Source organism: Mesorhizobium sp. M0001 (genome assembly GCF_040324255.1).
GTDB lineage: Bacteria > Pseudomonadota > Alphaproteobacteria > Rhizobiales > Rhizobiaceae > Mesorhizobium.
Window position 1 is genome coordinate 167,277 of record NZ_JAMYVS010000007.1, and the last position, 55,307, is coordinate 222,583.

The window sequence follows — 55,307 nt, forward strand, 5'->3', positions numbered from 1 at the left end:
AAGGTAAAGACAAAACCGGTTGGGTTGTCGTTGTCGACGGCACGGCCGACCAGCCGCAGAGTGTTGCGCTCCTCGACCGTGCCGTCGATCTCGCATGACCCACTTCCCGAGACTGGATTGGAAACGACATCTTCCGAGATTTCGACCTTGCCTCCGCCAACAGCCTTGATGTCGACGCTGCCGCGCACGCTGCTCCATGTGCCGATCAAACCTGCATCGGGGGGCTTGCGTATGCCGGACAGGAAGGTTGCGCGGTCGCGCAGGAATTCGCCGAGATCGAAAGTCTGTTGGTTCTTGGGCGAACTTTCGTTGAAACCGGCGATCTGATCGCGATAGGCGATGAAATCGCTTTGGTCGTCCCGCAGCGCCTTCCCGGTATGAGCATCGAGCCTCTTCAGCAGCGCGGTATAATTCTTCGCGACGTCGGCATCGGCTTGCGCCAGGACCGGATCGGCGCAAATGGCCTTTTCCGCCAAGCTGGCGGCCTTGGCGCAGTCGAAGGATACTTGCGCAACTGCGTGGTCGCTCGCTGCCACAAGTACGGTCAAAACGGCACCCACGGCTGCCGATCGTATGGCAACAAGATACGTTTTGCCTGAATTTGGCGCCATGGCAGTCGGCCTTTTCGCCGCGCGTTCAGCCGGCGTTGGCCCGAATTCTGGCGGCAAAGCCGGCGGCAGGCAAGCACGTCACCGTTCCTGCCGGCTGCGGACGATGCGGCCTTGCCCAATGTTGCGTTGCGGCAGCGGAGCCTTTCCGGTATTGAGGCCGGACCTGAAACAGGGACCGCCCCCATCCCATGAGCCCCATCCGATGAGCCTCGTCGATTCGATCAAGAATGCCTTCGTTCCGATCCATCGCGAGGGCTATCCGTTCATTGCCGCCTTTGGTGCGGGCACGCTGTTCCTCGGCTATTTCTCCTCGGTGCTGTTCTGGATCGGCCTGATCCTGACCGCCTGGTGCGTCTATTTCTTCCGTGACCCCGAGCGTGTCACCCCGGTCGATGACAGGCTGGTGGTCAGTCCCGCCGACGGCGTCATCTCGGCGGTCGGCCCGGCCGTGCCGCCGCGCGAGCTTGGCCTCGGCAACACCGAGATGACCCGCATCTCGGTGTTCATGAACGTCTTTTCCTGCCATGTGAACCGCGCTCCGGTGCGCGGCCGCATCACCAAAATCGAGCACCGGCCGGGCAAGTTCCTGAATGCCGAACTCGACAAGGCAAGCTCGGAGAACGAGCGCAACGGGCTGGTCATAGACAGTCCCAACGGCATCGTTGTCGCCGTGCAGATTGCCGGCCTGGTGGCGCGCCGCATCGTCTGCTGGGCCGAGACCGGCGGCTCCATTGCCGTCGGCGAACGCTTTGGCCTGATCCGCTTCGGCTCGCGCGTCGATGTCTTCCTGCCGTCGACCGCGGTGCCGCGCGTCGCCGTCGGCCAGACGGCGGTCGGCGGCGAAACCGTGCTCGCCGAATTCGGCGGCGTCGCCGCAACCCCGCTCGTCAGGATTTCGTAAGCGGTGGGCGCGCCGTTCAAAAAGTTCGAGGCCCATGGCAGCGGCGGCCCGCGCATCCGCGAAATTCCGATGCGCATGGTGCTGCCTAATCTGGTCACCGTGCTTGCCATCTGCGCCGGCCTGTCCGGCATCCGCTTCGGCTTCGAGGGCCGTTTCGAGCCGGCCGTGGTGATGGTGCTGCTCGCCGCCTTCCTGGACGGCATAGACGGGCGCCTGGCGCGCATGTTGAAGGCGACATCCAAATTCGGCGCGCAGATGGATTCGCTGGCCGACATCGTCAATTTCGGCGTCGCGCCGGCACTGGTGCTCTACGCCTTCCTGCTCGACCGCGCCGGCTCCTTCGGCTGGATCGCAGCTCTTCTGTTCACCATCGCCTGTGGCCTGCGGCTGGCGCGCTTCAACGTGCTCGACGAAGACCATGACCGGCCGATCTGGCAGAGCGAATACTTCGTCGGCGTGCCGGCGCCGGCCGGCGCCGTGCTGGTTATGCTGCCGCTCTATCTGTCCTTCCTGCGGCTCGGTCTCGAGCCGGACCGCCTGACGGCATTCGTCGCCACCGGCTTCACTGTGCTGGTCGCTTTCCTGCTGGTCAGCCGGCTGCCGGTCTATTCCGGCAAAAGCCTGAAAGTGCCGGGCGACAAGGTGCTGCCGATCATCCTGGCGGTCGTTCTATACGTCCTGCTGTTGATGACCTATCCCTGGTACACGCTGACCGCCTCTGTCGCAGGCTATCTCATCTTCCTGCCTTTCAGCGTGCGGGCGTATTCGAAGCGCGCCAAGCGCGAGGGCGAAAAAGTGCCGCCGTCGGATATTGGGTAGTTGTTATCTCCCCCCTTGAGGGGGAGATGTCGCCGAAAGCGACAGAGGGGGTCGGTACGCCCCGGACGCGACCTCGTTTGAGCGAAGAGGACGTCGGCGCTTCACGCGAGGCGACCCCCTCTGGCCTGCCGGCCATCTCCCCCTCAAGGAGGGAGATACGCTAAGCCGCCAGGCCCAGCCCCAGCTTCTCGATCGCCAGGTTCCGCGTCGAGACATAATCCGTCTTACCGGAACCCAGCACCGGGATCTCGTCGACCTTGACGATGTCGTTGGGCACCATCAGTTCGGCCGCACCTGCCTTCTTGCCGAAGGCGCGCAGTTCTTCCGGATCGGCGTCGTCGGCGGTGGTGACCAGCACGATGCGCTCGCCGCGCCTCTTGTCCGGCACCGCCACCGCGGCGTGGCGCTCTTCCGGCCACAGCGACTGCACCAGCATCTCGACGGCGCCCAACGACACCATCTCGCCAGCGATCTTGGCGAAGCGTTTTGCCCGCCCGCGAATGGTGATGAAGCCTTCGCGGTCGACCGAGACGATGTCGCCGGTGTCGTGCCAGCCGTCCAGCGGCTGCAATTCGCCGGGCCGGTCAGCGGTCATGTAGCCCATCATCAAATTCGGCCCGTCGAGCCACAGGCGGCCGGCACCCTCGATACCCTCGACCGGTTCGAGCTTCATGCGCATCGCCGGCAACAGCCGTCCGACCGTGCCGTCGCGACCATGGATGGCGGTGTTGACGGCGACGACGGGAGCGGCCTCCGTCAGCCCGAACCCCTCGATGATCGAGGCATCGAAGCGCTCGCGATAAACGCGCCGCGTCTCCGGCTTCACCGCTTCCGCGCCGGCGACGACGAAGCGCAGGCTTGAGAAATCGCCATCCTTGGCGGTGCGGGCATAGTTGGCAAGGAAAGTGTCGGTGCCGAACATGATGGTCGGCTTCACCTTGCGGGCGATCTCCGGGATGATCTTGTAGTGCAGCGGTGACGGGTAGAGGAACAGTTTCACCCCGGTCACCAGCGGCAGGATGGTACCGCCGGTCAGGCCGAAAGAGTGAAAAACCGGCAGCACGTTGAGCAGGATGTCGGACGGCGAAATGGTAATGCGCGCCTCGGCCTGCATGGCGTTGGCGTGGAGATTGCGGTGCGACAGCACCACGGCCTTGGGCGTGCCTTCCGAGCCTGAGGTGAACAGGATTGCGGCGGGCTTGGCCGCATCCTGCCGCTGCAGCGGGAACCGCCACAGCACCGCTGCTGCGAGCTTTTCCAGCGTCGTGACGCTTGCGCGCACATCCTCCAGCCACAGCATTTTGGCGCCGCCGGCCTCGATCGCGGCGATGATGTCGGCAAGCGCCGCCTTCTCGACGAACGCGCGCGAGGAAACCACCGTTCGGATGACTGCCGCGCGCACCGCGGCGGTTACGCTGGCCGGCCCTGCCGTGTAGTTGATCATCGCCGCTACCCGGCCGGCCGAGAGCAGGCCGACGAAGGACAGCACCACGCCATTGGCGTTGGGCAGCAAAACCCCGACCGCTTCGCCGGGCGCCGCCACCGCCTGGAAACGGCGGCCGAGCACGCGCGCGCCGATGAACATTTTTCGATAGCTGAGCGAGCCGCTGATCACATCCTCGATGATCGGATGCGAGGCGCCGGTGCGATCCGCGGCATCGCGCATGGCCAGGAACAGGCCGCGATCGAGGTTGCTGCCATAAAGCCGCGCCTCGGCGATGCGGTCGAACAACGCATTGGTGTTGGAAGCCTGGTCGGGGTTGCGCGCCACCAGTTCGGCAATCGTCATTGGCTCCAGCACGCTGATCGAGAGTTTTGGGAACCAGTGGCGCGGCGCCCGGTTCTTTGGCGTCAAGGAAACCGGCAGGTCGCGCGAGCCGGTGACGAAGATCGGCACGATGCGGGCGTCGGCCTGCATGGCGATGCGGGTGACGGCGCGGAACAGGCGAAACGTCTTCACATCGGGCTCGACGTCATCGGGCAGATAGACGGCAAGCCGGCCTTTACCCTTCAGCACCCTGACCAGCCGCCGGCTGACGAAGAGATGCTCGGCGTTGAAGGCGATGGTGCGGCCAAGCTCGCGCCAAGGCTCCATCCAGGGCGAGCGCGCCGAGGCCTCGTCGAGAATGTGCAGCGTGTCGTCGGGCAGCAGCGACAGCATCAGCGCCGGCTCGAAGCGTGACTGGTGCGAGACCACATAGATCACCGGCGTCGGCGCGTTGCGGGCAATGCGGATGCGCCGGTCATCGATCCGGTAGGCGAGCTTGAACGGCACATAGAGTAGCGCCTGGGTAAAGCGCAGGTCGAGACGAAACGTCTCGATCGCGCCAATCAGCAGCCAGGCCAGCACGAGGCCTGCAAGCAGCGCCAGTGTCAGGATCATGCCGCGTCTCTCCCAACGGTCCGGTATGCGGCTCTTCGTCCGCTTCGAGAGCAGAGGGTAGCGCAATGGGGAGCAAGGTCAATGCGCGGGTGCGAGGGAGCGGTGTTCCACCTGACCTCACCAGGCAATGACCCAAACGCAGGCCTTGAAATGTTGCGACACGTGTCGTAAATAAAGCGACACGTGACGGAGAGGTAATATGGCCAGTTCCCCGCTGGGTTTTGCCGAGGCACCACATATGGAGCCGGAGTTCGAACGAATGGTCGACCTGTTTGGTGGACGGAAGGTTCTTGGATTCTCGGTAGCCAGTCCTCTTGAGGCACATGAAATGATCCTGCATGGAATTCCGGGCCAGGCGCTCGAAAGCCTCGTCAGGCATCTGATGGTCATTGATCCCGCCGATGCGTTTGAGACCGCATTCGGCATGAGCGAGCGGACATTTCAGCGGCACAAATCGGATCACTCCAAGACCCTCAGTCGGGAGCAAGGTTCCAGAACCTGGAACTTCGCCAAGCTCCTGACAAAGGCCACGTCCGTGCTCGGGACTCAGGAAGACGCGGAAAAATGGATGATCGAGTCTGCCATGGGTTTGGACAATCGCCGGCCGATCGATCTGCTGGCCACGGCGGCGGGCACTGCGCTTGTGCAGGAGTTTCTTGAGCGGCTCGACTATGGTATCTACGCGTGACGCCTTTGCCGGGCTCCCTCGGAACAGGGCAGTTGTTGGGCTGGAGGCTTGATCACAGACGCTTCAAGGCGAGCTGGGACAGTGGCGAAGGAGCCTTCAAGCTTGGGGGAAGGTGGAACAGCAAAGGGATCAGAGCCGTATATGCGTCCATCGACCCATCGACCGCCATCTTGGAGGTGGCGGTCCACAAGGGGTTTCGCACGCTGGATACTGTCCCTCACGTGCTGACGGCATTCGACATCGTCGATCCATCAGAGATTTATGTGGTCCAAACCGACGATATTCCGAACGCGAACTGGCTGCGTCCCGGCATCCCGGGCGCGGGACAGCAGCAGTTCGGCGATGGTCTGCTGGCAAAGCATCCGTTCTTTCTGATCCCCAGCGCGGTATCCCAGCACAGCTGGAACCTGGTGTTCGATCCCAACCGGGCGGCAGGCCTTTATAGCTTGCATCTCCGGGAGGATTTCGCGCTTGATACAAGGCTTCATCCTCCCGCTGGGTAGCAATCAGGCCGTGGCCTTCAGCCGCCCACTGATGAACCGGAACTCCTGGCTCTTGCCGCCATAGCCATAAGCTGCGGCCGGAACCTCGTGCACGAAGGCATAGCTCTCCTCATGCACGCCACCGAGCAACTTACCGAAGGCCTCAAAGATCGCCTTCAGATAGGCTTCCAGCTCCAGCTTGGTGTTGGTGCCGTCGACCACCTTGATGTCGAGCCAGAAAGTATTGGCGCCATGCTCTGCCAGCGACTTGCCGCCGGCGAACCAGTGCTGCGGGTCGATATAGGTGACAGCGACGGCGGTGATCGTCGGGTCCTTGCGCAGATGGGTTGCGGTCAGGCCGGTGATTTCCTTGGCGATTGTGGCGGACAGCTTGGCGTCGGGCTTACCGGTGACGCTGATGTTGATGATGGGCATTTTTCTCTCCTTCGTTTGAGCGGCGTCTGTTTGCCGTTGGAGAGACAATGCCATCATCTTGGAATCAAAAAAATCGAATTGTTTCGAACAAAAGGTTCTGTATTATCGAATTATGCAAGCGCTCGATCCCGATCTGCTCAAAACCTTCCTTGCCTTTGTCGATGGCGGCTCGCTGGCTCAGGCTGCGTCTGCTGTCGGCCGCTCGCCCTCGGCGGTGACCGCGCAGATGCAGCGTCTGGAGGAGATCGTCGGCGAACCGCTGCTGGTGGCGCAGGGGCGCGGGCGCGGGCTGACGCCGGCCGGCGAGGATCTTGTCGGTCATGCCCGCCGCATTCTTGCCGTGCACAGCGAGGCCTGGCTGGCGCTCAAGGGCGCGCGTGCCGCTGGTCGCGTCGCCATCGGCACGACACAGGATTTCGCCGATAGCGGCCTGCCGGAGCTGCTGCGCGCCTTCGCGACCAGCCATCCGCGCGTCAGGGTCGAACTCCGCGTTGGCCGTTCGGCCGAGCTTGGCGAGGCGCTGCAGGCCGGGCAGCTCGATCTGGCCATTGTCATGCGCAAGACGCCGGCCAATGACGAAGTCGGGCTGTTCAGTGAGCCGATGCTGTGGCTGTGCTCGCAAAAAGGGCTTGCCGTGCGGGAAGAGGAATTGCCGCTGGCGCTGCTCGACCCCTATTGCGGCTTTCGCGAAGCAGCACTCGCGGCCCTCGATGCTGCCGGCCGCCGCTACCGCATTGCCGCCGGCAGCGCCAGCCTTGCCGGCTTGCGCACGGCGGTCAATGCCGGCATCGCGCTGACCTTGCGCACCGCCCGCTTTGCCCATTCAGGCATTGCCGAAGCACCGCGCGAATTCGCCCTGCCGCCGGTGCCGACAGCGCAATTCGCGATAAAACTCGGCCAGGGCGCCGAGCGGCCGGCGCGCGATCTTGCCATCCTGCTCAGCGACAACCTCGCCTTGCCCGGCTTTGCCGGCTGATGTCCAAAGAAAAAGCCGACCTTTACGGTCGGCTTTGAGGAGGACGGGTCGAGGGGTTTGGGGGGACTTGGGGGGTGACCCGTCGCACCATAAAACTGCCTGATCCGCATGATGGTTCCATGACTTGGAAAATAATTATTGGGTTGCCGCACTTTTTCTCGCGGCCAGCCAGTCGCGCCCCGCATGGGCGAAAACCGCGCACAGTACTATGGCGCCGCCGATCAGGCTGGCGGCCGGCGCGATCTCGCCGAGGAACAGGAAGGCGAACAGGATCGCAAACGGCACTTCGGCGGCACCGAGAAGGCCGGACTCGGGCGCAGGGATCAGCCGCGAGCCTTCCGTCCACAGGATCGACGCCGCCGCAAACGATCCTCCGAAGGCGACGAGCAGCACGGCGTCGCGAGCAGAAATCGCCAGGGGGTCGGTGACGAACCAGCCGAGCACGAACAGCAGAAGCGCCGAGACTGCGCCCGCCCACACCACCGGCGTGTCGCGGAAGGCGCGCACCATGATCATGTAGAGCGCGCTGCCGGCGGTCATCAGCAGCGCGAGCCCATCGCCAAACAGATGACCGCTGCCGAAGCCGGAGCCGACCATCATCGCCACGCCGCACAGCGAAACGGCGGCGGCGGCAAGCGTCTGCGCCCGGAACGGCTCGCGCACCAGCACGAAGGCGAGCAGCGCGGTGATGAAGGGCGCGGTGGCGTAGATGACCGCGACATTGGCGACATAGGTGAATTTGAACGCCGAGATGAAGGCGATGCTGGCCGCGGCGCCCTCGAGGGCCAGCAACCAGCCGCGCCAGCCAAGCCGCAAGCTTTCCCGCCCGCCGGAGCGGCGCCGGCGCCACAGCACATAGAAGGTGATCAGGATCGCGCCGACAAAGCCGCGCCAGCAAGTGATGGTCAGCGGGTCGGCGTGGATCGATTTGGTCAGCACGCCGGTCAGGGCGAAGAAAGCCGCCGAGGCCGCCACCAGCATGATGCCGAGCGTACGCTCGGCAGCGGTATCTGTGGTGCCTGGGCCGTCGAGCGCTTCCGTCATCTCAGCAGCCTATCCGTCTTCTCCTGCCACCATGCTGTCAGCACGGGGTACTCATAGCCGCTTGCGGAAATGCTCGTTGCCGATGATCAGCAGGCCGGCGCCGACGATCAACGCCGCCCCCAGAAACACCTCGCGACGCGGCACGTCGCCCCAGATCGCAAAGCCGAGCCCGAAGGCCCAGACCAATGAGGTGTATTCGAACGGCGCCACGATCGACACCGGCGCCCGCTTCATGCCTTCGAACAGCATAAATTGCGCCACGCCGCCGAGCGCGCCGACGCTGATCAAAAGCAGCAACTGGCGCCAGTCCGGCATCTGCCAGACCAACAGCGCCGGCACCGTGGAAAACACCAGGAAGTAGAAATTGTTGAGCACAAGCTGGATCAGCGTGCGCTCGGCCAGCGCCGTCTTGCGCAACAGCACCACGGCAATGCCCCACAGCACTGCCGCAGCCAGTACCAAGAGCATCGGCACGGACAAGCCGAGACGAGTGGGATCACAGGCGATGAAGACGCCGACGAAGCCGATGAACACCGCCAGCCAGCGCAACAGCGGCACCTTTTCGCCAAGCATCACCACCGACAGCACGGTGACGATGATCGGGGCGGCGTAATAGATGGTGGTGAGTTCGGCCAGCTGCAGGGAGCGGGCCGCGTTGTAGTAGCAGAGCCAGGCGCCGAGCGTGAAGGCGCTGCGCACCAGCATCGGCCGCACGATGGGCGAGCGCATTGTGTCGGCAAAGATGGGCGGTCCGCCGATTGCAGCACAGCCGATAAGCACAGCGATCGAGCGGAAGAACATGATCTGCCAGACGCTGATGCCGACGACCAGAAGCTTGATCGCGGCGTCCTGCGTCGAAAACAGGAAATAGGCGCAGCCGGTGAACAGGATGCCGGCAAGCACCCTTTCGCGGGTTTCCAGAATGGCAATATCGGCCATGCGGCGTGTCCGGCGCTGTCAAGAGGACGAAGAAGAAGCCTGCCCCAATCAGGCTCCCATTGCAGGCTACACGGGCGAAAGCCTGCGGGGCGCTACGCCAGTGGCAAGCTTGCGTTGGCGCAGCCTGGCCGACAGCGTGGGCACGCCGTTCACTGTGTTGCCTGGTAGAGCTCCGAAGCGGCCTCCTTCAGGGCGCGCCGGCCGCCCGGCCTGAGATACATCATGTGGCCGCCCTCGATGACGTCGAGACGGATGGGTTTTGCCCCGCCGAGCGTCGGGATTTGGCTCACCAGATAGCGTGAGGCCAGATAGGGAGTGACCAGATCGGTGTCGCCGTTGACGATCACCACGCCGAGCCCCGGGTTGAGCGAGCGCGCCCGCTGCAGATCGTCCATCACCCCGGCATAGCCTTGCCGCGAGCCGCCATAGTCCCAGGCGTGGGTCACATCGCCATTGAGCAACCTGTAGCTGACATCGGTGCGAAAATTCAGCTCGTCGCGCGCATAACCGACAAAGGCCGAGGTCAGCGCCGGCACGCTGCGGTCGAGCACCGGATCTGGGCCGGCGCTGCGGGCGCTCTCCGGGGCGATGTCGCTGGTGGCGATGGTGCCGTCATACGGGCTGAGCACTTTGCCACTGGGGCGCTGGAATTCGCGCGCGAACAGGGCGGTCGGGATGCGGGCGAAATTGCGTTGCACGAGGTCGAGCGGCAGGCCGGTGATCTCGGCCACGCGCTGGCTGGCCAGCCGCCCACCCTGTTCCAGCCCGCCGGCCAGAGCGGTGAGGTAGTCACCCATAGCATAGTGTTCGACCTCGGCGAGCTTTTCGCGCAGCGCCTCGCCGCTGAGGCCTTCGCTGCGCAGGCGCACCGCCGCCAGCGAGGGCAGTTCCAGCGCCCAATGCAGTGGCTGGAATTCGTCGGGCAGCACCAGCGTGAACTCCAGTGCAGGCGAGATCAGCACGATGCCGTTGGGGCTCAGGCCGACATCTTCCTGCAGGGTCCTGGCGAGAAGTGCCGCGCGGAACCCGCCATAGCTTTCGCCGGCAAGGAAGAGCGGCGATCCGGTGCGGCCGTTCTGGGCGAGATAGAGCCGGATGAAAGCGCCGATCGAACTGGCGTCCTGGCTGACGCCCCAAAAATCTTTTGTGTCCTGGCCGGGGGCCTCGCGGCTGTAGCCGGTGCCGACCGGATCGACGAAGACGAGGTCGGTCATGTCGAGCCAGCTGTCGGGATTGTCGATCAGCTTTTGCGGCGGCGGCAGGAATTGGCCATCGGCGCCGGTCGCGACGACACGCGGGCCGAGTGCGCCGAGATGCAGATAGGCGGATGCCGCGCCCGGGCCGCCATTGAAGACGAAGGTGATGGGGCGAGCCTTCTCCGCGCCCGCCAGTGGCGGCAGCGTATAGGCGACATAGAAGATTTCCGCGGTGACCTCGCCCTTGCCTGATAGCAGTGACAGCGTGCCGGCCTTAGCCTGATAGTCCAGCTTGCGCCCGGCAATGGTGATTGAATGGCTGGTCGTCTGCGGTGCCGGCAGCAGCGACAGCACGCCGCCTGCCGGTGCGGGGCGCTCGGGCGTTTCGGCGACGACTGGCTGCGCGAAGGCTGCAAGCACCAACAGGGTAAGCGAGATCAGTTTCAGCTTGAACGGCATGATGCCTCCGCGGGAATGACTCTGCTTAGGTATGGCTCGGGCGGTCGAAGTCAAAGTAACTCTTCGCGAGCTAGCGTTCCTTCACGCCCCCTCTGTCCTGCCGGACATCCCCCACAGGGATGGAGATTGGATGTCGCGACCGCCTTCGCTAATCGCCGGCGTAGAAAGCGCCATCGGCGAAGCTGCAGATCTCCCCCCTGTGGGGAGGTGGCCGGCAGGCAGAGGGGGGCGCTGTCTCGCCGGCATATCAGTGCTATCAAAGCGCGACGGACTCGAAAAGGAATGCAACATGGACGCCACCGCACTCAAGGCCATGCAGGCACCGATCAAGGAGGCTTATCGCGACGATTCCTCGCGAGCGCTGATCACGCTTCGCGCCAAAGGCTCCATCGACGACCAGTCGATTGCCTGCAAGGTCGAGACGGGCAGGGCGCTGGCGGTCGCCGGCCTGCATCCGGCGACCGGCGGTTCCGGGCTCGAATTGTGTTCGGGCGATATGCTTTTGGAGGCGCTGGTGGCGTGCGCCGGCGTGACGCTGAAGGCAGTGGCGACGGCGCTGGAATTCAGGCTTGGCGCAGCCACCGTCGAGGCCGAAGGCGATCTCGACTTTCGCGGCACGCTGGGCGTGGCCAAGGACGCCCCCGTGGGCTTTCGCGCCATCCGGCTGAATTTCAACCTCGACACGGATGAGCCGCAGGCGCGCATCGATTCGCTCATCAAGCTGACCGAACGCTATTGCGTGGTGTTCCAGACCATCAACAGCAAGCCGGAGCTGACGGTGAGTGCGCGCGCCTGATCTCCCCCCTTGAGGGGGAGATGTCGCCGAAGGCGACAGAGGGGGTCGGGCCGACTGGACGCGACGCCCTTTGTGCGGAAGGAGGTTGGCACTCTACGCGAGGCGACCCCCTCTGGCCTGCCGGCCATCTCCCCCTCGAGGGGGGAGATTGCGCTACTGCGCAGCAGGCTCTTCCGCGTCGCCCTCATCGGTAAACGGCGAGGCGCTCGGCACGCAGTTGACCGCCCAGCCGGCCGGCGTCGGCTGCTTCTGATATTCGGTAATCGCGTTTGTGCACTGTTCGCGGGTGTCGAAGGTGCTGGGCAGCACCACCATGCCGCCTTGCGGGCCGGCGATCACCAGGTACCAGACCAATGCTACGCTGGGAGCAGCCATGGGAATTCCTCGCTTTGCTGAGTGTCGGAGTCGGGTCGACCCTAGCAACTCCCGGCTGATGGCGAAAGCAGGGCGAGGGGGGAGGGACCTGCCGGATCATCACAGACCCGTGAACGAACCGCTCCCAGACGTCTCTCAGTTCGTCGCAAAGCAGTAGAACAGGCCGTCGCCGCCGGTGCCTTTCAGCGCCTCCTGGCTGCAGCCGCCGCGCGAGGCATGCGAGGAGTTCCAGGATTTCGCCGCCGCCGACTCATCAAGGCCGGTGCGGTCGTGATGGCCCATCATCGCCGCGCCCTCCGCGCCGCTCAAGGTCCAGTCGCCGCAGGTCTGGTCGGCGAGCTTGGTGCCGTCAGGCTTCGAGCCGGTCAATATGTCGTGCCGGTTCGGCTTGTCGCCGCGGCCATTGACCACTTGGCCCTTCTCGGTCAGCGCCGTCTGCTTGTTGATGGCGTTGGCGTCGCTGTGCAGCGAGGCGACGTCATCGGCAATCTTCTCGCCCTTGGCGTTGACCCAGGGACCCTTGCCGATACGGTCGCGCGCATCGACATTGGCGCTCGAGAGATAGGCGTGCCATTCCTTGCCGGTAACCCCAGCCGCTTCCGCCAGCGAGGCGCAATGCGCGTCGGCACCCTTGAGACCGCCGAGATCGGCGCCTTTGCCGGAACCGACGCTGGTGACGAAGAAACTCATCTTTGCGTCTTGCGCCAGCGCCACGCCGGCTGTGGCGGCAATCGCGGCGGCGGCAACGAGAAGAAGTCTACGCATGTCGGTCCTCCTGTTTCGAATGTCCTACATTCGAAGAAACGTAACTGGAGGCCTGTTTAATCCCGCTACAACCCGGTTTATTCCGGCTGCCGGTAGGCGACGAAGCGGTTGTTCTTGACCTGGAAGATCAGCCCCGTCTCTTTCATCTCGGGGCTCGCCAGCGGCACGATGCGTTTTGCCACCTCTGACGGGTGCGGCAGCGTTTCCGGATCCTCGCCGGGCGCGGCCTGCGCACGCATGGCGGTGCGGGTGGCGCCGGGGTCGACCGCATTGATGCGGAGCGGCAGGCTCTGCGTCTCATGCGCCCAGGAACGCGTCATGGCTTCCACAGCCGCCTTCGACGCCGCATAGGGCGCCCAGAAGGCGCGCGCCGAATGCGCGGCCCCGGACGACATGAGAATGGCGCGGCCGGCGTCGGACAGCCTGAGCAGCGGGTCGACCGAGCGGATCAGCCGCCAGGTCGAGGTGACATTGATGGTCATAACCTTCTCGAAGGTTTTGGCCTCGACATGGCCGATCGGCGAGATGACGCCGAGCACACCGGCATTGGCCACCAGAATGTCGAGCTTGCCCCAGCGCTCGTGAATGGCGCCGCCCAGCCGGTCGATGCCGGCCATGTCTGAGAGGTCGAGAGGCACCAACGTCGCTTCGCCCTTGCCGGTTTTCGCGCGCTCGGCCTTGATCTGGTCGTCGAGTTCTTCCAGCCCGCCGACGGTCCGGGCTACCGCAATGACATGGGCGCCAGCGGCGGCAAGTTCCTTGGCGATGAAGTAGCCGATGCCGCGCGAGGCGCCGGTAACGACCGCGACGCGGCCGGAGAGGTCGAGGGTCATGCGAGCGCTTTCAAGGATAGCAGTTGGGCTTTACGCCCCGTTGTTCGCCAGCAGCGACAGCGTGCGCACATTGTCGTGACCTTCGAAGTCGAGCAGGCGGGTCGGGTACTGGCCGGTGAAACAGGCGTCGCAGAATTGCGGCTGCTCATTGTCGCGGCTGGCTTCGCCGACGGCGCGGTAGAGCCCGTCAATGGTGAGGAAGCCGAGCGAATCGACACGGATGAACTCGGCCATTTCCTCGATCGACATGCGCGATGCCAAAAGCTTCGACTTCTCCGGCGTGTCGACGCCGTAGAAGCACGACGCGCTGGTCGGCGGCGAGGCGATGCGCATATGCACTTCCTTGGCGCCGGCGTCGCGCACCATCTGCACGATTTTCTGGCTGGTGGTGCCGCGCACGATCGAATCGTCGACCAACACCACGCGCTTGCCCTCGATCATCCGGCGGTTGGCGTTGTGCTTGAGCTTGACGCCCATATGGCGGATCGAATCGCCGGGCTGGATGAAGGTTCGGCCGACATAGTGGTTGCGGATGATACCGAGTTCGAAGGGGATGCCTGCCGCCTGGGAGAAGCCGATTGCCGCCGGCGTGCCGGAATCCGGCACCGGCACGACGATATCGGCCTCGACCGGGCTTTCCTGCGCCAATTCGGCGCCGATACGCTTGCGCACTTCGTAGACATTGCGGCCTTCGACCGAGGAGTCCGGGCGGGCGAAATAGACATATTCGAAGATGCAGAAGCGGGTCTTCTGCGGCTCGAAGGGGAACAGGCTCTCGATGCCCTTCGAGGTCACCACGACCATTTCGCCGGGCTTCAGGTCGCGCACGAAGCGGGCGCCGATAATGTCGAGCGCGCAGGTTTCGGAGGCCAGGATCCAGGCGCCGTCCAGGTCGCCGAGCACCAGCGGGCGGATGCCGAGCGGATCGCGGCAGCCGATCATCTTCTTGGAGGTCATCGCGACCAGCGAGAAGGCGCCTTCGACCTGACGCACGGCGTCGATGAAGCGCGAATTCAAATCGCGTTCCTTACTGGTGGCAACGAGATGCAGCAGCGTCTCGGTGTCGGAGGTCGACGAGAAGATCGCGCCCTGCTTCTGCAGCGCGCGCTGCACGGTCATGGCGTTGGTGAGATTGCCGTTATGGGCGACGGCAAAGCCGCCATCGGCGAGTTCGGCGAAGAAGGGCTGGATGTTGCGCATGCCGGCGCCGCCGGTCGTGGCATAGCGCGTGTGGCCGATGGCACGGTTGCCTTGCAGGCTGTCGATGACGTGCTGCTTGGTGAAGGTGTCGCCGATCAGGCCGACATGGCGTTCGACATGGAACTGCGTGCCGTCATAGGAGACGATGCCGGCCGCTTCCTGGCCGCGATGCTGCAGCGCATGCAGGCCTAGCGTTACGATGGCCGCAGCGTCCTGCCGGCCGAAAATGCCGAACACCCCGCATTCGTCGTGGAAATGATCGTCTGCTTCGGCGGAAAGCACGTCGTCCGCGTCTGCCTTCGAAACTGCCATGGGGCTCAAGCTCCGCTAAAATGGCCATATAGTGCGATAGCGCCGCGAAAGCAACGTAGTCAGGCCGGAACTGCCGGGATGGCGCCTGTCCGGCACCATCCGTCCGTATCAGTTTGCCGGCGCAGCCGGAGCAGCGGGCGCGGGTGCGTTATCGGCCGGAGCGTCGGTCTCGTCGTCGGGCGCCGGCGTATCGTCACCGGTTGCCGGAGCATCCGCCGCCGGTGCATCGGCCGCCGGAGGCGTCTCGGCTGCCGGCTGATTCGGATTGAGCTTCTTCAGGATGGCGTTTTCCGGATCTTCGGGCAGCAGGCTTTCCAGCTTGGCGCCGATGGTCTCGAGCAGCGGCTTCGACTTGGCGTTGGCGATCCAGGCAGGGGCCTTGGCGCCGGCCAGCCAGTTGAAGAACAGCAGCGCCACGGCGACTACGAGGACGCCGCGCGCGGCGCCATAGAGGAAGCCCAGCGTACGGTCGAGCGCGCCGATCCTGGAATCGATGATCCAGTCGGCAAGCTTCATGGTGATGACGGAAACGACGATCAGCGCGATGAGGAAGACGATGCCGGCGGATGCCGCCATGGCGATCTTGTCGCTTTCGACATAGGGCTGAACGTAAGGCAGCACCGGCTTGTAGAAGAAGAATGCCGCCGCGGCGGCAGCCGCCCAGGACACGACGGACAGGATTTCGCGTGACAGGCCGCGAACCATGGCGAGCATCGCCGAGACCAGGGTGAAGCCGACGAGAATTCCGTCCAGCAGCGTAATCGGCATGTCTTTCGCCCCACTCAGATTGTCTTTTCACGGCTCGGGCGAGCCGCGTCAATCTTCCACGTCGACACGGCTGCGCCGTGAGCCGGCTATGCGTGCGACGAGATCGGCAAGTTCGGTCGGCTGGAAAGCGCCGGCCCCGATCCCCCCGACAACCTCCTCGCTGCCCAAGGGCAGAACCGCACTTCCAAAACCCAGCTTTTCGGCCTCTTTAAGGCGCTGCTGCGCATGCGCAACCGGCCTCACTGCGCCCGACAGGCTGATTTCGCCGAAATAGACGCAATCGGCGGGAAGGGCAAGACCGGTGAGCGACGAAACCAGTGCAGCGGCAACCGCCAGATCGGCCGCCGGCTCGGAAATCCGGTAGCCGCCGGCGACGTTGAGGTAGACATCGTGGGTGCCGAAGCGCACGCCGCAATGGGCTTCGAGTACGGCAAGGATCATCGACAGCCGTGCGCCGTCCCAGCCGACGACGGCACGGCGCGGCGTGCCCAATGTGGACGGCGCCACCAGTGCCTGGATCTCGACCAGCACCGGACGTGTCCCTTCCATGCCGGCAAATACCGCGGCACCCGGCGATTTTGCGTGGCGTTCGCCGAGGAACAGCTCCGACGGATTGGCGACCTCGCGCAAGCCCTTGTCCGACATCTCGAAGACGCCGATCTCGTCGGTCGGCCCAAAACGGTTCTTCACCGTGCGCAGGATGCGGTAGTGATGGCCGCCTTCGCCTTCGAAATAGAGAACGGCGTCGACCATGTGCTCGACGACGCGCGGACCGGCGATCTGGCCTTCCTTGGTGACATGGCCGACCAGCACGATGGCAGCACCGGTGGATTTGGCGTAGCGGATCATCGCTTGCGCCGAGGCGCGCACCTGGGTGACGGTGCCGGGCGCCGAGTCGGCCATGTCGGTCCACAGCGTCTGGATGGAATCGAGGATGACGAGGTCCGGCCTTCTGCCGTCGGCTATTGTTGCCAGGATATCCTCGACATTGGTCTCGGCGGCAAGTTCGACCGGCGTGTCGGCGACGCCAAGCCGCTGCGCCCGCAGCCGGATCTGCGCGACAGCCTCTTCGCCCGAGACATAGACGATGCGGTGGCCTTTTGACGCCAATGCTGCTGCGGCCTGGGTAAGCAGCGTCGACTTGCCGATGCCGGGATCGCCGCCGACCAGCAGCGCCGAGCCGCGCACGAAGCCGCCGCCGGTGGCGCGGTCGAGTTCGCCAATGCCCGAGATGATGCGCGGCGCGTCCTCGATGTCACCGGACAGGCTGGTCAGCACCACGGCGCGGCCCTTGCGCGCATTGCGCGTGTTGGCCGGTCCCGAGCCGATGCCGCCCGAGGTGCCTTCCTCGACGAGTGTGTTCCACTCGCCGCAGGCATCGCATTTACCGGCCCAGCGCTGATGCACCGACCCGCAATTCTGGCAGATGAACTGGACGCGCGATTTAGCCATGGAGTGATGCTGCCTGCAAATGACCGAAGGAGGGTGATCCTGCACACCCCTCTCTGTCCTGCCGGACATCTCCCCCGCAAGGGGGGAGATTGGCTATCGTCGCTGCTTTCGCCAATCGCCAACGTCGCAAGATGAGCGCCATCCGCAAAGCTGCTGATCTCCCCCCTTGCGGGGGAGATGGCCGGCAGGCCAGAGGGGGGTGTGACGGAGCGCTGCGGTAGGCCAAAAAGCTACTCGAACCTCTCCGCAATATGATGCTCTTCGGCGAGGTCGGAAAACCGTGTGAACTCGCCATGGAAGGCGAGGCTCACCGAACCTGTCGGGCCATGGCGCTGCTTGGCGACGATGACTTCGGCCTTGCCGCGCATCTCGTTCATCTCGTGTTCCCATTTGATGTATTCATCGGTCCCGGGCTTCGGCTCGCGGTTCTTCAGATAATATTCCTCGCGATAGACGAACATCACCACGTCGGCGTCCTGCTCGATCGAACCGGATTCGCGAAGATCGGACAGCTGCGGGCGTTTGTCTTCGCGGCTTTCGACCTGACGCGACAGCTGCGACAGCGCGATGATCGGAACGGAGAGTTCCTTGGCCAGCGCCTTGAGGCCGGTGGTGATCTCGGTGATTTCCTGCACCCGGTTCTGCGACGATTTCGCGCTCGACCCCTGCATCAGCTGGATATAGTCGATGACGATGAGGTCGAGGCCGCGCTGACGCTTCAGCCGCCGCGCCCGCGCCGACAGCTGCGCGATCGAGATACCGCCGGTCTGGTCGATGAACAGCGGGATCTTCTGCATGGTCTGCGAGCAGGCGACCAGCTTTTCGAAATCCATCTCTGAAATCTCGCCGCGGCGGATTTTTGACGACGAAATTTCCGTCTGTTCGGAAATGATGCGGGTGGCGAGCTGCTCGGACGACATTTCCAGTGAGAAGAAGCCGACGACGCCGCCATTGGCTGCCTTGAACGAGCCGTCGGCCTGTTGCGCCGGCTCATACATCTCGGCGATGTTGAAGGCGATGTTGGTGGCTAGCGATGTCTTGCCCATGCCCGGACGGCCGGCAATGATGATCAGATCCGACGCCTGCAGGCCACCCATGCGGCGGTCGAGATCGCGCATGCCGGTGGCGAGGCCCGACAAATGGCCGTCGCGCATATAGGCGGCGTTGGCCATGTCGACGGCGGTCTTGACCGCGTCGGTGAAGCTCTCGAAGCCGCCATCGTAACGGCCGGTTTCGGCCAGTTCGAACAGCCGCCGCTCGGCATCCTCGATCTGTTCGGACGGCGCCATGTCGACCGGCGCGTCATAGGCGATGTTGACCATGTCCTCGCCGACGGTGATCAGCGCCCGGCGCGTGGCCAGATCGTAGATGGCGCGGCCATAATCGGTGGCATTGACGACGGTGACGGCTTCGACCGCCAGACGAACCACATATTGCGCCACCGTCATGTCGCCGACCTTCTCGTCGGCCGGCAGGAAGGTTTTCAGCGTGATCGGCGTCGCCACCTTGCCCATGCGGATGAGCTCGGCCGCGACCTCGAAGATTTTCCGGTGCAGCGGCTCGTAGAAATGGCCGGCCTTGAGGAAGTCGGAGACGCGGTAGAAGGCATCGTTGTTGACGAGGATGGCGCCGAGCAGCGCCTGCTCGGCCTCAATGTTGTTCGGCGCTTCACGATAAAGCGGTTGCTGCTCCGCCACGCCGAATTTTCGCGCTGCCTCTGCCATGATGTCCCCGATTTTGATCCCGGCTTCTCGATATCAGAACGAGATAAATCGGTGCTGACCTTTCTGCATCACCGCACGACCAATCAACCTCGATGCCCGTTGTTCACAGGGGCGGCAAACCGTCCACAGAAGAGTGTTTCCGCGCCCCGATTCCGGTTGACTCAGAAAGGCGCTGACTTTTATCCGAGTCGTTGGAACAGAGCAAGAACAATCTCGGTGATTATCCGCTTCTAGTCCAGTGTATCGCCCCAGTCCAGCCGCCGCGCTGCCTTGAACAGCTCGCCCTCGCGCTTGGTGAAAAGTGTCTCGCCGGCGCCGCCATCCGGCTGGCACAGTTTGAGCAGCACCTTGCCGGAGCCCGATTTCGGCGGCGCAATCACGCGGGGCGGATGTACAGGCGCGGGTTGCCGCGACGCCGCGACGTAGATGAATTTCTCGTCCTCCCACGGCACGTCGGCGTCTTTGGCCAGGCGATGCAGGCGCGAGCGGGCGACGCGGCGCGAAAAATGGCACCAGTCGGGCGGCTCAAGTGGGCAGGGCGCCTCATGCGGACAAGGCGCCAGCACATGCGCCCCGGCCTCCAGCAATTGCCTGCGCACTGCCAGGATGCGCTGCCAGCCTGCCGGTGTGCCGGGCTCGACGATCAGCAGTGTGTCGCCGGTCAAATGCCAGAGCCGGCCGACAAGCTTCGGCAGCGATGCTGGCGCGATCTCGTCCAGCACATAGGCGCAGGTGACGAGGTCGGCAGGCTTGAGATCGGCAAGGTCGATGGTCACGTCGCCGGCGCGCCAGTCCATCCTGGTGGCGATGGTATCAAGGGCGAGCGACTGGCCAACCTTGCGCACCGCGGCGCTTGCTTCAACCAGAACCGCCTCTTCGAGGTCGGGCCACAGGTCTGTAGTGGCCCAAAGCACCGTGCCAGGACCGGCGCCGACATCGAGCAAGCTCTTTGGCTGGAAATCGGGCCGCGCATAGGCGAGTTCGTCGAGACCGGCCCGTACCGCCGCGTAGGTCGCCGGCAGCCGCGTCGCCAGATAGGCTTTTACCGCCATCTCTTCGGCCATGTGCAGGCGGCCGTCGCGCAATTCGGCGCGGTAGCGGTCAGACAGCGTCTTCGCCGCCTGGCGCAGCACCGCCAGCGGTATCGTTTCGAGCAGGCGCTCGACGCCTTGTCGCAGCGAGGCGGGGAGTTCCACGCTCAGGCTCCGCGTGGCGCGAGCACCGAGGCGCCGGCGAACTCGACAAGGGTGGTGGCGATGGTGGGCAGGCAGGTCATTAAAAAGGTCTCGCGAGAACGAGACCTTTTTCAGTGTCAGAGCCGTCAATGGCAAGCGGCAATCGCAATCGAGGCGTTATTCGCGATCCGCCACCTTGCGACGGCGCGCTGGCTTGGCCGCAACGGACCTGACAGCAACGGACCTGGCAGGCACAGACCTGGCGACAGCAGGCTCGGCGGCCGCCGCCTCCTGACGATGCCCCATTTCGCGCATTTCGAGCGCCTTTTCACATTTGGCCATGTAGTCGCGCGTCATCGGCAGCGTGTCGTTCTTCTTGGCGATCTGGATCTGGAAGATCACCAGATCCTGCCAGCGGAAGGCGGCTTCCGAAGCCGCCAGATAGAACTCCCACATCCTGCAGAAGCGCTCGTCGTAGATGGCCTTGGCCTTGTCCCGGTTGGCGGCAAAGCGCTGGCCCCAATGCTTCAGCGTATCGGCATAGTGCAGCCGCAGAATCTCGATGTCGGTGACCACAAGGCCCGACTTCTCGATCGCCGGCATCACCTCCGACAGCGAGGGAATGTAGCCGCCCGGAAAAATGTACTTGCGGATGAAGGCGCTGGTCGCCCACGGCACGCCGGAGCGGCCGATCGTGTGCAAGAGCATGACGCCGTCGGGCTTCAACAACGTCGCCGACTTGTCGAAGAAAGTGCGGAAGTGGTTGACGCCGACATGCTCGAACATGCCGACCGAGACGATGCGGTCGAAGCGTTCGTTGAGTTCGCGGTAGTCCTTGAGGTCGAAATGCACGCGGTCCTGCAAGCCTTGCGCATGCGCCCGGTCGGTGGCGACGCCGTGCTGCTCGGTCGACAGCGTCACGCCTTGCACGTCGACATCGAAAGCCTTGGCGAGATAGAGGCCGAGCCCACCCCAGCCGGAGCCGATATCGAGCACGGTCTGGCCGGCCTTCAGCCTGAGCTTGGCGGCGATATGGCGTTTCTTGGCCATCTGCGCCTCGTCGAGCGTCATGTCCGGCTGTTCGAAATAGGCGCAGGAATACTGCATGTCCTCGTCGAGGAAGAGCCGGTAGAGGTCACCCGACAAATCATAGTGGCGCTGCACGTTGCGGCGCGCCCGCGATGCGGTGTTGATCTGCTGCAGGCGGCGAAAGGCGTGGCGAAGGCCCTCGATAGCCTTCGACCAAGTGGCGTCGATACCGCCGCTGCCCATGTTCTGGAAGGCGATGCGCATCATACCCAGTACGCCGCCCTCGATGATGTCGAGTTCGCCGTCCATATAGGCTTCCGGCACGGCCAGCATCGGATCGAAGGTAATGGCGCGCTCGGCATGCGCGGTCTTGATGTGCATATGCACCGGCTCGCCGCTGCCGTCGCCGAAAACCACTGTCGAGCCCTTCGGGCCGGTGACTTTCAGATTGCCCGTACGCACCAGGCGGTCGAGAACGCGTTTCAACAGAATATTCATCACCAAATGTCCCCTCACGGTCAGACTGGCGGACCAATTCTGCAACAATATATAGGGGTTCGAAAAGTTCCATTTGGCACAAAAATGCCCGGGCGAGAGGCCCGGGCATTGGTCCAGAAAGGCTGGATGACGAGGAAGTGATTGGAGCGCTGCTCCCCTCGCTTCCCGATCAGGCCCCGTGCGGGATCAGGCGTTGTCTTCTTCGCCGCCTTCGAACTCGGTGTTCGGGTCGAAGAAGTTCTCCGGCCGTGCGTTGTCGTTGATGTCGTCGCCATAGATGGCTTCGGCGGTGGTCAGCGTCTCGCCCTTGGCCTGGCGCTCGGCTTCGTCGGCCGTGCGGGCGATGTTGAGGCTGATGGTGACCTCGACTTCCGGATGCAGCGCAATCGCCACATTGGTGACGCCGATGGTCTTGATCGGCTGGTTGAGCTGGATCTGGTTGCGGTTGACCGAGAACCCTTCGGCGGTCAGCAGGTCGGCGATGTCGCGGGTCGACACCGAACCGTAGAGCTGGCCTGTCTCGCCGGCCGAACGCACGGCGATGAAGCTCTTGCCGTCGAGCTTTTCGGCAACCTGGCTGGCTTCCGACTTGCGCTCGAGGTTGCGCGCTTCGAGCTGCGCGCGCTGCCCTTCGAACTTCTTCTTGTTGGCTTCGTTGGCGCGCAGCGCCTTGCCCTGCGGCAAGAGGAAGTTGCGGGCAAAGCCGTCCTTGACCTTGACGGTATCGCCCATCTGGCCGAGGCGGGAAACGCGTTCGAGAAGAATCACTTGCATGGTCTTGTTCCTTCGTCTGGGCACCGACCGCGGGATCGGCGCCGAATTGAATGGAACAGGTCAGGAAGCTCTGAGCGCCTTGGCGCCGGTGTCGCTGTCCTGCCTGTCGCGGCAGTTAGAGGCTTTTCACCTCAACTCGGGATTTCAATGCACGTCGCCAAGAGTGGTCCCGGTTTTGGGACAACGACATGCATCATCAAATTACCCCTGCGGCGCCCGTCGCCGTGGGAGAAGGAAGCAGGCGGCGAACCGCCCGCTCGAAAGTCTTAGCGAACCACGTAGGGCAGCAGGCCGAGGAAGCGGGCGCGCTTGATCGCCTTGGCGAGTTCGCGCTGCTTCTTCTGGCTGACGGCGGTGATGCGCGACGGCACGATCTTGCCGCGCTCGGAAATGTAGCGCTGCAGAAGACGCACGTCCTTGTAGTCGATCTTGGGCGCGTTGGCGCCGGAGAACGGGCAGGTCTTGCGGCGGCGATGGAACGGGCGCCGGGTCGGGATCTGATTGATGTCGACCATTATTCTGCACCTCCTTCAACGCCTTCGCGCGGACGGCGCGGACCACGATCACCACCGGCGTCGCCAAATGAGCGCGGCGGACGATCGCCACGGTCGCCGCGATCACGGTCGCCGAACGAGCGCGGACCACGATCACCACGGTCGCGGTCGCCGAAGCCGCCGCGTTCCGAGCGCTCTTCGCGCTTCTGCATCATGGCCGACGGGCCTTCCTCATGCGCCTCGACCTTGACGGTCAGGAAACGCAGCACGTCCTCGGACAGGCCCATCTGGCGCTCCATCTCGTTGAGCGCTGCCGGCGGGCAGTTGAGGTCCATAAGCGTGTAGTAAGCCTTCCGGTTCTTGTTGACCCGGTAGGTGAGGGACTTCAGTCCCCAGTTCTCGACCCGGCCGACGGACCCGCCATTTGCGGAGATGACGCCCTTGTACTGTTCGACAAGCGCATCGACCTGCTGCTGCGAGAGGTCCTGCCGGGCAAGGAACACATGTTCGTATAGAGCCATAGTGGTTCAGTGCCTTTCTTCGTTTCTCTCCCGGATCCTCGCGGCAAAAGCCTCTGCAACTTCTCTGACCCGCTGATCCCGAGGGGGCGGGGAAGAAAGGAGCATTTCGAGACGGTCGAGAGCGGAGACACGGGAGGCGGAAGCGCTTCTGGCTTCACACGAAGGTTTTGGGTAAAACCTCCGGCCCTCCGTTCAGCCCCCAGCAAGGACCGGCAGATTGCGGGCGTCTATAAAGCAAATTGGCTGGAAGGCAAGGGTAACGCATGCTCCGGACAGCGTCCTGGCGTCGCAGGGTTGGAAAAATACCAGGCATCAACTCGTATGCGGGGTACCACCGTTGATCGTTTCGGGGAAGAAGTCCGGAGCCGCCTTACGCTTGCCGAACATCATGTCGTATTGCAGCAGGCGGAAGTCGTTGATCGCCGGATCAACGTCCTTCTGCCGCGCCCAGTCCGGCGTGGCCTCACCTGACGGTGTCAAAAGCAGATTGCGGTCGACGACGCGATAGCGTTCGCGCAGCGCGCCCAGGAAGCCGGTGTAGTAGGGGTGCGTGATCCCGGCCGTTGTCAGGATGTGGTAGGGCAGGAAGGCCGGGCTCACCGCGCCCATATCCTGCGCCGGACCGGTGCGGTTAGACCAGATGACCAGCGGCGTCTGATGATGCTCCAGTGCCGCCTCCGGCGTCGGTTCCTTGCGCGGCGCGACATTGTCCTTCAGGTAACCGGTTTCGACATAGACGGGGCCGAGCGGCGGCAGATGGTCGCCGAAGAAGGCGATGACCGTCGGCCGCTCGCGCTTCTTCGCCCATTCGATCAATCGTTCGAGGCCACGGTCGGCATCGGCGGAGCCTTCGGCGTAGCTGAGCAGCGATTCCCGCGCCCATGTGCTGATCGGTGCCGCGACCTTGTGGGTCGGATTGTAATAGCGGTACGGCTCGTAGGGACCGTGGTTCTGCAGGCTGACGGCGAAGAAGAACACCGGCCGCTCGCTGGCGTCGGCCTCTGCGATGATCTCGTCGGTCATCGACGCATCGGAAGCCAGCGGCCCGCGCTTTTCCAGTGGCGGCAGCGTCTCTTCCGAGCGGAAATCGTTGAAGCCGAAATCGGCATAGACGGCGCCCCTGTTCCAGAACCAGTTGGTGCCCGGATGGATGGCGCGCGCCCGGTATCCCTCGCTTTTCAGGAAGGTCGCCAGCGACGGCGTCGGTGTGCGCACATATTGCTGGTAGGGGATCGAGCCCGCCGGCAGGAAGGCATTGGAAAAGCCGGTCAGCGCCTCGAATTCGATGTTGGCGGTCATGCCGCCGAATTCCGGCGAAAACATATAGCCGGAACGCAGCGCCCGCACATTGGGGATCGGGTCAGGCGTGATTGTGACGCCGGGCAGCTTGGTCGGATCCCAGAAAGATTCGCTCATCACCACGATGATGTCGGGTTTCTCATCCGGTACCGAGGCCGCCACATCAGGCCTGTCGATCGCGTCGATCGCCTTGTCGGAATAGCCCGCCGGCGCCGAGACATGCGCCATCGGCACGTTGAGCGCGAAGGCCAGCGCAAACCCGTTGGAGGCGTAGTTCTCCTTCTGGTCCCACATGATCGGGATGATCTGCAGCCGGTCGCGGGTCCACGAGAAGGTGGCGTAGTCCATGATTGAGACGAAGAAGGCGAGCAGCGGCACTGCCAGCGTCAGCCGCGCCAGCCGCCCTTTGCGGCTGAGGATCGGAACCTTGCGGCGCCACAACCGCCAGCCATAGATCAGCAGCGACAGGCCGGCGACGATGCCGACCGCCATGGCGAGCGCCGTCCAAGGCCGTTCGCGCACCAGGAGCGGCATCAGTGCCATGATCTGGCGCGAATAAAGAAAATCGGTTGGGTAGAGCGGATCGCCGAGATAATGCGACTTCTGATGCCCGACAAAGGCCAGCGCCAGCGTCAGCGGCGCCACGATCATCAGGCTCTGGTGACTGCGGCCAAGCACGGCGTCCAGTCCCATCAGCACCAATGCAAAGACAATGATGGTGGTCCAGCCCGGCTTGAATGGCTGCAGGAAGAAGTCGACCGTGCCGAAGAAGTCGCCGCGCACGATCCATTCGATGGCGAACACCAGGATGGCGGAGGCAAGCAGCGTGACCAGACCGTAGCGGATGACCGGCCATCTGCGCCCCGGCAGGTAGCCGGTGGACGGATCGTCTTCCAAGAACTGTGGCGCGGGTACGGCCGCGCCCTTCCTGATCCTAGCCACGTCTCTTCCCCCGGCCCAAGCAACGCGTATTTCCACTCGCGCCACCGTTCTGTCATAGAACTGTCATGCAAAAGCTAGCGCCTGTGGCGAAAATAAGAAGAGCCAGCAAACGATTCGTGAGCGGTTTTCATCAGGTGTGATCGGCAAAAAGCCTTTGGGAACAGGGACTCGAGGTCAGCTCCGGTTCAAGCGAGAGCCGAAATGCCGCCTCCGGGCTTGACTTGGCGGTCCGCCTTGCGTCACAGGCAGTAAAAATCAGCCGCTGGAGAGCGCCCAAATGGCCGTCGCATTCACCTTTCCGGGACAGGGCAGCCAGGCTGTCGGCATGGGCAAGGACCTCGCCGACGCCTTCCCCGAGGCACGCAGGGTGTTCGAGGAAGTCGATGATGCGCTGGGCGAAAAGCTGTCGAAACTGATCTGGGAAGGCCCGGAAGAGGCGCTGACCCTGACTGCCAATGCCCAGCCGGCGCTGATGGCGGTCTCGCTGGCGGCGATCCGCTCGCTGGAAGCGCGCGGCTTTTCGCTGAAGGACAAGGTTGCCTACGTTGCCGGTCATTCGCTCGGCGAATATTCCGCCCTTGCCGCGGCCGGTTTCGTTTCGGTCGCCGATGCTGCCCGGCTGCTGCGCATCCGCGGCAACGCCATGCAGGCGGCGGTGCCGGCCGGCGAGGGCGCCATGGCGGCGATCATCGGACTGGAACAGCCCGACGTCGAAGCCGCTTGCACCGAGGCCGCAACGGGATCCGGCAAGGTCTGCCAGATCGCCAACGACAATGGCGGCGGCCAGCTGGTGATCTCCGGCGCCAGGGCGGCGGTGGAACTCGCCGCGAAACTGTGCACCGAAAAGGGCGCCAAGCGGGCGCTGATGCTGCAGGTCTCCGCACCCTTCCATTCGGCGCTGATGGCGCCGGCGGCCGATGTCATGCGCGAGGCGCTGGCCGGCGTGACCAAGAATGCACCGGTCGTGCCCGTCGTCTCCAACGTCACTGTAGCCCCGACCAGCGACCCCGACGAGATCGCGCGCCGCCTGGTCGAGCAGATCACCGGCCGCGTGCGCTGGCGCGAAACGGTGGAGTGGTTCGGCGCCAATGGCGTCGCCACGCTCTATGAGATCGGCGCCGGCAAGGTGCTTTCCGGCCTGGCGCGGCGGATCAACCGCGACATCGCCACATCGGCCGTCGGCACGCCGGCCGAAGTCGAGGCGGCGCTGGCCGCGCTTGCATAATCCACTGGCGATTTAACCCCTCCCGTGGGAAGGGTGTTCTCTTAAGATCAGGAGACGAAAATGTTCGAACTGACCGGCCGCAAGGCGCTCGTCACCGGCGCATCGGGCGGCATTGGCGAGGCGATTGCCCGGGTGCTGCATGCGCAAGGCGCCATTGTCGGCCTGCACGGCACCCGCATCGAGAAACTGGAGACCCTGGCCGGCGAACTCGGCGACCGGGTAAAGCTGTTCCCGGCCAATCTTGCCGACCGTGACGAGGTCAAGGCGCTTGGCCAGAAGGCCGAAGCCGAACTCGAAGGCGTCGACATACTGGTCAACAATGCCGGCATCACCAAGGACGGCCTGTTCGTGCGCATGGCGGACGCGGATTGGGACAGCGTGCTGGAGGTGAACCTCACCGCCGTGTTCCGGCTGACCCGCGAGCTGACCCATCCGATGATGCGCCGCCGCCATGGCCGCATCATCAACATCACCTCGGTGGTCGGCGTCACCGGCAATCCTGGCCAGACCAATTATTGCGCCTCCAAGGCCGGCATGATCGGCTTTTCCAAGTCGCTGGCGCAGGAGATCGCCACCCGCAACATCACCGTCAACTGCGTCGCCCCGGGCTTTATCGAATCGGCCATGACCGACAAGCTCAACGACAAGCAGAAAGACGCGATAATGGCCGCGATCCCGACGCGCCGCATGGGCACGAGTGTTGAAGTGGCGTCGGCCGTCGCCTATCTCGCCTCCAACGAGGCAGCCTACGTCACCGGCCAGACCATCCATGTCAACGGTGGCATGGCCATGATCTGACAGGATATTGCCGGGTGATAAGAAGACATGGCCGGCTTGTGAAAAGAGACCATTTCGCCTTGGACCTCAGCCATTTTTCGTGTAATGCGGCCCGCAACCCGGCGGTTCGGGCAAAAACCGGTCCGGCATCGTTGCGTTTCCGGCAGGACCATCTTTCAGCTTGATTAGCGGCATTCTGCCCGCTAACGAAGACAGACAAACAAAAGACGAGGATGCCCCAAATGAGTGACACCGCAGAGCGCGTCAAGAAGATCGTCATCGAACATCTTGGCGTCGATGCCGACAAGGTGACGGAGCAGGCGAGCTTCATCGATGATCTGGGCGCGGACAGCCTCGACACGGTCGAACTCGTCATGGCCTTCGAAGAAGAGTTCGGCGTCGAGATTCCGGACGATGCGGCCGAGACCATCCTGACCGTCGGCGATGCCGTGAAGTACATCGACAAGGCTTCAGCCTGACACTATCCGCAGTCATCACCGGGGAGGACCTGCGATGAGGCGTGTCGTCGTCACGGGCCTTGGCCTGGTTTCGCCGTTCGGCATGGGCTTCGAGCACAGCTGGAAGGAACTTCTGACCGGCCGCAGCGCCGCCAAGCGCGTCACCGAGTTCGAAGTGGAAGATCTTGCCTGCAAGATAGCCCACGTCATTCCGCGCGGTGACGGCACCAACGGCACGCTCAATCCCGAAGCCGTGCTCGAGCCCAAGGAACTGCGCAAGATCGGCGACTTCATCCTTTACGGGATTGCGGCCGCCGACGAAGCGCTGAAGGATTCCGGCTGGGAGCCCAGCACCGAAGCCGAGCGCTGCGCCACCGGCGTCATGATCGGCTCCGGCATTGGCGGCCTCGAGGGCATCGCCGAGAACGCTATCATCCTGAAAGAGCGCGGACCGCGCCGTATCAGTCCATTCTTCATTCCCGGCAACATTATCAACCTGGTATCTGGCCAGGTATCGATCCGGCATGGGCTGAAAGGCCCCAACCACGCCGTCGTCACCGCCTGCTCGACCGGCGCGCACGCCATTGGCGATGCCGCCCGGCTGATCATCTTCGGCGATGCCGACGTGATGCTGGCCGGCGGCGCGGAATCGCCGGTGACCAGACTATCGCTTGCCGGCTTCGCTGCTTGCCGGGCACTGTCCACCGACCGCAACGACACGCCTGAGAAGGCCTCGCGTCCCTATGACCGCGACCGTGACGGCTTCGTCATGGGCGAGGGCGCCGGGGTCGTCGTGCTGGAAGAACTCGAACACGCCAAGGCGCGCGGCGCCAAGATCTATGCCGAGGTCACCGGCTACGGCCTGACCGGCGATGCCTATCACATCACTGCACCGGCCGAAGACGGCGACGGCGCCTTCCGCTGCATGACGGCGGCGCTGAACCGGGCCAAGCTGACGCCCGCCGACGTCGACTACATCAACGCGCACGGCACCTCGACCATGGCCGACACGATCGAACTCGGCGCCGTCGAGCGGCTGGTCGGCAACGCCGCCTCGAAAATCTCGATGTCGTCGACCAAGTCGTCGATCGGCCATCTCCTGGGTGCCGCGGGCGCCGCCGAGGCGATCTTTTCGATCCTCGCTATCAGAGACAACATCGCGCCAGCCACCATCAATCTTGACAACCCGGAACGCGAAACCGCGATCGATCTTGTTCCGAACACGCCACGGCATCGCCAGGTCGACGTGGCGCTGTCCAACTCCTTCGGCTTCGGCGGCACCAACGCTTCGCTGGTATTCCAGCGTTATACAGGCTGATTGCGGTATCGACCGGCGCGCCAGCGGTCTGTCGTCAATTTTGCCATATTCAAGCCTACTCTGCCGCTGGGGATTCGTCGCATCGGCCTGAAACCGAAGGCGCTTTTTTTAAAAGCACGATGCGTAGGCTTGAAATGTTAGGGCACGCTGTGCGTCCAATCGGGCGCATGGTCGCTCTAAGAGATCAGATGGTAGGGCGCTAATGAACACCAATCCGGGCGGCAGCGGACAATTCGGACAAAACCAGCAGACCGGCCCGATCGTGCCGAAGACCGCGGCCGAAGCTTTGCGCCCGGAAGCCGGCACACCACCACCAAAGCGCTCGCGCGCCTCGCGCAGCCAAGTCGTCGTGTTCATGAACTTCGTCATCTCCGCGGTGATGTTGATGATCCTCGCCGCCGGCGTTTCGCTCTATTTCGGCAAGCAGGCATTCAACGAACCGGGCCCGTCGGTGGCCGGCGACACCTTCCTGGTCAAGCCGAACACCGGCGTCCAGGATATTGCCGACCAGCTCGAACGGCGTGGGCTGATCAGCGATGCCCGCATCTTCCGCATCGCCGTGCGGGTCTATGGCAATGATTCAGCGCTGAAGGCAGGCGAATACGAGATAAAGCCGCGCGCCTCCATGCGCGACATCATGGAGCTTCTGAAGAGCGGCAAGTCGGTGATGTACTCGCTGACCATTCCCGAGGGCCTGACGGTCGAGCAGGCGCTGCAGCGCATCGCCGAGCAGGATGCGCTGACCGGCGACATGCCGGCCGCCAAGCCGGCTGAGGGCAGCCTCGCCACCGACACGCTGCGCTTTACCCGCGGCGCCACGCGCCAACAGATGGTCGACAAGCTGCTCGCCGACCAGAAGAAGCTGGTCGACGAGGTCTGGCAGCGGCGCGCGCCCGACCTGCCTCTGGCCAATGTCGACGACTTCGTCACCTTGGCCTCGATCGTCGAAAAGGAAACCGGCCGGGGCGACGAGCGCTCGCGCGTTGCCGCCGTCTTCCTCAACCGTCTGGCCAAGGGCATGCGGCTGCAATCCGATCCGACCATCATTTACGGCCTGTTCGGCGGCAAGGGCAAACCCGCCGACCGGCCGATTTATCAATCTGACATCCAGAAACAGACGCCTTACAACACCTATCTGATCAACGGCCTGCCGCCGACGCCGATCGCCAATCCCGGCCGCGCCGCGCTCGAAGCCGTCGCCAACCCGTCGAAGACCGATGATCTCTATTTCGTCGCCGACGGCACCGGCGGCCACGTCTTTGCCACCACGCTTGCCGAGCACAATGAGAACGTTGCCCGCTACCGGGCACTGCAGAAGAAGCAGGCTGAAGACGCCGCCAAGGGCGCCAAGACTCCGGGCCAGACCGATGCGCCGGCGGATGGCGACGACAACGGTGACGCAAGTGGCGATGCCGCCGGTGACAGCGGTGATGCCGGCGATACGGGTGCCGCCCAGTAGCAGGCCGGCGCTTTCAGACGGATCGACCTTAAGCGATGCGGACAGAGGCGGACGCGCTGCTGCTTTGAACGAGTAGCGCCGTTCGAAGCGTCTTCGGTCTTGCTCGGGTGCCTCTGCTTCGCTCGATTTCAGCCCCGCGAGATCGAAACGACACCAGAAATCAAGATCTTGCCGGTATTGCGATTCTGACATTCGCGCTGCCCGTGATATCGAACGCATGCGCAATTATTAGAATCGGACCATCAGGGAGACACGAGCCGCATCATGAATTTGCAGAGCATGACCGGATTTGCACGCACTGTTGCCGAACATGACGGCGCCTCGATCGCCTGGGAGGTCAAGTCGGTCAACGGCAAGAGCGTCGAGGTCAGGTTGCGGCTGCCGCAAGGTTTCGAGCGGCTCGAACCGACTGTGCGGCAGACGCTGCAGAAGCGCTTTTCGCGTGGCAATTTCCAGGCGACGCTGACCGTCGGCCGCGCCGCCGGCCAGCAGGCGCAGCCAGTGGTCAACGAAGCCTTCCTCAGGGATCTGGCGGGCTTGGCCAAGCGGCTGCAGGACCAGTTCGGTGTTGGTCCGGCAACTGCCGACGGTCTGCTTTCCCTGCGCGGCGTGCTCGATATCCCTGAAACCAGCGAAACCGAGGAGGTGCGGGCAGCACTCGACGCGTCAATCCTGTCCGCGCTGGAAACGGCGCTTACAGGCCTCGAGCAGGCACGCCAGAGCGAGGGCGAAGCGCTGCGTTCGCTGCTTTCCGGCCATATCGACGCCATCGAGGCGTTGACGCTTCAAGCCGAGGCCGACCCGTCGCGCGAACCGGCGGCGATCCGCGAGCGAATCGCCGAACAGGTGCGGCTGCTGATGGATGCGTCGGCCAACCTCGATGCCGGCCGGCTGCACATGGAAGCGGCGTTCCTGGCCACCAAGGCCGATATCCGTGAAGAGATCGACCGGCTGAAGACGCATGTGACGTCGGGCAGAGCGCTGCTGGCAAATGGCGGCGCCATCGGCCGCAAGCTCGATTTTCTGGCGCAGGAATTCAACCGCGAATCGAATACGCTGTGTTCCAAGTCGAACGCCGCCACTGTCACCGCCATCGGGCTGGAACTGAAGGCGGTGGTCGACCAGTTTCGCGAACAGGTCCAGAATCTGGAGTAAACCCGAATGGGTGGCAAGGAGCCGATGGTTGCCAGGGATCTCGGATCCCGCATTCGCCGCCGCGGGCTGATGCTGGTTCTGTCGTCGCCGTCGGGCGCCGGCAAGTCGACGATCGCGCGCAACCTGCTGGAAAGCGACGGCAGCCTGGAATTATCGGTCTCGGTCACCACCAGGCCACGCCGCGGCTCGGAGATCGAGGGCGTCCACTATCACTTCCGCACCACGCGCGAGTTCGAGCGGCTGCGCGATTCCGACGCGTTGCTCGAATGGGCCGAGGTCCACGGCAATTGCTACGCGACGCCGCGCGAGCCGGCCGAACTGGCGCTCGCGCAGGGCCGTGACATGCTCTTCGACATCGACTGGCAAGGCGCCCAGCAGCTCAAGGAGAAGATGCGCGCCGACATCGTCTCGATCTTCATCCTGCCGCCGTCGATGAAGGAATTGAAGTCGCGCCTCAAGCGCCGCGCCGAGGACCAGGAGCACGTGATCGAGACCAGGCTGAAGAACGCCCGCAACGAGATCGAGCACTGGAAGGAATATGACTTTGTCATCGTCAACGACGATCTCGACCGCGCCTTCGCCGAAGTGCGTGGAATCGTGACGGCGGAAAGGCTGCGGCGCGACCGCCGGCCCGGGCTGTTCGATTTCGTCTCGGGGTTGCTGGACGAGAAGACGGAATAGGCAGCTGTCGTTCCCCGATGGCCGGCTGTCCCCATGAAGGCGTCTTTGGCAAACGATCTGGCAATATGACGCTGTGGGCATCTGTTACTGGCTGGCGATATCTTTTATGAGTTCTGCCAATGGGGTTTCCTCGCCGGCAAAGCTCTCAATCATCGCATTCAGGACGTTTTCGCGACCGAGCATATCGGCATTGAATGGGAATCCCGCATTCTCCATCAGCATTGCCAGAAAGGTAAGCTGCGTGCGGCCGTTGCCTTCGCGAAACGGGTGGACGGCATTGATTTCGGCCAAAACATGCGCGGCCCGAACGGCGAAGGCGTCGAGGTCGAGTTCGCAGAGATAATCACCGTCGGCGAGTTCGCCGAAAATTCTATGCATTTCCTGGTTAATATACTCAGGATAGCAGAACCAGTTGCCCCCCCCTTGCCGATGCGGATGGCGCGAACCTCTCCCGCCCATTCATAAACGTCCTGGAACAGGTGATGATGGACAGCCTTGTAGTGCTCGAAATCCAGACGGCCTGCGGGGATATGTTCGTCGGCCCTGGTCAGGAAAAGTGCCAACTCGAATTCATCGAGTTGGGCCTGGTCTTTGATATTCAGCCTGTTGCGGAGAACGGTCGTGCCTGGCTAGCACAGCGGATCATGTTCAGCGGCATAGACCACCTGCCGATCCTACTTCTTGCGGGTTACTTGGTCCTTGATAAGCGCCCTGCGCTCATCCCCGCTCAGGCCGCGCTCACGGCTTTCCTTCAGAATGAAGCCCATACGTTGCGATAGCTTCAAGCCTTCAACCGCGCTGATTTTTTCGCCCCTGCCGCTGGTCAGGACAAACTGGCTTTGGGTCGGCCGGAGGCTTGAGGTACTCTTTTTCATATGACGACAATATCACGCTCGGCGACTCACCGGCAACTGCATGCCGCTATTAGCTGCTTGTCGTCGCTGTCACACAGGATGCGATTTGGGTCCACGGCCGACCAGCGCCGCCGGTCAAACCGCGTTTGTCAGCCGCACGAATTCCTCGACGCTGAGCGTCTCGGCACGCCGGGTCGGATCGATGCCGGCGCGCGTCAGCAGTGCCTCGCCACCCAGGCTCTTCACGCTCTGCCGCAGCATTTTCCGGCGCTGGCCGAAAGCGGCTTCGGTGACGCGGCCGAGTTTTTTCACGTCGGTTGACAAAGGGCTGGCGCGCGGCACCAGATGCACCACCGACGACGTTACCTTGGGTGGCGGCGTGAACGCTTGCGGCGGCACGTCGAAGGCGATCCTCGCCTCGGTCCGCCAGCCCGCCAGCACGCCGAGCCGGCCATAAGCATCGCTGCCGGCACCGGCGACAATGCGCTCGGCCACCTCGCGCTGGAACATCAGCGTCATCGATTGATAGAAGGGTGGCCAGTCCGCCACGGTCAGCCAACGGATCAACAGCTCGGTGCCGATATTGTAGGGCAGGTTGGCGGCAATCCTCACCGGGCCGACTTGTGACGCGGTCTTGGCAAGAGCGGCAAAATCCGTCTTCAGCGCATCGCCGCTGATCACCTCGAGCCGGCCCGGATAGTGGTTGGAGACCTCGGCCAAGGCCGCAAGGCAGCGTTCGTCGCGCTCGATGGCGACGACGCGGCCGGCACCGGCAGCGAGCAGCGCCCTGGTCAGCCCGCCGGGGCCGGGGCCGACCTCGATCACCGTGCTGTCGCTGAGGTCGCCGGCGACCCGCGCGATCTTGCCGGTCAAATTGAGGTCGAGCAGGAAATTCTGGCCAAGCGCCTTCTTTGCCTGCAGTCCATGGCGCTCGATCACCTCTCGCAGCGGCGGCAGCCCGTCAATGCTCATGAATTTGGCTCATGATTTTGGGCTCATGATTTTGGGCTCATGCAGCTGCGGGCTTTGCGCCGGTATCGGCCAGCCGGCGGGCCAGCTTCAGCGCCGCGATCAGGCTGTCGGGACGTGCGATGCCCTTGCCGGCGATGTCGAAGGCTGTGCCGTGATCGGGCGAGGTGCGGATGAACGGCAGGCCAAGCGTGACGTTGACGGCCTCGTCGAAGGCCAGCGCCTTGGCCGGGATCAACGCCTGGTCATGATACATGCAGACCGCCACGTCGTAGCCGGCGCGGGCGCGCGCATGAAACATCGTATCGGCCGGCAGCGGCCCGAAGGCATCGATGCCTTGCGCCCGCAACATGTCGACCGCAGGACGAATGATGCGCTCGTCCTCTGTCCCCATGGCGCCGCTTTCGCCGGCATGCGGATTGAGGCCGGCAAGCGCGAGCCTCGGCCTGGCGATGCCGAAACGGCGTGCAAGATCGCCGGCGGTGATGCGCGCGATGGCAACGATCAGCTCCGTCGTCAGCGTCTTCGGCACCTCGGCCAGCGCGATGTGGATGGTGACCGGAACGGTGCGCAATTCGGGGCCGACGAGCAGCATCACCGGCATCACCGCGCCGCCTATATGGAGCGAGGCCAGATGCGCCAGATATTCGGTATGGCCGGGAAAGCCGAACCCGGCATCGTAAAGCGGCTTCTTCGCGATCGGACAGGTGACGACCGCGGCCGCATGACCGGCAAGGCAGTCGGCGACGGCGCGATCGATGGCCTCGATGATGCCGGCGGCATTGGCCGGGTCGGGCCGGCCGGGATCATCGGTGAAGTGGGCCGCCAGCGGCACCACGGGCAAGGCGTGTTGAAAGACACCAGCTGCTTGGGCCGGCACCGTCTCGGCGATTGCCACCGCCGCGCCGAGCCGGCGCGCCCGCGCGGCAATCAGCGCCGGATCGGCGAGAAGATAGAAGGGCGCGGCACCGGAACCGCGGGCGCTCTGCCACGCGGCAATGGCGATTTCCGGACCGACGCCGGATGGATCGCCGACGCTCAGCGCCAGCGGAAGCTCTGTCTCATGCACGGCTGGGCCGGTTCAGCGCGTAACGATCTTGGCTTTCGCCTTCAGCTCTTCGACATACTTGGCCGAGAGCTCGTCGGCGTTCTTGTCGCCGCTGCCTTCGCTCTGGAACACCATCTGGGCCGCCTTGTCGTCGGAAACCTCGCGCGATGAGCAGATGCCGATGAATTCGATGCCGCGATCGGTCTCGCGCACGGCCGTGGCGCCGCCCAGCTTGGTGGCCTTGATCTGCTCGGCCCAGTCCGGCGGCAGTTGCGGCGCCAGCAATCGGGGGAGGTCGCGAACGGTGACGTCGATCAGGCCCTTGGCGAATTCACGCGTGGTGTTGCAGCCATTGAAGCGGGCGCGCATGGCTTCGGCCTCGCGCTTGCGTTTGGCGAGTGTGGCACTGCGCTCGGCCTTCGGCACCACGAAGATCACCTGCTGCAGCATGTACTCGGTGGCGCTTGGCTTGGCGCCGCCTTTTTCGAGCATGCGCTTGACCAGATCCTGTTCGCTCACCTGCCCGCCGCCGCCGCTGTAGCGTGCGCTCAGCGCCTGGTTCCACGCCATCTGGGAGCGGATGAATTCCTTGAAATGCTCCTTGGTCACGCCGGACTGCGCCATGACACCGTCGAGCTGCTTGAGCTGCATCTTGTTGCTCGAGGCAAAGCGCTGATAGGCAGCCTCTACCTGGGCGTCGGAGATGCGGATGCCGAGACGCCTGGCCTCCGCCATACGCAGCGTCTGGTCGATCATTTCCTGACCCGCGTCACCCTTCTTGCGCTGCAGTTTCAGGAAGGCAGCCCGGTGCGCGATGTCGCCGGTGGTGATCGGCATGTTGTTGACGACATACTTGATTTCACTGGCGAAGGCCGGCGGTACCATCGTGGTGACAGAGACCGAGGTCGCCGCGAACAGGAGCGCGAATCCTGCCGAAAACAGGTATTTCCTCATCGAAAGCATCCCAATTCTAGCCCGGTTTTGGCCGATTCCAGCCCGATATTGGCGAAATCCGTGCCCGCTTTATGCGGCAAAACGATGTCGTCAGCCGGCTCTACTGGATGGAGTCGATCGAGCTTTGGGACGAGCCGAAATCGCCGAGCGTGCGGAACGACAGGTTGAAGCCGACATTCTGCGACACTTCCTTGGTTTTGATGTCGCGTGATTCCGAGTACGTCATCAGGTAGGTGAAGCAGGAATCATTGTAGGCAAAGCCGACGCCGTCCTTGACCAGCACGCTTTGTTGCAGGTCGTAGGTGCCGGTGCCGAAGACGCGCCAGTTTTCGGCCAGGTGTGTCGAGGCGCCGAGCGTGACTTCGTGGCGGTCGGTGGTGAAACCATAGAGCGGCTGCGCCTGGATGAAGGCGTATTTGGCGCTCAGCGAAACCGGCAGCCCGGAATAGGCGGCCTTCACCTCGGCACGGCGAACTTCGAAGGTCTGCTCGTCGAAGCGGCCGCTGAGCGAACCGGAGAAGCCGCTCGGGCTGCTGAAGCCGACAAGGCCGACATAGTCGGAGGTCGAAGTCTCCAGGCCCGAATTGGCGGCGCCATCGACATTGGCGCCGACATTGACCAGATCCGGCGAATTGAAGGAGTTGCGGCCGCCCAGCTGGTAGGATTGGCCGAAGATGGCATTGGTGCCCCAGCCATTGTCATAGGCGCCGGAATAGCGGAAGCCGACATTGGCGCGGCTGCCGCCTTCGACGCGGTCGTAGCCGGAGAACTTGTCGCGCTCGAACAGCGTCGTGGCATCGAAGACGAAGCTCTGTGCGTCCTCGTTGGGAACGGCGAGCCCGCCGACATACTGCTCGTTCGGGCGCATGAAGACCTGCGCCATCGGCTCGACGATATGGCTGGAGCGGGCCATCGAAAACAGCACCGGCCAGCGCATCTCAAGGCCGGCGGTCGCCATGTAACGGGCGAAGGAAGACCGCATGTCGTCGGCGGCACCGACATTCGTTGCCATCTGGTTTACCGCAGTCAGCGAAGCCGAAGAAGCGTTGAGATAGTCGACGTCGCCCTGCAGAGCCAGAAGGGGCGTCAACTGCAATCCGCCGTCCGTGGTGAAGGTACGCTTCCATTCGGCTTCGGCGGTGAGGCGACCGGATTCGCCCTCGATGCCGCGCACGCGCTGGACGCCTGAGCCCGGCACATAGGGGGTAAAATAGGCCTGATCGAGATCGTCGCGGCGAATGACTCGTGCATTGACGTTGAACGACAGCTGGCCGCCGGCCACCGACATGTCGGGGATGTAGGCATAGTCGAGCGACGGCAACACCCAGGGCTGCTTGTCGCTGCGCGATGCGACGTTGCCGTCCGGTGTGTTTTCCTGAACCTGGAAGCGCATGGCGCGCACATCGAAATAATTGCGGTCGTTTAGGCCGGTCAGGTAGACGGACGATTGATGCACGGCGTCGTTGTAGCCTTCGATCGTGTAGGTACGCGAAAAATTCTTGTCGGTCTGAAGCAGGATATCCCAGCCGAAGTCCCAGCGCGGATTGATGGCGAACTGGCCTTTGGTGCCCATCATCCCGCGGAATTTGTTCGGATCGCCTGCTGGCCCCGAATTGACATTGTAGCCGCCGGGGAAAGCCGCGAAATCACGGAAAGCGCCAGGGTCCTGCTGGTTGATTCCGGCAAGCTTCAGCGTGTATTGGCCATTGTTGAAGCGCTGGCGCCACTCGGCCTCGCCGAGGAAACCCTGCTTGGTGTAGCCGCTGCCGGTAACGGTGAGGTCGTAGGTCGGCGACAAAGCGAAGTAGTAGGGGATTTTGACGCCGACGCCGAGACGATTGTTGTAGCCGATGCTGGGGATCAGGAAGCCGCTTTTGCGCTTGACCGTCGGGTCGGCGATCTCGAACGCCGGCAGATAAGCCAGCGGGAAACCGAAGAATTCGAAATTCGCGTTCTCGAAGCGAACCGTTTTCTTTTCGCCGTTCCAGATGATCTTCCTGGCTTTGATCCGCCAGGTCGGCGCCTTGTCCGGCTTGTCTTCGCAAGGCTCGCAGGCCGTATAGACGCCGTTGTGGAACGTTGTCAGCACGCCGCCCATGCGCTCGGCGCTTTCGGCGGCGAAATAGGCTTTTTCGGGCGTTTCGACGCGCAGCGCATTGACGAAACCGTCAGCGAAATCGTCGGTAATATCGATATGCTGCGAGTTGATCTTGGTGCCGTCGCTGTTGACGATCTCGACATTGCCGCTGGCAACCAGCCGCTTGGTGTTTCGATCATAGACGACGCGCTGGGCGACGAGCTTGTTGCCGCCATAGTCGATCTGGACGCCGCCGATGGCGGTGACCGTCTGGTTGTCGTTGTTATAGACGAGCGTGTCGGCCGCCAGCAGCATCTGGGAGCCGGAGGGAACCTTCGTTGCCACGTCGGTGACGTCCTGCGCCAGCGCAGGGGCCGTCAGCACGCCACAGGCGAGCAGGCATGCCAAGGCGCTCGCCGAATAGAGGCGCGCCAAACCGGCCTGCCTATGGCTGCGCAAAGCCGCCTCCCTCACTAGCCGTCTTCCTTGTATAGCAGGAATGTCACCCCAAAGAACATAGCCACGACAACCGGAACCCATGCAGCCACGGCTGTGGGCACGAATCCCGCCACGCCGAATGCCTTGACCAATACCGAAACGACATAAAGCAGAAAGCCGGCGAGGACGCCACCCAGAATCATCGTTGCCGACTGCCCCATCCTCGCAAATCGCATTGAAACTGTTGCCGCAATCAGCGTCATGGCCACAAGCAGGAACGGTAACGCCACCAGCGAATCGAACTGCATGGCGAAGGCATTTGCCTTGAGGCCGAAGGAGCGGGCAACCTCAATCTTGCCGGGAAGGTCGTAAAACGGGATGGTTTCGGGGCGCGCCAGCCGTTCCTGCACGAATTCCGGCTTGAGGTTGGTCGGCAACTGGTCGGTCGTTTCGGAACGGATGTTGCCGTCCTTGAACACCTTGACGTCCTGCAATTCCCAGTAGCCGTCGCGCAGAAAGGCCCGCGCGGCGTCCTTGCGCTCGACGATGTTGCCCTGCGGATCGAGGACGAAGAACACGGTGTCGGCCATTTCCAGGCCCTGGTTCAGGATGGCGCGGGCGCCGATGATGGTGTCGCCCGAGTTGGTTTTCTGGCGGATCCACGGCGTGGCATCGGCCGCCACCACGTTCGAATTGCCGGATCGCAGCTGGTTTTCCATCTGCTCCGACCATGAGAAGCCATGCGCGGCGATCGGATTGAGCACGCCGACCGATAGTATGCCGAATAACAGCGCACCTATGCAGCAGGGCAACAGAAACTGCCAGGCCGACACTCCGGCCGATCGCGCAATCACCAGCTCGTATTTGCGGTTGAGCGACACCAGCGTCGCCATCGCCGAGAACAGACCGACGAACGGCACCGTCTGCAGCATGATCATTGGCATCCTCAGCGCCGAGATCGCGACCGCCGTGCCGTAGGTGAAGCCCGGCAGGCCGGTGATGCGGCCGGACAGCTCGGTGAAGTCGATCAGGAACACCAGCGCCAGAAGGCCGATGAAGAACCAGATCGTGATCGACACGTAGCGAAAGAAGAAGTAGCGGCCCAGGGTCCAGCCCATCGTCAGGCTCCCTGGCCGGATGTGTAGCGCCGATTGAGGCGCAGCTTGAGCGCCGTCCAGCCATCGCTGACGCGGCCGGCGAAATTCGTCATCCAGTCGGCCCAGCTGCCGGGCAGTTCCATGCTTCGCGAGGTGACGATGAACCAGATGGCGACCGCCGAGGCGATGACCGGCACGCCATAGACCATATAGGCGTATTGCGGGATCTTGTCGGCCTTGCCGGCGGCAAAGAAGCCCAGCCAGCGCACGAACAGCGCAATGGCGATGGCTGTGATCAGCGGGTGGATGCGCGCCTCGCGGTGTGAGCGCGCATCGCCTGCCACGGCCAGCGCGATCAGCGCGAACACCAGCGAATAGGACCATTCGGAAAAGCGCTGGTCGAGCTCGGCCTTGTAGGCGCCGGGCCTGCGCTGGAAGATCTTGTCGTTCGGATCCGGGTTGAGCAGGTATTGCGTCGTTCGGTCCTTGGGCAGGAGCATGATATCGTTCGCCGCCGACATGAAGGCGGAAAGGTCGAAGGCGTAGGACGTGAAGCGGATGACCGACAGGTCGCCGGTCAGCGTCTTGCGATGAATGACGCCGTCATTCATCATCAGCACCTTCTCGTCACCCTTTTCGACGACGCTGCCGCTCTTGGCATAATAGATCAGATTGGCGCCTTCCTCGCGCGAATCGGCCACGAAGATGCCGCCGAGCCGGTTGTCCGGAAGCCGCTCGCCTATCTGCAGGAACAGCCCGTCGTCGATCTTGCGGAACGTGCCTTCCTGGATGATCAGCGACAAGAGATCGGCGCGCGAGGACGCGATCAGCTGGCGGTTCTTCTGCCTGGCATAGGGTTCGACGCCATTGTCGACCGCGAAGGAAAAGACGCTGGCCGCCAGCGCGATCAGCAGGACCGGCCGCACAATCGTCCAGCGCGAGGCGCCGGCGGCGTTGATGACGGCCAATTCCGAATCGGAGTTCATGACGCTGAGCGTCTGGGCCACCGCCACCACCAGGGCGAATGGCACCACGATCGGGATGATGGTGGGGATGATGAGGCCCGCGACCTCGAAAAAAGTCAGCGCCGATTGGCCACTGTCGGTGACCAGGTCGATGCGGGCAAGCACCTGCGTCGTCCAGACAATGGCCAGCGTCCAGATCAGCGCAGCGAGAAACACCGCCAACGCGCGACGCATGATGTAGCGTTCAACGACCTTCATGTAAGGCTTTTCTCGATTTGCCGAACGGCATCATGCCCGCGGACAAGGTAGTCGTCCGGCTGCGGCTGTACAACTGGGTGCGTTTGGCCATTTCTTTCAGGCAGTTCGATCCGATTCTCCGTCCCACATCGCCCGTCCCGCAGGCCGGAGTGTCGGCGGCAATGGATAAGAAAGGGAGAACATCGATGGTTAACAACAGGTTGCGGCAGGAAAGCGGGGCCGTGCCGCGACGAATCGTTATCGATTCCGCTGCGCATATGAGCCCTGATTCCGGCAAAGTCTTGCCAAATCAAGGAAAACGACCAAATGTCGCGCATCTTCCCTGAGAATGCATTTTTCCTGAAAATCTGAGCCGTTTCCCGAAAGCAGGACCTGATGACTTTGAGACCATTGATCGCCTTCGCCAAATTTGCCGCACCCAAAAAGGGCAGCATCTTCGTGCTGGCGGCCGACGATGGTGGCCTTGGCGAACCGGCAAAGGCCTGCGACCCCTCAGGAACGCTGGCGCGGGCGTTTCCGGTGGCGGAGTTTTCCGGAAAATTCGCCGGTGTCGTGGAAGTGCTGGCGCCGCAGGGAACATCGCTCGACCGACTGGTGGCGGTCGGCGCCGGCAAGGTCGCCGGCCTCGATGACTTTGCCTGGCTGAAGCTTGGCGGCACCATCGCCGCGTCCCTGCGCAAGGCAGCGGAGGTGGCCGTCATCCTCGATGTGCCGGGCGCAAAGATTGGCGGCAGGCAAGCGGCGAACCTTGCCGCCGGCATCATTCTTCGCAGCTACTCCTTCGACAAATACAAGACCAGGAAAGACAAGGACGATGCCGAGCCGAAGAAACCGGTCAAGGTGACCATCCACACCGCCGATCCTGCCGCGGCGAAAAAGGCCTTCGCCGACGAGGTTGCGGTCATCGACGGCGTGCTTCTGGCGCGCGACCTTGTCAACGAACCGGCCAATACGCTCGGCCCGATCGAATTCGCCGCCCGCGCCAAGGAACTGGAAGCGCTCGGCGTCGAGGTCGAAATCCTCACCGAGAAGGAAATGAAGAAGCTCGGCATGGGCTCGCTCCTCGGTGTCGCGCAAGGCTCGCCACGCGGCGCCCGGATGGCTGTCATGCAATGGAAGGGCGGCAAGGCCAAGGACGCACCGGTCGCCTTCGTCGGCAAGGGCGTCACCTTCGACACCGGCGGCAATTCGATGAAACCGGCTTCCGGCATGGAGGACATGAAGGGCGACATGGGCGGCGCCGCGGCCGTCATCGGGCTCATTCAGGCGCTAGCCGCGCGCAAGGCCAAGGCCAATGTCGTCGGCATCGTCGGGCTGGTGGAAAATGCCGTCGACGGCCATGCCCAGCGCCCCGGCGACATCGTCACCTCGATGTCGGGTCAGACCATCGAGGTGCTCAACACCGATGCCGAAGGACGCCTCGTTCTGGCCGACGCGCTGTGGTATTGCAACGACCGCTTCCAGCCGAAATTCATGGTCAATCTGGCGACGCTGACCGGCGCCATCATGGTCGCGCTCGGCCAGCATTATGCCGGCCTGTTCTCCAACAATGACGAACTTTCGGACAGGTTGACGGCGGCCGGCCAGGCGAGTCAGGAGCGGCTGTGGCGCATGCCGCTTGGGCCTGAATACGACAAGCTGATCGATTCCAAGAACGCCGACATGAAGAACATCGGCGGCCGCTATGGCGGCGCCATCATCGCCGCGCAGTTCCTGCAGCGGTTCGTCAAGGAAACGCCGTGGGCGCATCTCGACATCGCCGGCACCGCGATGGGCTCGCCGCCGAGCGAGATCAACCAGTCCTGGGGCTCGGGTTTCGGCGTCAGGCTGCTCGACCGGCTGGTGCGCGACAATTACGAGGGATAAGGCAGGGAATGGCCGATGTCCTGTTCTACCACCTGACCGAATCGACGCTGGAGGATGCGCTTCCCGGCCTGCTCGAGCGCAGCGTCGATCGCGGCTGGCGCGCCGTGGTGCAGACAGGGACCGAGGAGCGGCGCGATGCGCTCGACCTGCATCTGTGGACATTCAGGGACGATTCGTTCCTCGCGCACGCGACCGACCGTGAAGCCCATCCGGCCGAACAGCCAATCCTGCTCACCACGAGCGACGCCAACCCCAACCAGGCGCAGATACGCTTCCTCGTCGATGGCGCCGCACCCGCCGATCTCGCCGGCTACGAACGCGCCGTGTTCCTGTTCGACGGCCATGACGCGGCCCAGGTCGAAGGGGCGCGGACGCATTGGAAGGTGTTGAAAGAAGCGGGCCACGCTGTCACCTACTGGCAGCAGACGCCCGACCGTCGCTGGGAGCGCAAGGCGTAAGTCGCGTTATCGGTCGCTGATCGTAACCTTGTTTATCTTCGCGCCCTGCGGGAGATCTTTCACCTGCCGATGGATTTGGCCGGCGATATGCACCTTCACAACGAAAAACGTCGTTTCCATCTCTCGCAGACTCATTTCGCCGCCAAGCACCGGCGGCTTCTTGAAATCATAGCATTGGCCGGCTGCCGGAATCAGTCCGTTCTTTCGGGCGGCAACGACAAGGCCCGCCAGCAGCAACTCGTCGCGGCGCGCTTCATTCTGCAAGTCGGCCTGAAATTCCGCCCAATGACCCGCAATTCTGGTCAATTTCCCGTCGAGCATATCGAGATGACGAACCGACCCGTCGCCGGCACGGAAAAATATGTCGCCGAAAGCTGACACCGCAGCTGGTTCAAGGCCATCCAGTCCGATCCACTTCCAGCCGTCCAACGCTTCCGCGATTTCGTTCGCAGGTGGTTCGATAAAGAGGAACTGATAGTCATGGGGCCATTCGGCTCTGATCAAGCCCCCTGTATTGGCTCTGTTGGGCTCGGCTTTTCCTTCCTGTCTGGCGTCGGACGCGCCAAAAATTGAAGAAATAAAGCGGAAAAAAGATCTGGCCATAATCGCCCCCGTACGGGTCTTTATACTTGCGAGAGATTCTAGCCGCAATCCACTGAAGGCTCCATAGTTCCCACGCATTCGTCTTGATGATGGCCATCACATTGGATCCGTTTTATGGATTGACTGGATGCAGGCTCATTGGGCGGGCTGAGAATGCGGATCAGGATCATCGGAACCGGGCGGGCCGTGCCGGCTCGATGCGTGACGTCGCGCGCCCTCGATGCGCGGCTGGGGTATGGCGATGGACATTTCGAGGCCGCGACCGGCGTCATCGAACGCTATGTCTGCGACGCCGAATCGCAGGTCGACCTTGCTTGTGCCGCAGCCCGTCTGGCGCTTGCCGATGCCGAACTTGAGGCAGGCAGTGTCGATCTGGTCATCGGCGGTTGCGGCGTGCCTTATCAGCCGTTGCCGTCGACGGCTCCGCTGGTCATGCAGCGCCTCGGCCTTGCCGATGGGTCGGCGGCCGCCTTCGACGTCAACAGCACCTGCCTCGGTTTCCTCACAGCCTTCGAGACCGCGTCGCGCCTGATCGAGGCCGGGCAATGCCGGACGGCGCTGGTGTTCTCGTCTGAAATCGCCTCGCGCGCCCTGCCGTGGCAGGACCAGCCGGAAATTGCGGCCCTCTTCGGCGATGGCGCGGCGGCCGCCGTGCTGCAACAGGCAGCCCCTGGCGAAGGTGGGGTGGCGGCCAATCTGATGCGCACCTACCCTTCCGCCTATGCGGCCTGCAGCATCGGCTCCGGCGGCACCCGGTTCGACTTTCATCGTGAGCCCGAGGAATTCGCCCGCCACAGCCTGTTCCACATGGAGGGTAAGGAACTGTTTCGCGTCACGTCACGCCATTTCAACGGCTTTGTAGCGGAGTTGCTCGATCGCGCCGGCTGGCGGCACGACGATGTCGACCTCGTCGTGCCGCATCAGGCAAGCCCTTTCGCGCTCGCCCACATGGCGCGCCAGACCGGCTTCGCCAGGGAAAAGCTCGTCGACATCGCGGCGCGCTACGGCAATCAGATCGCCGCTTCCATCCCCTTTGCGCTCGACGTCGCGCGCCGCGAACAACGCATTGTGCCCGGCGCCAAGGTGCTGTTCCTCGGCACCTCGGCCGGCGTGTCGTTCGGCGGCATGGCGCTGGAAGCATGACCGTGGGACGCGTCCTCGTCACCGGCGCCAGCGGCTTCCTCGGCGCGCATGTCATGGCGCGGCTGGCTGCACTGGGTACACCTGCGCTGGGTCTTGGCAGGGACGCCAAACGCTGCGCGGCGCTCGAAGCCGCTGGTCATCGGGTCGTTCGGCTCGATTTGTCTCAACCGTTCGATGCAGCTGCCGCGCGCGCTCTCGACGGAGTCGATGCGATCATCCACTGCGCGGCACTTTCCGCGCCCTTCGGCAGGTTGGCGGATTTCCAGACGGCAAATGTCACAGCTACCCGCAACCTCAGCGATTTCGCGCGCGGGCAAGGCGTGCGCCGCTTCGTCCATATCTCCAGCCCGACGGTCTGTTTCGCCTATCGCGACCAGCTCGGAGTTTCCGAGAATGCGGCCTTGCCCCCTCCGGTCAACCACTATGCCCGCACCAAGCGGCAGGCCGAGGAGATCGTGCTGGCGGCGCCTGAGATCAGCCCGGTGGTGCTACGGCCGCGCGGCCTCTACGGTCCCGGCGACCGCACGCTGCTGCCGCGTCTGCTGCAGGTGGCACGGCAGCGGCCGCTGCCGCTGTTTCGCGACGGCAAGGCGCGCATCGATCTCACTTATATAGAGGATGTCGTCGATGCGGTGCTTGCCGCGCTGTCCGCCGGCAGCGCTGCCGAGGGACAGGTATTCAACATCTCCGGCGGCGAAGTGGTGCCGGTCCGCCGCATTGCCGAGGCGGCCTGCGCCCGCGCCGGCGTGCAGCCGCGCTGGCGCAGAATGCCGCTCTGGCCCGCCATGCTGGCGGCCGGGATAGCGGAGACGGTAGCGAATATATTGCCCGGCTGCCCGGAACCGCCGGTGACGCGCTACGGTCTTGGCCTGTTCGCCTATGCGCAGAGCCTCGATCTTTCCAAGTCAGGCCGCATCCTCGGCTGGGCGCCGAAAGTGTCGTTCGAGGAAGGGCTCGATCGCACATTCGGCAAGGCGACGGAAAGCAGGGAGGCTGCGTGAAGATCGTCTTCGCCAACAGCGCCTCTGTCGGCGCAGTCGAGCGCCTGATCCTGCGCGGCGGCAGCTGGGCGAAGGTCAGGCTACGTGTCCGCTACGGCCTGATCATGCATCCGCAGGCCGGCCCCGTACTGGTCGATACCGGCTACACGCCGCATGTGACACAAGGCAGCGAGCGCAGCACGGCGTTGCGTCTTTACAGTGCGATCCTCCGGCCCCAGCTCAACGAAGCCGAGCAGCCGCTCGCGGTACTGGCGCGCTTCGGCCTGTCTTTGCAGGATGTGCGCACCGTCATCGTCACGCATTTCCATGCCGACCACATGTCGGGCCTGTCGCTGTTTCCCAACGCTCGGCTTATCGCCAATGACACCGCCTGGGCGCGGGCGAAGGCCAAGACTTCCCTGCAGAATCTGCGCCATGGCGTCTTCAAGGAACTGTTCCCGTCTGACTTCGAGGCCCGACTCGACGGGCTGTCGTCGAAGCGGCAGGTCGAGCCGCGTGGCGGCGTACCGGGCGGCGCCGATCTGTTCGGCGACGGCAGCGTCATCGCAGTCGGTCTGCCCGGCCATGCCGATGGCCAGTTCGGCCTTTCGTTCCCAAATCTGGAGCGGCCGCTGCTCTACGCCGTCGACGCGCAATGGTTGTTCGCGGCCCTTGTCGAAAACCGAACTCCCGGTCTGCCGGCAACCCTGCTGGCCGAGGATGCCGCCGCGATCGAGCCGACCAGCGTAATGTTGCGCCGGTTTCTGGCGACCGGCGGCGAGGTTGTTCTTTGTCATGATCCGGCGGTGACGGCCTACGATCTGGCCGGAGAGAGCGCATGAACGGGCCGACGGAAGCGGCCCGTTCGTTTGTGTTGACGCAATGGCTCTCGCGCAAGAGCCGTGAGAATTTCGAACGCTGGCAAGGTCATGCCTTGCGCCGCTTTCTCGACCGCGACCTGCCGCGCGCGCCGTTCTACGGCAAGACGCCGCGTCATCTCGGCGATCTGCCGGTGACCGACAAGGCGACGCTGATGGGCAATTTCGAGCGCTTCAACATTCATGGCGTCTCGGCCGCCGAGGCCTGGAAGGCGCAGGCCGGCGATAGCCGCATTGGCGAGCTGACTGTCGGCTCCAGCACCGGCACGTCGGGCAATCGTGGCCTGTTCGTCATTTCCGAGGCGGAAAAATACCGCTGGCTGGGCACCATCCTGGCCAAAGCCGTGCCCGATCTGCTCTGGCGCCGGCAGCGCGTTGCGGTGATCCTGCCGCAAAACACCGGGCTCTACGATAGCGCGCGCAAATCGCGGCGTATCGACCTGCGCTTCTTCGATCTGACGCGCGGTCCGGAGAGCTGGCGCGGCGCTCTCGAAGATTTCGCGCCGACGGTGATCATCGCGCCACCGAAGATACTGCGGCACTTCGCGGCCGAGGGCTTTCGGCTCAAGCCGCAGCGTGTCTTCAGCGCCGCCGAAACGCTCGACCCGGTTGACCGGCCGGTCATAGAGGCATTCTTTGGTGGTCAGGTCGACCAGATCTACATGGCGACCGAAGGGCTGTTCGCCGTCACCTGCCGCCAGGGCGGGCTGCATCTGGCCGAGGATTCGGTGTTCTTCGAGTTCGAACCGGCCGGCGACGGCCTGGTCATGCCGCTGATCACCGCCTTTCGCCGCCGGACCCAGATCATGGCGCGCTACCGGATGAACGACTTGCTGCGGCTGTCCGAAAAGCCATGCCGCTGCGGCTCGCCGCTGCGCACGCTGGACGAGATCGTCGGCCGCATGGACGACGCTTTCCGGCTAGCCTCGCCGCACGGGCAGCTCCTCGTCACGCCCGACATACTACGCAATGCGGTGCTCAAGGCCGACCGGCGCATCGACGATTTCCGCCTGGTCCAGACCGCTGAAGATGCAATCGAACTCAGCCTGGCCCCCGGGCTTGCCGACGAAGCCGCCACCGCCGCCCATCAGTCCGTGCGCAATTTGCTGGCGGCGCGCCAGGCGACAGCTTCGGTCAGCCTTGTTCGCAGGGACCTGCCGTTGGAGACCGGCCGCAAACTGCGTCGGGTCGAATGCCACCTGGGAGCGGCATCATGAACCGGCTCGCTATGTTGCCACTCGATCAGACGAACCGGGTAGAAAACAACCCGCGTGAGGTCGAAGCCTTCGTTCAGCTTTTCAACGAGGTGCCGGTGCGCGACCTCGTGCGCAATCTGACAGTGGCTGTCGAAACCTTCGAGATCGCCGGCCGCTCCTTTCCGCTGACGCTGAACGACAGAAGCGAAGCGCCGAACTGCTACATCTGCTGCCCGTCCAGCGCCTATGTCGACTATGCCATCGACGAGACCCGCAATTTCGTCTCCTCGCCCTTGCTGCAAAAAACGATGCGGATGCTGATCGGCCTGTGCGCGCCGCTGGTCAGGATGAGCGGCCTTGACCATCAGGTTCAGGTCAACAACTGGCTCTATTCGACCAATCCGGTGCCGCTGCTCGATCGCAACGCGGTCGCGGCGATGCGCGACGATCTCACCGCGCGTTTTCCCGATCGCGCTGTTCTCATCCGCTCCCTGAACGAGATCGCCGATCCGTCGACAATCGCAGCGCTGAAGGCGGAGGGTTTTCGAATGCTGGCGGCGCGGCAGATCTACATCTTCGCAGGCGACGGTTCGGCCATGACCAACGACATGAAGCGCGACCGCAAGCGGCTGCCCACGACGCCTTTCGAGCAGGTCGGCAATGGCGACTTCACCGAGGCCGACTATGCGCGCGCCGAAGCGCTCTACCGGATGCTCTATCTCGACAAATACACGCCGCTCAACCCGCACTACACGGCCCGCTATATCGGCGAGACGCACCGTCGCGGCATCCTGCAACTGGCAGGCCTGCGTCGTCCCGGCGGTGAACTGGTCGCCGTCGCCGCTTTGTCTCAGAACGGCAGGACACTGACGCAGCCCATCGTCGGCTACGACACCGGCCTCCCGGTGAGCGAAGGCCTTTACCGCATGATGATGGCGCTGGCGCAGGATCATGCGATGGCGCACAGCCTGTTCTTCAACATGAGCGCCGGTGCCGCCGCCTTCAAACGCTTGCGCGGCGCCGTGGCGACGGTGGAATACAACGCCGTCTATGCTGCCCATCTGCCGCGCCGCCAACGCATGGCGGTGCGGATCATGGAATTTGTGCTCGCGAAGATCGGCATTCCCCTGCTCAGGAGATTTGAACTTTGAGCGACACCCGGCAGCAGAAAGACAAAGACTATTGGCAGGCGGTGATGCGGTCTGCCGACATCAAAGCCAAGCCGAAGCGCATCCTGTTCGACGGCGCGCCACTGGTGCTGTTCCGCTCGGCGAAAGGCATTGCCGCCCTCTTCGACCGCTGCGCTCACCGCCTGGTCGAACTCTCGACCGGCAAGGTCGTCGGTGGCGAGATCGAATGTCCCTATCATGGCTGGCGCTACAATGGGGAAGGGCGCTGCACCGCCATTCCCGGCCATGTCGGCGACGTCCCGCATTACCGTATCCGCCGCTACAGCGCGATCGAGCGCGACGGCGTCGTCTTCGTCTCGGCAGGCACGCCTGAGGGCGAGCCCTATCTCCATTGCATGCAAGGCAAGGATGTCGTCGTGAAGCGGGTGCGAAGCTCGGCGCGATCGACGGTGCTCGACGCCGCCGAGAACATTCTCGACGCCACTCACACCCACTTCACCCACAAGGGTGTGCTGCGCGGCCTGACCGCAAAGCGCCATCTCGTGCGCGTCGAGGTGACCGGCGGCAAGGGCTGGGTCGAAAGCTGCTACACCGGCGAGGACCGCCAACAGGGGCTGGTCAGCCGGCTGCTGGAAGGCGAGCGCGCCAAGACCATCGGCCGCTACCGCCATCCCGGCATCGTCGAACTCGAATATTGGGGCAAGGGCGGCTTGGCGCTGGCGACCACTTTCCATTTGCGTCAGGCGGACGAACGGACCGTCGAAGGCGTCGGCTGGCTGATCGGCCCGCGACAGGGCCTGTTCGGCGAACTCAAGGCGCTTGCTTTCCGGCCGCTCTTTGCCTTTGCCCTGCAGCAGGATCGCCATGTGCTGAAATCGGCCAGCGACAACGCCCGTATATCGCCGCAGGTTCAGCCGGCGATCGGCCCGCTGGATTTCCTGCGCCGCGACATAGCGGCGATCATCGACGGCAAGATGCCACCGGCGGCGGCAGAGCCGCGGGTGCACCAAATCGAGTTGTAATCTAAAGTTCACGGCACTTGATTCCAGTTCTGCTGTAAATTATAGTTCACGGATGATCGAAGTTCGATCCACTGACGAATTCCGAAAATGGCTCAGAGGGCTCACGGACATTCGCGCCGTAAAGAAGATCACCCAACGGATTGTCCGCGTTCAGGCTGGGCTGTTGGGAGATGCCAAGTTCTTCGATGGCATAGGAGAATTGCGCGTAGATTACGGTCCGGGATACCGCGTGTACTTCGTCCGGCGCGGCAACACGGTCATTATCCTGCTCTGCGGCGGTGACAAAGGCTCGCAGGACAGGGACATCGGAAAAGCCAGGAAAATGGCAAAGGAAGTTTGATATGACCCTCAGAACCACACCATTCGACGCCGCCGAATATCTTGATGATGCTGAGTCTCAAGCCGAACTGCTCGCTGATGCGTTCGAGACCGGGGACGCGACTTATATTGCGCACGCCCTCGGCATTGTCGCGCGCGCCCGCGGCATGACAAGCATAGCGAAGGACGCCGGCGTGACCCGAGAGGCACTCTACAAGGCGCTGAGCGAAAAGGGCGATCCGCGCCTCAGTACATTGCTGGGCGTAACCAAGGCGCTTGGCCTGCAATTGTCCGCAAAGCCAGTTAATCCCGTTTAGGCAACCTTAGCAGGACTTACGCACTCAGCTGAAAACGGGAAGTTCCGCTTCAACTCGACTAGTCCTGCTCCGGCCCATTCCACTCGATATCGCGCGTCGACGCGGCCTGAAGGCTGATGCGCTGGCGCAGTGCTGTGCCGGCGATCTCGGCCAGCGTGCGCCACTGCGCCCGCTTCGGCGCGGGGTCGCCCGGCCAGTCGAGCAGCTCATCGGCATCGTGCATCGCCTGGCGAAAGCTGCCGAGACCACCGGAGCGCAGTGCCGCCGGCATCCCGTAGATCCACATCGCAAGCCTCACCGTCTGCGGCGCCGTCACGTCGGGCTTCACCTCGGCGCCATCCTCCAGGACCGCGTCGGCGAAGCGCCGCGGATCGCGAAAGAAGTGCAGGCCGCTCACGGCGCGCGGATTGCACTCCAGTGGCAGCACCCTGCCGTTGTTCTCGCGCATCAGGTCGAAGGATATCTGGCCGGTCCAGCCGGCGCCGGCGACGAAGGTTTCGACGAAGCGCCGCGCCGCGATATCCTCGACCGGCTCGAAACAGATGCCGGCGCCCTTGCCGGCGCGATAGAGCGAACGGTAGAGCGCCAGCGCTTTGAGTTCACCCTCGATCGCCACCGCATAGGCGCTGATCTCTTCACCGGCGACGTAGCGCTGCGCCACCCAAGGAGCGGCGGGCGAGGGGCGGACGGCGTCGAGTTCGTCCGGCGATGGCCGCAGCAGTACGTCACGGGCAAAACGTGACCACACAGGTTTGAACACCAATTCGCGCGATTGGCCACGAACGCCGTCGAGATCGGCCTCGCTTTGCAGCAGTATCGTTTCCGGCACGTCGAGCCCAAGGCTCTGCGCCAGCCGGATGAAGGCATGCTTGTCGTGAACGCGGGCGAGCATCGCCATCTCGGGTGCGAAGAGGCGGGCCGGCATGGCGCGGTGCTGCCAGAGACGACCGAGATAAAAGACTTCCTCGCAGGTCGGGATAACGAGTTCGATGCCTTCCGCGCGGACAAGCGCTTCCACCGCCTTGGCATAGGCGTCGGCGGCAAAGCGCGGCGGCGGCAGGCGATGGTAGGCGGCGCAGGCCGTGCTCGCTGCGGCCATCGGCCGGGCCGGGCTGTCGGCCAGGATCACCCGGCGACCGGCGCCATGCAGCAGCCGCGCCAGGTGCAGCGCCACCGGCGCGCGGGCACCGGTGATCAGCACGGTGCTATTGGGCATGAGCCACCGGCATCGGTTGGAAAAGACGAGTCGATGCTTCTGCGGAAGGCTTCATTCGCCATAAGTGCCACATGGCTTGCGTGCCGCCAACGCACTCCACAAAGGTGGCTCCGCTGCGTCAGCCATCGCTTTTTGGCCTTCGGGGCGTTATTGGCAATCTGTCGAACACCCGGATCTCCTCAATGCGCTTTCTGTTTGTCCTGATACTGCTTGCCGGCGCCGCCATTGGCTTCGTCTATCCCTGGGCCATGAGCAATTTCTCCGGCCACGAGATCGGCACCTGGCGCGTCTACGACCAGGGACGGTTTAGGCCTGTGACGGTGACGCTGAAAGCTGGCGACGCGCCGGTCAGAGTGCTGGTCGACCTGACGGCAAAGGCCGAGCGCATTGTCTCGCAGCAGCGCACCGTGCTGACGCTGACTGCCGCCACAGCCGGGCGCACGGTGCTTGCCTCGACGCTGCAATTCAACCACGCCGACAATCCGCGCCAGGTCAGCCCGCAACTGCCCGACAAGATCTTTCGCGACGAGGCCGGCGTGATCGAAACCGTCAGTCCTGGCGCCTATCTCTTCACCGCCGGCCCGGGCGACGCCGACGATATCCCGATACGCGCAGTGGATCTGATACTGCGCTCCGGCGCCGGTGAGATCGATCAACGCGCACGGCCGGTTGGCTATGGGCTGATGGCCGTCGGCCTGATCGGCTTCCTGCTTACTCTGGCTTTCGGCGGTCGCCGGCCGGAGAACCCGAACTCGAAGCCGCCACCGCCGCGTTGGGGCAGAGGCTCCTCGACATGAGCGCAGCATGAACTACCGTCACGCCTATCACGCCGGCAATTTCGCCGACGTCGTCAAGCATGTCGTGCTCAGCCTTCTGCTCGACTATCTGAAGCAAAAGGACAAGGCGTTCCGTGTCGTCGACACTCATGCCGGCATTGGCCGCTACGATCTTTCGTCGGCGGAAGCGCAAAAGACCGGCGAATGGCAAGGCGGCATCGGCCGCCTCATCCACGCCCCGATCGAAAAATCGGCGGCTGCGCTGCTTGCCCCCTATCTTGAAGCGGTGCGTTCGCTCAATCCCGATGGCGGGGTGAAGAAATATCCGGGCTCGCCATTGATCGCCAGGTACCTCATGCGAAAGCAGGACCGGTTGTCGGCGATCGAATTGCACGACGCAGATGCTGCCAGGCTGAAGACGCTGTTTGCCGGCGATTTCCAGACAAGGGTGATCGAACTCGACGGCTGGCTGGCGCTTGGCGCGCATCTGCCGCCAAAGGAAAAGCGCGGCCTGGTGCTGATCGATCCGCCGTTCGAAGAAGCCGGCGAATTCGACCGCCTGGTCGACGGAATGCAGAAAGCGCACAGGCGCTGGCCGGGTGGCATCTACGCGCTGTGGTATCCGATCAAGGACCGCAAAGCGATCATCGCCTTCCGCAAGGCGCTCAAGCAATCCGGCGTTCCAAAACTGCTCGACATCGAGTTCGAGATCCGGCCGGCATCGCGTGAACCAAGCCTCGACGGCAGCGGCATGGTGGTGGTCAACCCGCCCTTCACGCTGGAGCGCGAACTGCGCATCGTGCTGCCGGTCCTGCACAGATTGCTGGCGGTCGAAAAGCCGGCGCACTGGTCGCTGGAATGGCTGGCCGGGGAGTAGCGACGCTTCGCAGCGGGCGACGCCCGCGGCAAAGACACAAAGTCGCTAGAAGTTTTGACGGTGGCGCCATCCGCGAATGCTCAGCTGTGTTCAACGAACCGAAACCATGGAGATGCACATCTAATCGGCTTGGCGTTGACGCTAATCCCAGAATCAGATAGATAGATGTCTAATTATTAGATTTCGAATCGAAGCCAAGATCGACAAAAAAGGAACGGGTCAACGCGATAGGCTTCGCGATGTCGCGCTGGCAGGATGCCGTTGAAACGTTCGATGGGACCGTTGCCGAAATCTATGTGCTGAGCGCTGCCGAGCGCCGCTGTCTCGGCGCGATCAGTCACGGCCCGCGGCCGGCAAACGTCGTAGCGAGGGAGACAAATCTCACGCCGGCGGCGGTTACGACGTTGATTGACCGGCTGGAAAAGCGCGGCTTCGTCAGCCGCCAGCCGGATCCCGATGACAGGCGCAAGGTCATGGTCGCGGCGGGCACCGAGGAACTCGTCCGGCGCTGCTACCATCCGATCCTCGAGGCGGGCGACGCATTGCTGGAGAAATATTCGGCGGCCGAGATGCAGTTTTTGCTCGGCTTATCAAGAGGTCGAAGCGATGCAGAAGGCGCAGACCGAGAGGGTGCGCGGCAAAGCAAAACCGGTGCGTTGAGAGAAGGCATCGGAGGATGGTCCGGCGCAACGCCGGTCCGGTTTCAACTGTGTACTGTCAAGGAGACGCTATGCCCCGTATGATCTTCGTCAACTTGCCCGTCGCCGACCTCGCTGCGTCGATGGCCTTCTACAAAGCTCTCGGTTTCGACAACAACCCGCACTTCACCGACGACACCGCAGCCTGCATGGTGCTGAGCGAAACGATCAACGTCATGCTGCTCACCCATGCCAAATGGCGTCAG

At 63.6% G+C, this 55,307-nt stretch carries 57 protein-coding genes (2 of these 57 cut by a window edge); 29 read left to right on the plus strand and 28 right to left on the minus strand.

Annotated elements, in window-relative coordinates:
- A protein-coding gene (locus NKK50_RS20645; RefSeq protein ID WP_196815013.1) for a lysozyme inhibitor LprI family protein crosses the window boundary here: on the minus strand, window positions 1–548 show its 5' portion. The gene continues 127 nt to the left of window position 1, outside the view; the window shows 548 of its 675 coding nt (coding positions 1–548); its start codon is at window positions 546–548; the stop codon falls past the left edge of the window.
- A gap of 181 nt (window positions 549–729) precedes the next feature.
- On the opposite strand from NKK50_RS20645, the gene NKK50_RS20650 reads away from it, so the two are divergent.
- Both NKK50_RS20650 and pssA read left to right on the plus strand, forming a co-directional pair.
- The gene (locus tag NKK50_RS20650; protein ID WP_280790543.1) at window positions 730–1,512 is read left to right on the plus strand and encodes a phosphatidylserine decarboxylase; all 783 of its coding nucleotides are present in this window, start codon (window positions 730–732) and stop codon (window positions 1,510–1,512) included.
- A 3-nt stretch (window positions 1,513–1,515) separates the two neighbouring features.
- Window positions 1,516–2,331 (plus strand): CDP-diacylglycerol--serine O-phosphatidyltransferase, encoded by an 816-nt coding sequence (gene pssA / locus NKK50_RS20655; RefSeq protein WP_023672701.1) that lies wholly within the window; start codon window positions 1,516–1,518, stop codon window positions 2,329–2,331.
- Between the two features lie 160 nt (window positions 2,332–2,491).
- Here pssA and NKK50_RS20660 read toward each other — a convergent pair whose 3' ends face one another.
- Complete coding sequence (locus tag NKK50_RS20660) at window positions 2,492–4,714, minus strand: AMP-binding protein (RefSeq protein ID WP_023715065.1); 2,223 nt, start codon at window positions 4,712–4,714, stop codon at window positions 2,492–2,494.
- A gap of 199 nt (window positions 4,715–4,913) precedes the next feature.
- Between NKK50_RS20660 and NKK50_RS20665 the strand changes: the two genes are divergently transcribed.
- Together NKK50_RS20665 and NKK50_RS20670 are read left to right on the plus strand one after the other, a co-directional pair.
- Entirely contained in the window at window positions 4,914–5,402 is a 489-nt protein-coding gene (locus tag NKK50_RS20665; RefSeq protein WP_023695606.1) for an Xre family toxin-antitoxin system antitoxin, read from the plus strand.
- Window positions 5,399–5,905 carry an RES family NAD+ phosphorylase gene (locus NKK50_RS20670; protein WP_023689127.1) on the plus strand — a complete coding sequence of 169 codons (507 nt, stop codon included), beginning with the start codon at window positions 5,399–5,401 and terminating at the stop codon, window positions 5,903–5,905. Before NKK50_RS20665 ends, NKK50_RS20670 begins: the two co-directional genes overlap by 4 nt.
- 3 nt (window positions 5,906–5,908) lie before the next feature.
- Here NKK50_RS20670 and NKK50_RS20675 read toward each other — a convergent pair whose 3' ends face one another.
- Window positions 5,909–6,319: a tautomerase family protein gene (locus tag NKK50_RS20675; RefSeq protein WP_023693979.1), complete on the minus strand. Its 411-nt coding sequence runs from the start codon at window positions 6,317–6,319 to the stop codon at window positions 5,909–5,911.
- 112 nt (window positions 6,320–6,431) lie between these two features.
- On the opposite strand from NKK50_RS20675, the gene NKK50_RS20680 reads away from it, so the two are divergent.
- Window positions 6,432–7,295: a LysR substrate-binding domain-containing protein gene (locus NKK50_RS20680; RefSeq protein ID WP_023727359.1), complete on the plus strand. Its 864-nt coding sequence runs from the start codon at window positions 6,432–6,434 to the stop codon at window positions 7,293–7,295.
- A 135-nt stretch (window positions 7,296–7,430) separates the two neighbouring features.
- On the opposite strand, the gene NKK50_RS20685 is transcribed toward NKK50_RS20680, so the two are convergent.
- The 3 genes from NKK50_RS20685 to NKK50_RS20695 all read right to left on the minus strand — a co-directional run bounded on the left by NKK50_RS20685 (window position 7,431) and on the right by NKK50_RS20695 (window position 10,933).
- The gene (locus tag NKK50_RS20685; RefSeq protein ID WP_023689124.1) at window positions 7,431–8,339 is read right to left on the minus strand and encodes a DMT family transporter; all 909 of its coding nucleotides are present in this window, start codon (window positions 8,337–8,339) and stop codon (window positions 7,431–7,433) included.
- Between the two features lie 51 nt (window positions 8,340–8,390).
- The gene (locus NKK50_RS20690; protein WP_023689123.1) at window positions 8,391–9,278 is read right to left on the minus strand and encodes a DMT family transporter; all 888 of its coding nucleotides are present in this window, start codon (window positions 9,276–9,278) and stop codon (window positions 8,391–8,393) included.
- Between the two features lie 149 nt (window positions 9,279–9,427).
- The gene (locus NKK50_RS20695; RefSeq protein WP_023752519.1) at window positions 9,428–10,933 is read right to left on the minus strand and encodes a S10 family peptidase; all 1,506 of its coding nucleotides are present in this window, start codon (window positions 10,931–10,933) and stop codon (window positions 9,428–9,430) included.
- 289 nt (window positions 10,934–11,222) lie between these two features.
- Here NKK50_RS20695 and NKK50_RS20700 point away from each other — a divergent pair, with 289 nt between their 5' ends.
- A complete protein-coding gene (locus NKK50_RS20700; protein WP_023672710.1) occupies window positions 11,223–11,729 on the plus strand; it encodes an OsmC family protein in 507 nt (168 codons plus the stop codon).
- Between the two features lie 153 nt (window positions 11,730–11,882).
- On the opposite strand, the gene NKK50_RS20705 is transcribed toward NKK50_RS20700, so the two are convergent.
- The 13 genes from NKK50_RS20705 to NKK50_RS20765 all read right to left on the minus strand — a co-directional run bounded on the left by NKK50_RS20705 (window position 11,883) and on the right by NKK50_RS20765 (window position 25,890).
- Window positions 11,883–12,104, minus strand: a complete 222-nt coding sequence (locus NKK50_RS20705; RefSeq protein WP_023689120.1) for a hypothetical protein — start codon at window positions 12,102–12,104, stop codon at window positions 11,883–11,885.
- A gap of 135 nt (window positions 12,105–12,239) precedes the next feature.
- On the minus strand, window positions 12,240–12,869 hold the full coding sequence (locus NKK50_RS20710) for a hypothetical protein (protein ID WP_023672712.1): 630 nt from the start codon (window positions 12,867–12,869) through the stop codon (window positions 12,240–12,242).
- A 77-nt stretch (window positions 12,870–12,946) separates the two neighbouring features.
- Window positions 12,947–13,702 carry an SDR family NAD(P)-dependent oxidoreductase gene (locus NKK50_RS20715; RefSeq protein ID WP_023672713.1) on the minus strand — a complete coding sequence of 252 codons (756 nt, stop codon included), beginning with the start codon at window positions 13,700–13,702 and terminating at the stop codon, window positions 12,947–12,949.
- A 30-nt stretch (window positions 13,703–13,732) separates the two neighbouring features.
- On the minus strand, window positions 13,733–15,214 hold the full coding sequence (gene purF, locus NKK50_RS20720) for an amidophosphoribosyltransferase (RefSeq protein ID WP_023672714.1): 1,482 nt from the start codon (window positions 15,212–15,214) through the stop codon (window positions 13,733–13,735).
- 108 nt (window positions 15,215–15,322) lie between these two features.
- A complete protein-coding gene (locus tag NKK50_RS20725) occupies window positions 15,323–15,982 on the minus strand; it encodes a CvpA family protein (RefSeq protein WP_023738600.1) in 660 nt (219 codons plus the stop codon).
- 48 nt (window positions 15,983–16,030) lie between these two features.
- Entirely contained in the window at window positions 16,031–17,434 is a 1,404-nt protein-coding gene (gene radA, locus NKK50_RS20730; protein ID WP_023672716.1) for a DNA repair protein RadA, read from the minus strand.
- A gap of 230 nt (window positions 17,435–17,664) precedes the next feature.
- Window positions 17,665–19,158 (minus strand): replicative DNA helicase, encoded by a 1,494-nt coding sequence (locus tag NKK50_RS20735; RefSeq protein ID WP_023672717.1) that lies wholly within the window; start codon window positions 19,156–19,158, stop codon window positions 17,665–17,667.
- 230 nt (window positions 19,159–19,388) lie between these two features.
- Window positions 19,389–20,354: a small ribosomal subunit Rsm22 family protein gene (locus tag NKK50_RS20740; protein WP_352543811.1), complete on the minus strand. Its 966-nt coding sequence runs from the start codon at window positions 20,352–20,354 to the stop codon at window positions 19,389–19,391.
- Between the two features lie 156 nt (window positions 20,355–20,510).
- Window positions 20,511–21,860 carry a cyclopropane fatty acid synthase gene (locus NKK50_RS20745; protein WP_352543812.1) on the minus strand — a complete coding sequence of 450 codons (1,350 nt, stop codon included), beginning with the start codon at window positions 21,858–21,860 and terminating at the stop codon, window positions 20,511–20,513.
- Window positions 21,861–22,046: 186 nt separating this feature from the next.
- Complete coding sequence (gene rplI / locus NKK50_RS20750; protein ID WP_023672721.1) at window positions 22,047–22,634, minus strand: 50S ribosomal protein L9; 588 nt, start codon at window positions 22,632–22,634, stop codon at window positions 22,047–22,049.
- Between the two features lie 266 nt (window positions 22,635–22,900).
- The gene (gene rpsR, locus NKK50_RS20755) at window positions 22,901–23,149 is read right to left on the minus strand and encodes a 30S ribosomal protein S18 (protein WP_006203718.1); all 249 of its coding nucleotides are present in this window, start codon (window positions 23,147–23,149) and stop codon (window positions 22,901–22,903) included.
- Window positions 23,149–23,649 (minus strand): 30S ribosomal protein S6, encoded by a 501-nt coding sequence (rpsF, locus tag NKK50_RS20760; protein ID WP_023672722.1) that lies wholly within the window; start codon window positions 23,647–23,649, stop codon window positions 23,149–23,151. The genes rpsR and rpsF overlap by 1 nt, the downstream gene beginning before the upstream one ends.
- Window positions 23,650–23,961: 312 nt before the next feature.
- A complete protein-coding gene (locus NKK50_RS20765) occupies window positions 23,962–25,890 on the minus strand; it encodes an LTA synthase family protein (RefSeq protein WP_352543813.1) in 1,929 nt (642 codons plus the stop codon).
- 277 nt (window positions 25,891–26,167) lie between these two features.
- Between NKK50_RS20765 and fabD the strand changes: the two genes are divergently transcribed.
- The 7 genes from fabD (at window position 26,168) to gmk (ending at window position 32,963) form a co-directional block, all read left to right on the plus strand.
- Window positions 26,168–27,115 carry an ACP S-malonyltransferase gene (gene fabD / locus NKK50_RS20770; protein WP_352543814.1) on the plus strand — a complete coding sequence of 316 codons (948 nt, stop codon included), beginning with the start codon at window positions 26,168–26,170 and terminating at the stop codon, window positions 27,113–27,115.
- A 60-nt stretch (window positions 27,116–27,175) separates the two neighbouring features.
- Window positions 27,176–27,913, plus strand: a complete 738-nt coding sequence (gene fabG, locus NKK50_RS20775) for a 3-oxoacyl-[acyl-carrier-protein] reductase (RefSeq protein ID WP_023685686.1) — start codon at window positions 27,176–27,178, stop codon at window positions 27,911–27,913.
- 221 nt (window positions 27,914–28,134) lie between these two features.
- Window positions 28,135–28,371 (plus strand): acyl carrier protein, encoded by a 237-nt coding sequence (locus tag NKK50_RS20780; protein WP_006203723.1) that lies wholly within the window; start codon window positions 28,135–28,137, stop codon window positions 28,369–28,371.
- A 34-nt stretch (window positions 28,372–28,405) separates the two neighbouring features.
- Window positions 28,406–29,668 (plus strand): beta-ketoacyl-ACP synthase II, encoded by a 1,263-nt coding sequence (gene fabF / locus NKK50_RS20785; RefSeq protein ID WP_023685687.1) that lies wholly within the window; start codon window positions 28,406–28,408, stop codon window positions 29,666–29,668.
- A 202-nt stretch (window positions 29,669–29,870) separates the two neighbouring features.
- Entirely contained in the window at window positions 29,871–31,127 is a 1,257-nt protein-coding gene (gene mltG, locus NKK50_RS20790; protein ID WP_023695598.1) for an endolytic transglycosylase MltG, read from the plus strand.
- Between the two features lie 264 nt (window positions 31,128–31,391).
- Complete coding sequence (locus NKK50_RS20795) at window positions 31,392–32,282, plus strand: YicC/YloC family endoribonuclease (protein WP_023743798.1); 891 nt, start codon at window positions 31,392–31,394, stop codon at window positions 32,280–32,282.
- A gap of 6 nt (window positions 32,283–32,288) precedes the next feature.
- Complete coding sequence (gene gmk, locus NKK50_RS20800; protein WP_023672729.1) at window positions 32,289–32,963, plus strand: guanylate kinase; 675 nt, start codon at window positions 32,289–32,291, stop codon at window positions 32,961–32,963.
- An 84-nt stretch (window positions 32,964–33,047) separates the two neighbouring features.
- On the opposite strand, the gene NKK50_RS20805 is transcribed toward gmk, so the two are convergent.
- Window positions 33,048–33,422, minus strand: a complete 375-nt coding sequence (locus tag NKK50_RS20805) for a Fic/DOC family protein (RefSeq protein WP_348524570.1) — start codon at window positions 33,420–33,422, stop codon at window positions 33,048–33,050.
- Window positions 33,423–33,445: 23 nt separating this feature from the next.
- Between NKK50_RS20805 and NKK50_RS20810 the strand changes: the two genes are divergently transcribed.
- Complete coding sequence (locus tag NKK50_RS20810) at window positions 33,446–33,742, plus strand: hypothetical protein (protein ID WP_198022429.1); 297 nt, start codon at window positions 33,446–33,448, stop codon at window positions 33,740–33,742.
- A gap of 210 nt (window positions 33,743–33,952) precedes the next feature.
- Here NKK50_RS20810 and rsmA read toward each other — a convergent pair whose 3' ends face one another.
- The 6 genes from rsmA to lptF form a co-directional block, all read right to left on the minus strand.
- On the minus strand, window positions 33,953–34,789 hold the full coding sequence (gene rsmA, locus NKK50_RS20815; protein WP_023743800.1) for a 16S rRNA (adenine(1518)-N(6)/adenine(1519)-N(6))-dimethyltransferase RsmA: 837 nt from the start codon (window positions 34,787–34,789) through the stop codon (window positions 33,953–33,955).
- Window positions 34,790–34,826: 37 nt separating this feature from the next.
- Window positions 34,827–35,855: a 4-hydroxythreonine-4-phosphate dehydrogenase PdxA gene (gene pdxA / locus NKK50_RS20820; protein WP_031246866.1), complete on the minus strand. Its 1,029-nt coding sequence runs from the start codon at window positions 35,853–35,855 to the stop codon at window positions 34,827–34,829.
- Between the two features lie 12 nt (window positions 35,856–35,867).
- Window positions 35,868–36,797 carry a peptidylprolyl isomerase gene (locus NKK50_RS20825; protein WP_023731133.1) on the minus strand — a complete coding sequence of 310 codons (930 nt, stop codon included), beginning with the start codon at window positions 36,795–36,797 and terminating at the stop codon, window positions 35,868–35,870.
- Between the two features lie 91 nt (window positions 36,798–36,888).
- A complete protein-coding gene (locus NKK50_RS20830) occupies window positions 36,889–39,339 on the minus strand; it encodes an LPS-assembly protein LptD (protein ID WP_023743802.1) in 2,451 nt (816 codons plus the stop codon).
- Window positions 39,339–40,421, minus strand: a complete 1,083-nt coding sequence (gene lptG / locus NKK50_RS20835) for an LPS export ABC transporter permease LptG (protein ID WP_023702945.1) — start codon at window positions 40,419–40,421, stop codon at window positions 39,339–39,341. The genes NKK50_RS20830 and lptG overlap by 1 nt, the downstream gene beginning before the upstream one ends.
- A gap of 2 nt (window positions 40,422–40,423) precedes the next feature.
- A complete protein-coding gene (gene lptF, locus NKK50_RS20840; protein WP_023672737.1) occupies window positions 40,424–41,623 on the minus strand; it encodes an LPS export ABC transporter permease LptF in 1,200 nt (399 codons plus the stop codon).
- Window positions 41,624–41,640: 17 nt separating this feature from the next.
- On the opposite strand from lptF, the gene NKK50_RS20845 reads away from it, so the two are divergent.
- Genes NKK50_RS20845 through NKK50_RS20855 form a run of 3 tightly spaced genes read left to right on the plus strand, consistent with a single transcriptional unit; the run spans window position 41,641 to window position 43,947 of the window.
- Complete coding sequence (locus NKK50_RS20845) at window positions 41,641–41,949, plus strand: hypothetical protein (protein ID WP_352499544.1); 309 nt, start codon at window positions 41,641–41,643, stop codon at window positions 41,947–41,949.
- Window positions 41,950–41,998: 49 nt separating this feature from the next.
- Window positions 41,999–43,489, plus strand: a complete 1,491-nt coding sequence (locus NKK50_RS20850; RefSeq protein ID WP_023715072.1) for a leucyl aminopeptidase — start codon at window positions 41,999–42,001, stop codon at window positions 43,487–43,489.
- Window positions 43,490–43,497: 8 nt separating this feature from the next.
- Window positions 43,498–43,947: a DNA polymerase III subunit chi gene (locus NKK50_RS20855; protein ID WP_023672739.1), complete on the plus strand. Its 450-nt coding sequence runs from the start codon at window positions 43,498–43,500 to the stop codon at window positions 43,945–43,947.
- 6 nt (window positions 43,948–43,953) lie between these two features.
- Here NKK50_RS20855 and NKK50_RS20860 read toward each other — a convergent pair whose 3' ends face one another.
- Window positions 43,954–44,550, minus strand: a complete 597-nt coding sequence (locus NKK50_RS20860) for a T6SS immunity protein Tdi1 domain-containing protein (RefSeq protein WP_023743803.1) — start codon at window positions 44,548–44,550, stop codon at window positions 43,954–43,956.
- Between the two features lie 201 nt (window positions 44,551–44,751).
- Between NKK50_RS20860 and NKK50_RS20865 the strand changes: the two genes are divergently transcribed.
- Genes NKK50_RS20865 through NKK50_RS20900 form a run of 8 tightly spaced genes read left to right on the plus strand, consistent with a single transcriptional unit; the run spans window position 44,752 to window position 51,534 of the window.
- Window positions 44,752–45,693, plus strand: coding sequence for a 3-oxoacyl-[acyl-carrier-protein] synthase III C-terminal domain-containing protein (locus tag NKK50_RS20865; RefSeq protein ID WP_245274194.1), 942 nt, complete (start codon window positions 44,752–44,754; stop codon window positions 45,691–45,693).
- Complete coding sequence (locus NKK50_RS20870) at window positions 45,690–46,694, plus strand: NAD-dependent epimerase/dehydratase family protein (protein ID WP_031204524.1); 1,005 nt, start codon at window positions 45,690–45,692, stop codon at window positions 46,692–46,694. Before NKK50_RS20865 ends, NKK50_RS20870 begins: the two co-directional genes overlap by 4 nt.
- The gene (locus NKK50_RS20875; protein ID WP_023743806.1) at window positions 46,691–47,515 is read left to right on the plus strand and encodes an MBL fold metallo-hydrolase; all 825 of its coding nucleotides are present in this window, start codon (window positions 46,691–46,693) and stop codon (window positions 47,513–47,515) included. Before NKK50_RS20870 ends, NKK50_RS20875 begins: the two co-directional genes overlap by 4 nt.
- Complete coding sequence (locus NKK50_RS20880; protein WP_023715075.1) at window positions 47,512–48,768, plus strand: F390 synthetase-related protein; 1,257 nt, start codon at window positions 47,512–47,514, stop codon at window positions 48,766–48,768. Before NKK50_RS20875 ends, NKK50_RS20880 begins: the two co-directional genes overlap by 4 nt.
- Window positions 48,765–49,898: a GNAT family N-acetyltransferase gene (locus tag NKK50_RS20885; RefSeq protein ID WP_023715076.1), complete on the plus strand. Its 1,134-nt coding sequence runs from the start codon at window positions 48,765–48,767 to the stop codon at window positions 49,896–49,898. The genes NKK50_RS20880 and NKK50_RS20885 overlap by 4 nt, the downstream gene beginning before the upstream one ends.
- Window positions 49,895–50,899, plus strand: a complete 1,005-nt coding sequence (locus tag NKK50_RS20890; protein WP_023743808.1) for a Rieske 2Fe-2S domain-containing protein — start codon at window positions 49,895–49,897, stop codon at window positions 50,897–50,899. The genes NKK50_RS20885 and NKK50_RS20890 overlap by 4 nt, the downstream gene beginning before the upstream one ends.
- Window positions 50,900–50,951: 52 nt before the next feature.
- Window positions 50,952–51,239, plus strand: coding sequence for a type II toxin-antitoxin system RelE/ParE family toxin (locus NKK50_RS20895; protein ID WP_023672746.1), 288 nt, complete (start codon window positions 50,952–50,954; stop codon window positions 51,237–51,239).
- A 1-nt stretch (window position 51,240) separates the two neighbouring features.
- On the plus strand, window positions 51,241–51,534 hold the full coding sequence (locus NKK50_RS20900; protein ID WP_023672747.1) for an addiction module antidote protein: 294 nt from the start codon (window positions 51,241–51,243) through the stop codon (window positions 51,532–51,534).
- A 58-nt stretch (window positions 51,535–51,592) separates the two neighbouring features.
- Here NKK50_RS20900 and NKK50_RS20905 read toward each other — a convergent pair whose 3' ends face one another.
- A complete protein-coding gene (locus NKK50_RS20905) occupies window positions 51,593–52,750 on the minus strand; it encodes an ATP-grasp domain-containing protein (RefSeq protein WP_352499542.1) in 1,158 nt (385 codons plus the stop codon).
- A gap of 182 nt (window positions 52,751–52,932) precedes the next feature.
- Here NKK50_RS20905 and NKK50_RS20910 point away from each other — a divergent pair, with 182 nt between their 5' ends.
- The 4 genes from NKK50_RS20910 to NKK50_RS20925 form a co-directional block, all read left to right on the plus strand.
- On the plus strand, window positions 52,933–53,547 hold the full coding sequence (locus NKK50_RS20910) for a hypothetical protein (protein WP_023684715.1): 615 nt from the start codon (window positions 52,933–52,935) through the stop codon (window positions 53,545–53,547).
- A gap of 7 nt (window positions 53,548–53,554) precedes the next feature.
- Complete coding sequence (locus tag NKK50_RS20915) at window positions 53,555–54,403, plus strand: 23S rRNA (adenine(2030)-N(6))-methyltransferase RlmJ (protein WP_023705344.1); 849 nt, start codon at window positions 53,555–53,557, stop codon at window positions 54,401–54,403.
- A 239-nt stretch (window positions 54,404–54,642) separates the two neighbouring features.
- The gene (locus tag NKK50_RS20920) at window positions 54,643–55,146 is read left to right on the plus strand and encodes a MarR family winged helix-turn-helix transcriptional regulator (RefSeq protein ID WP_023705343.1); all 504 of its coding nucleotides are present in this window, start codon (window positions 54,643–54,645) and stop codon (window positions 55,144–55,146) included.
- Window positions 55,134–55,307, plus strand: partial view of a VOC family protein gene (locus tag NKK50_RS20925; protein ID WP_023684718.1) — the 5' portion only. It continues 249 nt past the right edge of the window; 174 of the gene's 423 nt are visible here — the first part of the coding sequence; it begins with the start codon at window positions 55,134–55,136; the stop codon falls past the right edge of the window. The genes NKK50_RS20920 and NKK50_RS20925 overlap by 13 nt, the downstream gene beginning before the upstream one ends.

What these genes read in the sequence shown, in the direction of transcription:
- NKK50_RS20650 (WP_280790543.1), top strand. Translation starts at nt 730, where the DNA reads ATGTTGCGTTGCGGCAGCGGAGCCTTTCCGGTATTGAGGCCGGACCTG.
- NKK50_RS20660 (WP_023715065.1), bottom strand. Translation starts at nt 4,714, where the DNA reads ATGATCCTGACACTGGCGCTGCTTGCAGGCCTCGTGCTGGCCTGGCTG.
- NKK50_RS20665 (WP_023695606.1), top strand. Translation starts at nt 4,914, where the DNA reads ATGGCCAGTTCCCCGCTGGGTTTTGCCGAGGCACCACATATGGAGCCG.
- NKK50_RS20675 (WP_023693979.1), bottom strand. Translation starts at nt 6,319, where the DNA reads ATGCCCATCATCAACATCAGCGTCACCGGTAAGCCCGACGCCAAGCTG.
- NKK50_RS20680 (WP_023727359.1), top strand. Translation starts at nt 6,432, where the DNA reads ATGCAAGCGCTCGATCCCGATCTGCTCAAAACCTTCCTTGCCTTTGTC.
- NKK50_RS20685 (WP_023689124.1), bottom strand. Translation starts at nt 8,339, where the DNA reads ATGACGGAAGCGCTCGACGGCCCAGGCACCACAGATACCGCTGCCGAG.
- NKK50_RS20690 (WP_023689123.1), bottom strand. Translation starts at nt 9,278, where the DNA reads ATGGCCGATATTGCCATTCTGGAAACCCGCGAAAGGGTGCTTGCCGGC.
- NKK50_RS20695 (WP_023752519.1), bottom strand. Translation starts at nt 10,933, where the DNA reads ATGCCGTTCAAGCTGAAACTGATCTCGCTTACCCTGTTGGTGCTTGCA.
- NKK50_RS20700 (WP_023672710.1), top strand. Translation starts at nt 11,223, where the DNA reads ATGGACGCCACCGCACTCAAGGCCATGCAGGCACCGATCAAGGAGGCT.
- NKK50_RS20705 (WP_023689120.1), bottom strand. Translation starts at nt 12,104, where the DNA reads ATGGCTGCTCCCAGCGTAGCATTGGTCTGGTACCTGGTGATCGCCGGC.
- NKK50_RS20710 (WP_023672712.1), bottom strand. Translation starts at nt 12,869, where the DNA reads ATGCGTAGACTTCTTCTCGTTGCCGCCGCCGCGATTGCCGCCACAGCC.
- NKK50_RS20715 (WP_023672713.1), bottom strand. Translation starts at nt 13,702, where the DNA reads ATGACCCTCGACCTCTCCGGCCGCGTCGCGGTCGTTACCGGCGCCTCG.
- purF (WP_023672714.1), bottom strand. Translation starts at nt 15,214, where the DNA reads ATGGCAGTTTCGAAGGCAGACGCGGACGACGTGCTTTCCGCCGAAGCA.
- NKK50_RS20725 (WP_023738600.1), bottom strand. Translation starts at nt 15,982, where the DNA reads ATGCCGATTACGCTGCTGGACGGAATTCTCGTCGGCTTCACCCTGGTC.
- radA (WP_023672716.1), bottom strand. Translation starts at nt 17,434, where the DNA reads ATGGCTAAATCGCGCGTCCAGTTCATCTGCCAGAATTGCGGGTCGGTG.
- NKK50_RS20735 (WP_023672717.1), bottom strand. Translation starts at nt 19,158, where the DNA reads ATGGCAGAGGCAGCGCGAAAATTCGGCGTGGCGGAGCAGCAACCGCTT.
- NKK50_RS20745 (WP_352543812.1), bottom strand. Translation starts at nt 21,860, where the DNA reads ATGAATATTCTGTTGAAACGCGTTCTCGACCGCCTGGTGCGTACGGGC.
- rplI (WP_023672721.1), bottom strand. Translation starts at nt 22,634, where the DNA reads ATGCAAGTGATTCTTCTCGAACGCGTTTCCCGCCTCGGCCAGATGGGC.
- rpsR (WP_006203718.1), bottom strand. Translation starts at nt 23,149, where the DNA reads ATGGTCGACATCAATCAGATCCCGACCCGGCGCCCGTTCCATCGCCGC.
- rpsF (WP_023672722.1), bottom strand. Translation starts at nt 23,649, where the DNA reads ATGGCTCTATACGAACATGTGTTCCTTGCCCGGCAGGACCTCTCGCAG.
- fabD (WP_352543814.1), top strand. Translation starts at nt 26,168, where the DNA reads ATGGCCGTCGCATTCACCTTTCCGGGACAGGGCAGCCAGGCTGTCGGC.
- fabG (WP_023685686.1), top strand. Translation starts at nt 27,176, where the DNA reads ATGTTCGAACTGACCGGCCGCAAGGCGCTCGTCACCGGCGCATCGGGC.
- NKK50_RS20780 (WP_006203723.1), top strand. Translation starts at nt 28,135, where the DNA reads ATGAGTGACACCGCAGAGCGCGTCAAGAAGATCGTCATCGAACATCTT.
- fabF (WP_023685687.1), top strand. Translation starts at nt 28,406, where the DNA reads ATGAGGCGTGTCGTCGTCACGGGCCTTGGCCTGGTTTCGCCGTTCGGC.
- mltG (WP_023695598.1), top strand. Translation starts at nt 29,871, where the DNA reads ATGAACACCAATCCGGGCGGCAGCGGACAATTCGGACAAAACCAGCAG.
- NKK50_RS20795 (WP_023743798.1), top strand. Translation starts at nt 31,392, where the DNA reads ATGAATTTGCAGAGCATGACCGGATTTGCACGCACTGTTGCCGAACAT.
- gmk (WP_023672729.1), top strand. Translation starts at nt 32,289, where the DNA reads ATGGGTGGCAAGGAGCCGATGGTTGCCAGGGATCTCGGATCCCGCATT.
- NKK50_RS20805 (WP_348524570.1), bottom strand. Translation starts at nt 33,422, where the DNA reads ATGGGCGGGAGAGGTTCGCGCCATCCGCATCGGCAAGGGGGGGGCAAC.
- NKK50_RS20810 (WP_198022429.1), top strand. Translation starts at nt 33,446, where the DNA reads ATGATGGACAGCCTTGTAGTGCTCGAAATCCAGACGGCCTGCGGGGAT.
- rsmA (WP_023743800.1), bottom strand. Translation starts at nt 34,789, where the DNA reads ATGAGCATTGACGGGCTGCCGCCGCTGCGAGAGGTGATCGAGCGCCAT.
- NKK50_RS20825 (WP_023731133.1), bottom strand. Translation starts at nt 36,797, where the DNA reads ATGCTTTCGATGAGGAAATACCTGTTTTCGGCAGGATTCGCGCTCCTG.
- lptG (WP_023702945.1), bottom strand. Translation starts at nt 40,421, where the DNA reads ATGGGCTGGACCCTGGGCCGCTACTTCTTCTTTCGCTACGTGTCGATC.
- lptF (WP_023672737.1), bottom strand. Translation starts at nt 41,623, where the DNA reads ATGAAGGTCGTTGAACGCTACATCATGCGTCGCGCGTTGGCGGTGTTT.
- NKK50_RS20850 (WP_023715072.1), top strand. Translation starts at nt 41,999, where the DNA reads ATGACTTTGAGACCATTGATCGCCTTCGCCAAATTTGCCGCACCCAAA.
- NKK50_RS20855 (WP_023672739.1), top strand. Translation starts at nt 43,498, where the DNA reads ATGGCCGATGTCCTGTTCTACCACCTGACCGAATCGACGCTGGAGGAT.
- NKK50_RS20860 (WP_023743803.1), bottom strand. Translation starts at nt 44,550, where the DNA reads ATGGCCAGATCTTTTTTCCGCTTTATTTCTTCAATTTTTGGCGCGTCC.
- NKK50_RS20870 (WP_031204524.1), top strand. Translation starts at nt 45,690, where the DNA reads ATGACCGTGGGACGCGTCCTCGTCACCGGCGCCAGCGGCTTCCTCGGC.
- NKK50_RS20880 (WP_023715075.1), top strand. Translation starts at nt 47,512, where the DNA reads ATGAACGGGCCGACGGAAGCGGCCCGTTCGTTTGTGTTGACGCAATGG.
- NKK50_RS20885 (WP_023715076.1), top strand. Translation starts at nt 48,765, where the DNA reads ATGAACCGGCTCGCTATGTTGCCACTCGATCAGACGAACCGGGTAGAA.
- NKK50_RS20895 (WP_023672746.1), top strand. Translation starts at nt 50,952, where the DNA reads ATGATCGAAGTTCGATCCACTGACGAATTCCGAAAATGGCTCAGAGGG.
- NKK50_RS20900 (WP_023672747.1), top strand. Translation starts at nt 51,241, where the DNA reads ATGACCCTCAGAACCACACCATTCGACGCCGCCGAATATCTTGATGAT.
- NKK50_RS20905 (WP_352499542.1), bottom strand. Translation starts at nt 52,750, where the DNA reads ATGCCCAATAGCACCGTGCTGATCACCGGTGCCCGCGCGCCGGTGGCG.
- NKK50_RS20910 (WP_023684715.1), top strand. Translation starts at nt 52,933, where the DNA reads ATGCGCTTTCTGTTTGTCCTGATACTGCTTGCCGGCGCCGCCATTGGC.
- NKK50_RS20915 (WP_023705344.1), top strand. Translation starts at nt 53,555, where the DNA reads ATGAACTACCGTCACGCCTATCACGCCGGCAATTTCGCCGACGTCGTC.
- NKK50_RS20920 (WP_023705343.1), top strand. Translation starts at nt 54,643, where the DNA reads ATGTCGCGCTGGCAGGATGCCGTTGAAACGTTCGATGGGACCGTTGCC.